Source organism: Pseudomonas sp. BF-B-15, from assembly GCF_019946675.1.
In the GTDB taxonomy this organism is placed as follows: domain Bacteria; phylum Pseudomonadota; class Gammaproteobacteria; order Pseudomonadales; family Pseudomonadaceae; genus Aquipseudomonas; species Aquipseudomonas migulae.
Window position 1 is genome coordinate 1 of record NZ_JAGYFZ010000042.1, and the last position, 47,637, is coordinate 47,637.

48 protein-coding genes, 1 tRNA gene and 1 riboswitch are annotated in these 47,637 nt (G+C 59.2%); of the genes, 25 read left to right on the forward strand and 24 right to left on the reverse strand.

Translation table 11 applies throughout. The features are described 5' to 3' along the window. Positions 1-28 precede the first annotated feature (28 nt). Positions 29-646: a TPM domain-containing protein gene (locus tag KGA97_RS15260; protein ID WP_008025698.1), complete on the forward strand. Its 618-nt coding sequence runs from the start codon at positions 29-31 to the stop codon at positions 644-646. A gap of 230 nt (positions 647-876) precedes the next feature. Then, complete coding sequence (locus tag KGA97_RS15265) at positions 877-2,091, forward strand: class I SAM-dependent methyltransferase (RefSeq protein WP_223481019.1); 1,215 nt, start codon at positions 877-879, stop codon at positions 2,089-2,091. A gap of 139 nt (positions 2,092-2,230) precedes the next feature. On the opposite strand, the gene KGA97_RS15270 is transcribed toward KGA97_RS15265, so the two are convergent. Continuing rightward, positions 2,231-3,121: a DMT family transporter gene (locus KGA97_RS15270; RefSeq protein WP_008025702.1), complete on the reverse strand. Its 891-nt coding sequence runs from the start codon at positions 3,119-3,121 to the stop codon at positions 2,231-2,233. Between the two features lie 269 nt (positions 3,122-3,390). On the opposite strand from KGA97_RS15270, the gene KGA97_RS15275 reads away from it, so the two are divergent. The 3 genes from KGA97_RS15275 to KGA97_RS15285 all read left to right on the forward strand — a co-directional run bounded on the left by KGA97_RS15275 (position 3,391) and on the right by KGA97_RS15285 (position 4,802). Further along, entirely contained in the window at positions 3,391-3,972 is a 582-nt protein-coding gene (locus KGA97_RS15275; protein WP_192420596.1) for a DJ-1/PfpI family protein, read from the forward strand. A gap of 14 nt (positions 3,973-3,986) precedes the next feature. Further along, positions 3,987-4,292, forward strand: a complete 306-nt coding sequence (locus tag KGA97_RS15280) for a ribbon-helix-helix domain-containing protein (protein WP_008025707.1) — start codon at positions 3,987-3,989, stop codon at positions 4,290-4,292. 165 nt (positions 4,293-4,457) lie between these two features. Further along, on the forward strand, positions 4,458-4,802 hold the full coding sequence (locus KGA97_RS15285; RefSeq protein WP_008025708.1) for a YegP family protein: 345 nt from the start codon (positions 4,458-4,460) through the stop codon (positions 4,800-4,802). Between the two features lie 143 nt (positions 4,803-4,945). Here the strand turns inward: KGA97_RS15285 and KGA97_RS15290 are convergent, their stop codons facing one another. Together KGA97_RS15290 and KGA97_RS15295 are read right to left on the reverse strand one after the other, a co-directional pair. Further along, on the reverse strand, positions 4,946-5,833 hold the full coding sequence (locus KGA97_RS15290; RefSeq protein ID WP_207286756.1) for a dihydrodipicolinate synthase family protein: 888 nt from the start codon (positions 5,831-5,833) through the stop codon (positions 4,946-4,948). A 29-nt stretch (positions 5,834-5,862) separates the two neighbouring features. Beyond that, positions 5,863-6,645 (reverse strand): aldolase, encoded by a 783-nt coding sequence (locus tag KGA97_RS15295; protein ID WP_223481020.1) that lies wholly within the window; start codon positions 6,643-6,645, stop codon positions 5,863-5,865. A gap of 158 nt (positions 6,646-6,803) precedes the next feature. Here KGA97_RS15295 and KGA97_RS15300 point away from each other — a divergent pair, with 158 nt between their 5' ends. Continuing rightward, a complete protein-coding gene (locus KGA97_RS15300) occupies positions 6,804-7,346 on the forward strand; it encodes a helix-turn-helix domain-containing protein (RefSeq protein ID WP_008039507.1) in 543 nt (180 codons plus the stop codon). 121 nt (positions 7,347-7,467) lie between these two features. Here KGA97_RS15300 and KGA97_RS15305 read toward each other — a convergent pair whose 3' ends face one another. Further along, positions 7,468-8,487 carry a DUF4917 family protein gene (locus tag KGA97_RS15305; RefSeq protein ID WP_223481021.1) on the reverse strand — a complete coding sequence of 340 codons (1,020 nt, stop codon included), beginning with the start codon at positions 8,485-8,487 and terminating at the stop codon, positions 7,468-7,470. A 156-nt stretch (positions 8,488-8,643) separates the two neighbouring features. On the opposite strand from KGA97_RS15305, the gene yiaY reads away from it, so the two are divergent. The 11 genes from yiaY (at position 8,644) to KGA97_RS15360 (ending at position 19,997) form a co-directional block, all read left to right on the forward strand. After that, on the forward strand, positions 8,644-9,792 hold the full coding sequence (gene yiaY / locus KGA97_RS15310; protein WP_223481022.1) for an L-threonine dehydrogenase: 1,149 nt from the start codon (positions 8,644-8,646) through the stop codon (positions 9,790-9,792). Between the two features lie 70 nt (positions 9,793-9,862). Then, entirely contained in the window at positions 9,863-10,771 is a 909-nt protein-coding gene (locus KGA97_RS15315) for a LysR family transcriptional regulator (protein WP_008025723.1), read from the forward strand. Positions 10,772-10,995: 224 nt separating this feature from the next. Next, positions 10,996-12,189 carry a CaiB/BaiF CoA transferase family protein gene (locus KGA97_RS15320; RefSeq protein WP_207286759.1) on the forward strand — a complete coding sequence of 398 codons (1,194 nt, stop codon included), beginning with the start codon at positions 10,996-10,998 and terminating at the stop codon, positions 12,187-12,189. Then, positions 12,186-13,112: a hydroxymethylglutaryl-CoA lyase gene (locus KGA97_RS15325; protein WP_223481023.1), complete on the forward strand. Its 927-nt coding sequence runs from the start codon at positions 12,186-12,188 to the stop codon at positions 13,110-13,112. Before KGA97_RS15320 ends, KGA97_RS15325 begins: the two co-directional genes overlap by 4 nt. 174 nt (positions 13,113-13,286) lie before the next feature. Next, on the forward strand, positions 13,287-14,618 hold the full coding sequence (locus KGA97_RS15330) for an MFS transporter (protein WP_008025730.1): 1,332 nt from the start codon (positions 13,287-13,289) through the stop codon (positions 14,616-14,618). Between the two features lie 467 nt (positions 14,619-15,085). After that, the gene (gene fos, locus KGA97_RS15335; RefSeq protein WP_223481024.1) at positions 15,086-15,550 is read left to right on the forward strand and encodes a fosfomycin resistance glutathione transferase; all 465 of its coding nucleotides are present in this window, start codon (positions 15,086-15,088) and stop codon (positions 15,548-15,550) included. A 17-nt stretch (positions 15,551-15,567) separates the two neighbouring features. Continuing rightward, positions 15,568-16,206, forward strand: coding sequence for a LysE family translocator (locus KGA97_RS15340; protein ID WP_192420580.1), 639 nt, complete (start codon positions 15,568-15,570; stop codon positions 16,204-16,206). 87 nt (positions 16,207-16,293) lie between these two features. Continuing rightward, a complete protein-coding gene (locus tag KGA97_RS15345; RefSeq protein ID WP_008036168.1) occupies positions 16,294-17,643 on the forward strand; it encodes a bifunctional diguanylate cyclase/phosphodiesterase in 1,350 nt (449 codons plus the stop codon). A 118-nt stretch (positions 17,644-17,761) separates the two neighbouring features. Then, positions 17,762-17,920, forward strand: a complete 159-nt coding sequence (locus tag KGA97_RS15350) for a KGG domain-containing protein (protein WP_008025734.1) — start codon at positions 17,762-17,764, stop codon at positions 17,918-17,920. Between the two features lie 73 nt (positions 17,921-17,993). After that, positions 17,994-18,497, forward strand: coding sequence for a DUF4142 domain-containing protein (locus KGA97_RS15355; protein ID WP_223481025.1), 504 nt, complete (start codon positions 17,994-17,996; stop codon positions 18,495-18,497). A 414-nt stretch (positions 18,498-18,911) separates the two neighbouring features. Next, the gene (locus tag KGA97_RS15360) at positions 18,912-19,997 is read left to right on the forward strand and encodes a type I restriction endonuclease (protein WP_223481026.1); all 1,086 of its coding nucleotides are present in this window, start codon (positions 18,912-18,914) and stop codon (positions 19,995-19,997) included. 55 nt (positions 19,998-20,052) lie between these two features. Here the strand turns inward: KGA97_RS15360 and KGA97_RS15365 are convergent, their stop codons facing one another. Both KGA97_RS15365 and KGA97_RS15370 read right to left on the reverse strand, forming a co-directional pair. After that, on the reverse strand, positions 20,053-20,592 hold the full coding sequence (locus KGA97_RS15365) for an AidA/PixA family protein (protein ID WP_223481035.1): 540 nt from the start codon (positions 20,590-20,592) through the stop codon (positions 20,053-20,055). Between the two features lie 126 nt (positions 20,593-20,718). Beyond that, on the reverse strand, positions 20,719-21,222 hold the full coding sequence (locus tag KGA97_RS15370; RefSeq protein ID WP_008036175.1) for an inclusion body family protein: 504 nt from the start codon (positions 21,220-21,222) through the stop codon (positions 20,719-20,721). A 393-nt stretch (positions 21,223-21,615) separates the two neighbouring features. On the opposite strand from KGA97_RS15370, the gene tam reads away from it, so the two are divergent. Then, complete coding sequence (tam, locus tag KGA97_RS15375) at positions 21,616-22,386, forward strand: trans-aconitate 2-methyltransferase (protein WP_223481027.1); 771 nt, start codon at positions 21,616-21,618, stop codon at positions 22,384-22,386. A 298-nt stretch (positions 22,387-22,684) separates the two neighbouring features. Here tam and KGA97_RS15380 read toward each other — a convergent pair whose 3' ends face one another. Next, a complete protein-coding gene (locus tag KGA97_RS15380; protein WP_223481028.1) occupies positions 22,685-22,951 on the reverse strand; it encodes a short-chain dehydrogenase in 267 nt (88 codons plus the stop codon). Positions 22,952-23,562: 611 nt separating this feature from the next. Beyond that, positions 23,563-23,901, reverse strand: coding sequence for a hypothetical protein (locus tag KGA97_RS15385; protein WP_223481029.1), 339 nt, complete (start codon positions 23,899-23,901; stop codon positions 23,563-23,565). A gap of 454 nt (positions 23,902-24,355) precedes the next feature. Between KGA97_RS15385 and KGA97_RS15390 the strand changes: the two genes are divergently transcribed. The 5 genes from KGA97_RS15390 to KGA97_RS15410 are packed head-to-tail and all read left to right on the forward strand — an operon-like array spanning position 24,356 to position 29,431. Further along, entirely contained in the window at positions 24,356-25,834 is a 1,479-nt protein-coding gene (locus KGA97_RS15390) for a cytochrome c oxidase subunit II (protein ID WP_223481030.1), read from the forward strand. A gap of 43 nt (positions 25,835-25,877) precedes the next feature. Continuing rightward, complete coding sequence (gene ctaD, locus KGA97_RS15395; protein ID WP_223416129.1) at positions 25,878-27,653, forward strand: cytochrome c oxidase subunit I; 1,776 nt, start codon at positions 25,878-25,880, stop codon at positions 27,651-27,653. Next, on the forward strand, positions 27,650-28,342 hold the full coding sequence (locus tag KGA97_RS15400; RefSeq protein ID WP_008036190.1) for a cytochrome c oxidase subunit 3: 693 nt from the start codon (positions 27,650-27,652) through the stop codon (positions 28,340-28,342). Before ctaD ends, KGA97_RS15400 begins: the two co-directional genes overlap by 4 nt. Positions 28,343-28,348: 6 nt before the next feature. Continuing rightward, a complete protein-coding gene (locus KGA97_RS15405) occupies positions 28,349-29,059 on the forward strand; it encodes a heme-copper oxidase subunit III family protein (protein WP_008036192.1) in 711 nt (236 codons plus the stop codon). A gap of 54 nt (positions 29,060-29,113) precedes the next feature. Then, the gene (locus tag KGA97_RS15410; RefSeq protein ID WP_007988247.1) at positions 29,114-29,431 is read left to right on the forward strand and encodes a cytochrome C oxidase subunit IV family protein; all 318 of its coding nucleotides are present in this window, start codon (positions 29,114-29,116) and stop codon (positions 29,429-29,431) included. Positions 29,432-29,483: 52 nt separating this feature from the next. Here KGA97_RS15410 and KGA97_RS15415 read toward each other — a convergent pair whose 3' ends face one another. The 16 genes from KGA97_RS15415 to KGA97_RS15490 form a co-directional block, all read right to left on the reverse strand. Next, the gene (locus KGA97_RS15415; protein ID WP_192228681.1) at positions 29,484-30,038 is read right to left on the reverse strand and encodes a magnesium transporter; all 555 of its coding nucleotides are present in this window, start codon (positions 30,036-30,038) and stop codon (positions 29,484-29,486) included. 349 nt (positions 30,039-30,387) lie between these two features. After that, positions 30,388-30,753 carry a hypothetical protein gene (locus KGA97_RS15420; RefSeq protein ID WP_008036195.1) on the reverse strand — a complete coding sequence of 122 codons (366 nt, stop codon included), beginning with the start codon at positions 30,751-30,753 and terminating at the stop codon, positions 30,388-30,390. Next, a complete protein-coding gene (locus tag KGA97_RS15425; RefSeq protein ID WP_008036197.1) occupies positions 30,738-31,520 on the reverse strand; it encodes a hypothetical protein in 783 nt (260 codons plus the stop codon). The genes KGA97_RS15420 and KGA97_RS15425 overlap by 16 nt, the downstream gene beginning before the upstream one ends. A 10-nt stretch (positions 31,521-31,530) precedes the next feature. Next, entirely contained in the window at positions 31,531-32,076 is a 546-nt protein-coding gene (locus tag KGA97_RS15430; protein WP_207286108.1) for a PAAR domain-containing protein, read from the reverse strand. Between the two features lie 314 nt (positions 32,077-32,390). Then, positions 32,391-32,464, reverse strand: a tRNA-Gly gene (locus tag KGA97_RS15435). Positions 32,465-32,644: 180 nt separating this feature from the next. After that, positions 32,645-33,529, reverse strand: a complete 885-nt coding sequence (locus KGA97_RS15440) for an alpha/beta fold hydrolase (RefSeq protein ID WP_223481031.1) — start codon at positions 33,527-33,529, stop codon at positions 32,645-32,647. A gap of 313 nt (positions 33,530-33,842) precedes the next feature. Further along, positions 33,843-34,535 carry a pseudouridine synthase gene (locus KGA97_RS15445; protein ID WP_008025762.1) on the reverse strand — a complete coding sequence of 231 codons (693 nt, stop codon included), beginning with the start codon at positions 34,533-34,535 and terminating at the stop codon, positions 33,843-33,845. 57 nt (positions 34,536-34,592) lie between these two features. Next, positions 34,593-34,787: a cysteine-rich CWC family protein gene (locus tag KGA97_RS15450; protein WP_008025763.1), complete on the reverse strand. Its 195-nt coding sequence runs from the start codon at positions 34,785-34,787 to the stop codon at positions 34,593-34,595. 6 nt (positions 34,788-34,793) lie between these two features. Beyond that, a complete protein-coding gene (locus KGA97_RS15455) occupies positions 34,794-36,281 on the reverse strand; it encodes a sensor domain-containing diguanylate cyclase (RefSeq protein ID WP_008036200.1) in 1,488 nt (495 codons plus the stop codon). Between the two features lie 193 nt (positions 36,282-36,474). Beyond that, on the reverse strand, positions 36,475-38,241 hold the full coding sequence (atzF, locus tag KGA97_RS15460) for an allophanate hydrolase (RefSeq protein ID WP_223481032.1): 1,767 nt from the start codon (positions 38,239-38,241) through the stop codon (positions 36,475-36,477). A gap of 25 nt (positions 38,242-38,266) precedes the next feature. After that, the gene (gene uca / locus KGA97_RS15465) at positions 38,267-41,896 is read right to left on the reverse strand and encodes an urea carboxylase (protein ID WP_223481033.1); all 3,630 of its coding nucleotides are present in this window, start codon (positions 41,894-41,896) and stop codon (positions 38,267-38,269) included. Positions 41,897-42,183: 287 nt separating this feature from the next. After that, the gene (locus KGA97_RS15470; protein ID WP_017336948.1) at positions 42,184-42,825 is read right to left on the reverse strand and encodes an urea amidolyase associated protein UAAP2; all 642 of its coding nucleotides are present in this window, start codon (positions 42,823-42,825) and stop codon (positions 42,184-42,186) included. Positions 42,826-42,836: 11 nt separating this feature from the next. Continuing rightward, a complete protein-coding gene (locus KGA97_RS15475; RefSeq protein WP_008036212.1) occupies positions 42,837-43,562 on the reverse strand; it encodes an urea amidolyase associated protein UAAP1 in 726 nt (241 codons plus the stop codon). Between the two features lie 13 nt (positions 43,563-43,575). Further along, a complete protein-coding gene (locus KGA97_RS15480) occupies positions 43,576-44,364 on the reverse strand; it encodes an ABC transporter ATP-binding protein (RefSeq protein WP_223416110.1) in 789 nt (262 codons plus the stop codon). Next, complete coding sequence (locus tag KGA97_RS15485; protein ID WP_008025776.1) at positions 44,361-45,176, reverse strand: ABC transporter permease; 816 nt, start codon at positions 45,174-45,176, stop codon at positions 44,361-44,363. The genes KGA97_RS15480 and KGA97_RS15485 overlap by 4 nt, the downstream gene beginning before the upstream one ends. Positions 45,177-45,191: 15 nt before the next feature. Further along, complete coding sequence (locus KGA97_RS15490) at positions 45,192-46,259, reverse strand: putative urea ABC transporter substrate-binding protein (protein ID WP_008025779.1); 1,068 nt, start codon at positions 46,257-46,259, stop codon at positions 45,192-45,194. A 61-nt stretch (positions 46,260-46,320) separates the two neighbouring features. Further along, positions 46,321-46,421, reverse strand: a riboswitch (guanidine-I (ykkC/yxkD leader). Positions 46,422-46,698: 277 nt separating this feature from the next. On the opposite strand from KGA97_RS15490, the gene KGA97_RS15495 reads away from it, so the two are divergent. Next, positions 46,699-46,941 carry a hypothetical protein gene (locus tag KGA97_RS15495; protein WP_008025780.1) on the forward strand — a complete coding sequence of 81 codons (243 nt, stop codon included), beginning with the start codon at positions 46,699-46,701 and terminating at the stop codon, positions 46,939-46,941. A gap of 167 nt (positions 46,942-47,108) precedes the next feature. Continuing rightward, on the forward strand, positions 47,109-47,576 hold the full coding sequence (locus KGA97_RS15500; protein ID WP_223481034.1) for a hypothetical protein: 468 nt from the start codon (positions 47,109-47,111) through the stop codon (positions 47,574-47,576). Positions 47,577-47,637 lie beyond the last annotated feature (61 nt).

Genomic DNA, 47,637 nt, shown 5'->3' on the forward strand with positions numbered 1-47,637 from the left:
TAACAATAATGAACGAGCACTTTAAGACATGGCATTACTGACTGAACACGAACAACGCAAAGTCGCCGAGGCAATCGCCCGGGTCGAGCGCGACACCGATGCCGAGCTGGTGACGGTGCTTGCAGCCCGCGCCGACGACTATGCGTACATCCCGCTGCTATGGGCCAGCCTGCTGGCGCTGGTGGTGCCGGGTGTCGTGCATTATTTGACCGGCTGGCTGACCATGCACAGCCTGCTGCTGGTGCAATGGCTCACCTTCATTGTGCTGTGCCTGGTGTTCCGTATTCCGAAAGTCACCACGCACCTGATCCCGCGCTCGGTACGTCACTGGCGCGCCTCGAACCTGGCGCGCCGGCAGTTCCTGGAGCAAAACCTGCACCACACCGTCGGCAGCACCGGCATGCTGATTTTCGTTTGCGAGGCCGAGCGCTATGTGGAAATCCTGGTGGACGAAGGGATTTCCAAACGGCTGGACAACAAAAACTGGGACGCCATTGTGGCGGCGTTCACCCAGCAGGTGAAACAGGGGCAGACGTTGCAGGGTTTTGTCACGTGCGTCGAAGCCTGCGGCGAATTGCTCAAGGTGCACGTGCCGGTGACGCATGTGCGCAATGAGTTGCCGAACCGGTTGGTGGTTCTAGGCTGACGCTGATCCCCCCTGTAGGAGCGAGCCTGCTCGCGAAAAACGTCCAGACCCCGCGTTGACCCAGACAGCACGCGTCATCGTTGACGACCATCGCCGGCAAGCCGGTCTCGCTCCCACAGGGGAATGCGTTCACATGCTGAACCGTTCGGGAAATTAGCCGTGCCCTGAACGGCCATCCCCCCTAAAATACCCGCCATTCCCGATTCGCTCCGCCCGAGGCCGTTTTTTCCATGTCCGTCACCGCCACTCCCGCCAGCCTCGCGCCGGATCACCACGCCCAGTTCATCGACCTGCTGCAAACCAGCCTCGACGCCAATGCCTTCATCAAACTGGTGCTGGCCAAGTACGTCGGCACCGAAGCGGATCTGCAACGGCTGATCATCAAGCAACTGACGGTCAAGGATCAGCCTTGCCTGTCCTTCGTCTACCGCTACAAAACCCGCGACATCACCAAGAACCTGCCGCTGGCCGAGGGCGTGGCGACCATCGCCGCGTTGCTGCCGGCCTCGTTCAAAAATGCGCATTTGTTGTCGCTGACCGACGAAGCCCAGCTCGAATACAGCAAAAAGGGCAAGTCTTCGCTGTTCAAGAGCAAACCTCAGCAATTGCGCGAAGTGCCGTCCGCCGAGCACAACCGCGAGAAAAACCGCTTCCTCGACCTCAGCCGGCCGTTCCTCGCCGACCTCGGTGTGACCAACAACAAGCACGAGCTCATCCCGGCGATGTCGCGCAAGTGGAAGCAGATCAACAAGTTCATCGAAGTCTTCAGCCATGCCCTGACCACCTCGCCGCTGGCGCTGGACAAACCGGTGCGGGTCGCGGACTTCGGTTCGGGCAAGGGCTACCTGACGTTTGCGATCCACGACTATTTGCGCAACACCTTGAACGCCGAAGGCGAAGTGACCGGCGTCGAGCTGCGTGAAGAGATGGTCAACCTGTGCAACGCCGCCGCTGCGAAACTGGAACACCCGGGGCTGGTGTTCAAGTGCGGTGACGTGCGCAGTGTGGCGCCGAGCGAGCTGGACGTGATGATCGCGCTGCATGCCTGCGACATCGCCACTGATTATGCGATCCACACCGGCATTCGTTCCGGCGCGTCGATCATCATGTGCTCGCCGTGCTGCCACAAGCAGATCCGCCTGCAAATCCAGAGCCCGGCGCTGCTCAAGCCGATGCTGCAATACGGTTTGCACCTGGGTCAGCAAGCGGAAATGGTCACCGACAGTTTGCGTGCGTTGTTCCTTGAAGCTTGCGGTTATGAAACCAAGGTGTTCGAGTTCATCTCACTGGACCACACCAACAAGAACAAGATGATCCTGGCGGTCAAGCGCGCCGAGCCGGTGGACCCGACCCAGTTGTTGGTGAAGATTCAGGAGCTGAAGGATTTCTACCACATCACCGAACATTGCCTGGAAACCCTGCTGCGCGCTGACAAATACCTCTAAACCTTGCTGCGCGCCGACGACTACCACTGAACTGTAGGAGCCGGCTTGCTGGCGATGGTATCTCCTCGGTCTGTCAGATACACCGCGGTGATGCCATCGCCAGCAAGCCGGCTCCTACAAAGGTGTGTGTCCGTTCGGGTTATGCAGTGGCAATACGTGCGGGTTTGACCGCCGTTTTACGCCCCAACATCACCGTCACGATCACCCCGGCAGCAAACAGCCAGGTGATCGGCTCGATGTGTTCACCGAAGAACAACGCCGAAAACGCGATGGTGAAGAAGATCTGCAACAGCTGGATCTGACTGACGCGGGCAATGCCACCCATGGCCAACCCGGCGTACCAGGCGAAGAAGCCGATGAACTGCGAGAACAGCGAAACATAACCAAAGGCCCACCAGGTCTTGGCCGAAATTTCGCCCTGGTGTTGCAGCGCCAGGTACACCACCGGTCCGATCAACAGTGGCGTCGACAGCACCAGCGCCCAGCAGATCACCTGCCAGCCACCCATCTCCTTGGCCAAGCGCCCCCCTTCGGCATACCCCAGACCGCCCACGGCAATCGCGCCGAGCATCAGCAAATCACCGGCCTGAATGCTCCCGGCTCCGCTGATCAACGCGTAACCCAGCACCAGCGCACTGCCCAGCGCGGCGCAGGCCCAGAAGGCTTTCGACGGGCGTTCGTGGGACAACCACGCGGCGTACAGCGCCACGCACAAGGGTTGCAGGCCGTTGACCAGTGCGCCGTGGGACGCGGGCAAGGTTTGCATCGCCCAGGCGGATAAAACCGGGAAGCCGAGGATCACGCCGGCGATCACCAGCGTCAGGCCTTTGACCTGTTTCCAGGTCGGCCATTTTTCCCGGCGCCACAGCAACAACAGCGCCGCCGGAATCGCTGCGAACAACGCACGGCCGAGGCCGTTGAGCAACGGATGGAGTTCCTGCACGACGATCCGTGTGAAGGGCAGGGTCAGGCTGAAAATCACAACGCCGAGCAGGCCGAGGGCCATGCCGGTGTTTTCGCGCGTGGACATGATGGGAACCAGAATTCAGGGTGGCGGGAAGTGTCTTCATCTAGCCATAAATCCGGTGGGGGCCGCTGTTACAGCTAGGCGCAGAGTTATCCGTACAGTTGAGGACGCCTTCGCGGGCAAGCCTCGCTCCTACAGGGATCACGCATAACCTGTAGGAGCGAGGCTTGCCCGCGAAGAACGATAACGCCGTAGTAGCTGGTTATTACCCGCCCCTCTGGATAACGACTACCTTGAATACTCCTATGCATTTCCCCAGAGGAGTCCTCCCCATGGCTGCCAAGAAAATCCTGATGCTGGTCGGCGATTACGTCGAAGACTACGAAGTGATGGTGCCGTTCCAGGCATTGCTGATGGTCGGCCACACGGTGCACGCCGTCTGCCCGGACAAATCCGCCGGCCAGACCGTGCGCACGGCGATCCACGACTTCGAAGGCGACCAGACCTACAGCGAAAAGCCCGGCCATCTGTTTGCCTTGAACTTCGATTTTGCCAAGGTTGCTGAAGCCGACTACGACGCGCTGCTGATCCCCGGCGGTCGTGCCCCGGAATACCTGCGCCTGAACGAAAAAGTCCTGGAGCTGGTGCGTGCCTTCGACAAGGCCGGCAAGCCGATCGCCGCCGTGTGCCACGGTGCGCAATTGCTGGCGGCGGCAGGCATTCTGGAAGGTCGCGAGTGCAGCGCCTACCCGGCTTGCGCACCTGAAGTGCGCTTGGCCGGCGGTACGTTTATCGATATCCCGGTGACGGAAGGTCACGTTCAAGGCAATCTGGCCACTGCTCCGGCCTGGCCGGCCCACCCGAGCTGGCTCGCCGGTTTCCTCGGGTTGCTGGGCACCAAAATCACGCTGTAACGAGGGACTTTTCCATGTGCGAGCTCTACGTCAAGGCCGACCCGATTCTCTACGAATCGCGCTCCCGCTCGCTGCGCATCTGCGGGGTGGTCACCACCCTGCGGCTGGAGAATCAGTTCTGGGACATCCTCAGCGAAATCGCCGAGGTCGACGGCATGACCACCAACCAGTTGATCGCCAAGCTGTATGAAGAGGTGATGGATTATCGCGGGGAAGTGGTGAATTTTGCTTCGTTCTTGCGGGTGAGTTGTACGCGGTATTTGTCGCAACGGCGGGTGCAGGCGCCGGAGTTGTCGGTGGTTCGTGCGGTGGTGAAATAGCGTAGACCGTGTCGATCCATTCGCGGGCAAGCCTCGCTCCTACAGGGGAACGCGTTCCCCTGTAGGAGCGAGCCTGCTCGCGATGGGGCCGGTTCAGGCGACAAAAATCCATGACTGGTCTTTACTCTGAAGCGCGAAACCCCTCAATCGCCAAGGAGAAAAATTATGTCTGGATGGTATGAGTTGAGCAAAACCAGCAACGGCCAGTTTCGCTTCGTGCTGAAAGCGGCGAATGCCGAAACCATTCTGAACAGCGAGCACTACACCACTCGCAGCGCCGCCGAAAACGGCATCGCCTCAGTGCAGAAGAACAGCCCGCTGGATGAGCGCTACGAGAAAAAGACTACCAAGGATGGCCATCCGTATTTCAACCTCAAGGCCGCCAACCACGAGATCATCGGCAGCAGCGAGGCCTATTCTTCCGAGGCCGCGCGGGAAAAAGGCATCGCCAGCGTGAAGACCAACGGCCCGACCACCGTGATCAAGGACAAGACCTTGCCGGTGCTTTGAGCACATCTTCCAGACCCAATACAAATCCACTGTGGGAGCTAGCCTGCTAGCGATGGCTGCTGAACATTCGACGAAGATGTTGAATGTCAGGCCGCTATCGCTAGCAGGCTAGCTCCCACATTGGTTTTTTGTGAACTTCGAGATCAGCGCAATGCTTTCAACAAGGTTTGTAACTGGCCAAGGCCATCCTCACCCAACGGAAACACCGGCAATCGCGGATCCCCCACTTCCAGCCCGGTCGCACGTAAACCGGCCTTGATCGTCGCCGGCAACCCACCCTTCAAAATGAAGTCCAGCAACGGCAACTGGCGATAGAACAGTTCACGCGCCTTGCTCAGATCATTGGCCAAAACCGCTTCATACAAATCGAGATTGAGTTGCGCAATCAGATTCGGCGCCGCCGTACACCAGCCTTTCGCACCCGCTGCAAAAGCCTCCAGCGCCAGCGGATTGCAGCCGTTGTAGAACGGCACCTGACCCTCGCCGAGCCGTTGCAGTTGGTGCATGCGCTGGATGTCGCCGGTGCTCTCCTTGACCATGGTTACGTTGTCCACGGTGTTGACGATGCGCAGGATCAGGTCGACCGACATGTCCGTGCCGCTGGTGGCCGGGTTGTTGTAGAGCATGATCGGTACGCCGATGCTGTCGCCGATGGCCCGGTAATGGGCGAGGATTTCCGCCTCGCTGAGTTTCCAGTAAGACGTCGGCAAGACCATCACCACGTCGGCGCCATGGGCTTCGGCGAAACGTGCGCGGCGCACCGCTTTGGCGGTGGTCAGGTCGGATACGCTGACGATGGTCGGCACCCGTTTGGCCACGTGCTTGATACTGAACTCGCTGACCTGGTCCCACTCCGCGTCGCTCAGGTAAGCGCCTTCGCCGGTACTGCCCAGCGGCGCGATCGAGTGGACGCCGTCGTCGATCAGGCGGTCGATGGAACGTCCGAGCGCGTCGAGATCAACGCCTTCGCCATTGGCGGTGAACGGGGTGATGGTGTAGCCGATGATGCCGTGAATCGTTGGGGTCGACATGGCGACGCTCCTCTTGAAAATGCGTGGGTTCAGTTCAGGCAATCGGCGTGTTGGCGCAGGTTCTGCCGAGCGTAGTAGTTGAACGCAGCGCCATGGCGCTTGGGTTTCGAGATCCAGTCGTGGGCTTCACGACCCAGTTCCGGAATGATCGGCTTGATGGTCCCGGCGCTCATCGCCAACAGTTGCAGCTTCGCGGCGCGTTCGATCAGTTGCGCGATCACACAGGCTTCCTCGATGCTCGTGCCGGTGGACAACTGACCGTGGTGCGACAGCAGGACCGCGCGCTTGTCGCCGAGGGCGCCGGCAATCAGCTCGCCTTCTTCGTTACCGACCGGCACACCCGGCCAGCCTTCGAGAAACGCGCAATCGTCGTAGAGCGGGCAGAGGTCCATGTGGGAAATCTGCAGCGGCACTTCGAGCATCGACAGCGCCGCGACGTGCGTCGGGTGCGTGTGGATGATGCAATTCACGTCCGGCCGGGCGCGGTACACCCAACTGTGGAAACGGTTGGCCGGGTTGGGCATGCCGTGGCCTTCAAGCACTTCCAGGTCTTCGTTGACCAGCAGCAGGTTGCTGGCGGTGATTTCGTCGAAACCCAGGCCCAGTTGTTGAGTGTAGTAAGTGCCGGGCTGCGGGCCACGGGCGGTGATCTGCCCGGCCAGGCCGGAGTCGTGGCCGTGCTCGAACAGAATGCGGCAGGTCAGGGCCAGCTTTTGCCGGTCGGTCCACGTATTATCTGCCAGGGTATTTTGCATCTGGGTCAGCGCTTGCTTGACCAGTTGCTCTTTGGGTAATGCTAAGGTCTTGGCCATATCGGTGTCCTTTGGGTGGTTCAATGGACGTCGGATTTGCCGTTCACTCGTTGCTCGCAAGGCCTTGGTGAATGCAAATGACACAAATGATGCTATATGACACTTTGTGTCATTGGCAAGGATGAATCGTTGCCTCCTCGATGGATTAATCGTTCTGCATGTCTATCCGTTTGAAATTACTGAGAAAAAAACTGGGCGTGACGCTCGAGGCCCTGGCTGAAAAATCCGGGATGACCAAGAGCTATCTGTCGAAAGTCGAGCGCGGGTTGAATACGCCGTCCATCGCGGCTGCGCTGAAGCTGGCCAAGGCGCTGAACGTCAAGGTCGAGGAATTGTTCTCCGAAGACAGCGTCAGCCTCGACAGCTACAGCCTGGTGCGCAGCCATGAACGTCAGTCGTTGGCGGCCAATGATGAGAGCCCCGGCTATGCGGTGCTGGCGCATCAGGTGAGTGAGCGCAGTCTGCTGCCGTTCATCATTTATCCGCCGTTCGAATTCGCGGACAAAACCTTCAAGGAACACGTGGGGGAGGAGTTTCTGTTTGTCCACGAAGGGCAGGTGGAAGTGGACTTCATGAACGAGCGCGTGCTGCTAGAGCGCGGTGATGCGCTGCACTTCAATGCGCAGAAACCGCACCGGATCCGCTCAGTGGGCGAGGTTCAGGCGCAGTTGCTGGTGGTGGTGCATAGCGCTGAAGAGTGAGCTGCATAACACCGCGCACCCCTGTAGGAGCCGGCTTGCTGGCGATTGCGTCCGATCAGGCGATAAATGCGTCGACTGACCCACCGCCATCGCCAGCAAGCCGGCTCCTACAAAATCGGTGTTACACCTCGACGGGAACGGTGAGCTTGGGACTTCCAAGCGCATGCGTCTTCGAATCAAAAAACCGCAGCTCCGATCCGGTCCCCTCAAACACCTTCGCGTAATGCCGCTTCTGATGCTGGATAAACGCCTTGCTGCGCGGATAAATCGAAATCGCGACCACCTTGGGTTTCGCCTGGCGCAGCGCATGAATGATGTGGCTGTCCTGCTCGCCCAACGCATGCCCGAAGACGCACAAGCCCTCGGCATGCCCCAATAACTGGTCATAGCAAAACGACAGATAATCCGAGCTGCGGATGGTCTTGAGCTTGTCTGCGCTCGGCCCTTCGTTCACAAACAGCGGCACGTCATCCAGCGTCTTGATCGTGTTGTTGATCGCAAAACTGCCCAGCAGCGTGCCTTCGGTCGACATCAGTTTGCGTGCCGTGCCGTCCTGATTGCGTACCAGATGCAACCCGCCGTGCAGGTACAGCAGACGGGTTTTATCGGTCGCCGTGGCGCTCAAATCAAACCCCGGCTCGGCACCCTGGAACAGGTCGGTGATCGCATCCGGCTGGTGCTGGATCGCCCAGTAGTTGAGCAAGTCGTAATTGGTGGTGAACACCGTCCGGTAACGGCCCAGTTCCTGATTGATCGTCGCCAGTGTCGAAGGCTCCACCAGTCGCCACGGGATGTGCACCGCGTGCACGGTGTTGATCAGCGCTTCCTTGATCGCGTAGTAGCGATTGCGCGGCGCGGCGGAGCTGACGGCCAGGGCCTTGTTCACCCGGCTGGTGGTTTTCAGCGCACCCAGCACCTGCTCGAAACTGCGCGTTTGCATCGCGACGAACACGCTGAGTTCGGACTGGCTCAGGGGTTTTTCTTCGACGGTGCGGGCGTTCTCGAACAGCGAGTCGTAGCCGAAATCGTCCCAGACCGCGCGGCTGGCGCCGTTGCCCACCAGCAGGCCGCTGATCGAGGCGGTGGCGCGCAGGGCGTTCCAGTCTTCTAGTTGGGCATCGACATCCTGGAAATCGGTCATTGCGGTCGTCGTCTCAAAAAGCAAAAGGTCGGATGGGCGGCGACTTTATCACGACTTGGACTTGAGCCAGATCAAGTTAACGCCGCGCCGATGGGTCGATCCTGTGGGTATCCGCCGGATCGAACCACCGATACGGCCCAGACCTGGAGATTCGCCATGAGCAGCACGTTTTTCATCCCCGCCGTGAACATCATGGGTATTGGTTGCCTCGACGAGGCCATGGACGCCATCGGCAAGTACGGTTTTAAAAAGGCGCTGATCGTCACCGACGCCGGGCTGGCCAAGGCGGGCGTGGCTGCGATGATCGCCGAGAGGCTGGCAATGAAAGACATCGACTCGGTCATCTTCGACGGCGCCAAGCCCAACCCGAGCATCGCCAACGTCGAGAGCGGGCTGGGCCTGCTCAAGGAAAGTCGCTGTGATTTCGTGGTGTCGCTGGGCGGTGGTTCGCCCCACGACTGCGCCAAAGGCATCGCGTTGTGCGCGACCAATGGCGGGCAGATTCGCGATTACGAAGGCGTCGATCAATCCGAGAAGCCGCAACTGCCGTTGATCGCCATCAACACCACCGCCGGCACCGCCAGCGAGATGACGCGCTTCTGCATCATCACTGACGAAACCCGTCACGTGAAAATGGCCATCGTCGACCGCAACGTCACGCCGCTGCTGTCGGTCAACGACCCGTCGCTGATGGTCGCCATGCCCAAAAGCCTGACCGCCGCCACCGGCATGGACGCGCTGACCCACGCCATCGAAGCCTACGTGTCCACTGCTGCCAACCCGATCACCGATGCCTGCGCGCTGAAGGCGATGACGCTGATCAGCAGCAACCTGCGCCTGGCCGTACGCGATGGCAGCGACCTGGCCGCGCGGGAAAACATGGCTTACGCACAGTTCCTCGCGGGCATGGCGTTCAATAATGCGTCCCTTGGCTACGTGCATGCCATGGCGCACCAGTTGGGTGGTTTCTACGACTTGCCCCATGGCGTCTGTAACGCCGTGCTGTTGCCGCATGTGCAAAGCTTCAACGCGCTGGTGTGCGCCGAGCGCCTGACCGACGTGGCCCACGCAATGGGCGCCGATATTCGCGGCTTCAGCCCGGAAGAGGGCGCGCAGGCAGCCATCACGGCGATCCGCAGCCTGGCCAGGGATGTGGAAATTCCCGCCGGGTTGCGTGAACTCGGTGCCCGCCTCAACGACATCCCGACGCTCGCCAGCAACGCCTTGAAAGACGCGTGCGGCGTGACCAACCCACGTGCAGCGGATCAGCGGCAGATCGAGGAGATTTTCCGCAGCGCGTTTTGACGGTCGCACGGTTCGGGCGCAAAGGACGCTATGCTGCGTCTTCGCCCGAACCGACATCGCCGAGCCCTCCATGCTGCAAAAAAGCCTGATCCGCCGCCTCGATCTGATGACCCTTCAACTGTTTGTCGCCGTCCACGAAGAAGGCACGCTGACCCGTGCCGCTGCGCGCGAAGCGATTGCGGTGTCGGCGGCGAGCAAGCGGTTGATGGAGTTGGAGGAGGCGCTGGGCATCAGTCTGTTTGTGCGTCAGGCCAAAGGCATGACCCTGACACCGGCCGGCGAAACCCTGTTGCACCATGCTCGGCAGATGTTGTTCAACGTCGAGAAAATGGGTCTGGAGTTGGGTGAGCACAGCCACGGCATTCGCGGCTATGTGCGGATGCTCGCCAACCTGTCGGCGATCATTCAATTCCTGCCGGAAGACCTGCGGGACTTTTCCGAACGTCATCCGCAGGTCAAGACTGACCTCGAAGAACGCCCCAGCAGCGGGGTGATTCAAGGGGTGCTGGATGGCGTGGCGGACCTCGGGATCTGTTCCAGCGACAGCGATGTGAAAGGTCTGCACAGCGTGCTGTATCGCCAGGACAAACTGGTGGTGCTGATGCTGCCGGATCATCCCTTGGCCAGCCGTTCCAGCCTGGCGTTCGCCGATACGCTGGACAGCGATTACGTCGGCCTGCACGCCGCCAGTTCCATCAACATGCGCACCCACGCAGCCGCGCGTCAGGCGGGCAAAGTGCTGCGGCTGCGGATTCATGTGCCGGGGTTCGATGCGATGTGCCGGATGGTCCAGGCCAACATGGGCATCGGGATTTTGCCGCAGAAGGCTTACGAGTTGTTTGGTCGGGCGCTGGGGTTGCATGCGGTGCCGTTGACGGATGACTGGTCGGATCGGGCGTTGATTATCGTCGTGCGCGATGAAGCGGCGTTGTCGCCGGTGAGCCGGATGTTGTTTGAGCAGTTGCGCGGGCAGGGTTGAGATTATTGTTGGCAGGTCCGACCCCTTCGCGGGCAAGCCTCGCTCCTACAGGGATCTCGCAAACCTGTAGGAGCGAGGCTTGCCCGCGAAGACTGATCTGAGGTCGCGACAATCTTCCAGAGCGTTCGCGTTTGGCGAACGCTCGTTGCCAACTGAAGGTTGGATTCCATTCCCCTCGCTCCTCTAGCCTTGGCGCATATTCCAAGAACAAGAGGTACCCCGCGATGACTGCCCCCCTGAGCGCAATCAAAGTGATCGAAATCGGCACGCTGATCGCTGCGCCGTTCGCCGCCCGCATGCTCGCCGAGTTCGGCGCCGAAGTGATCAAGATCGAAGCCATGGGCCAGGGCGACCCCCTGCGCAAATGGCGCAAGCTGCACGAAGGCACCTCGCTGTGGTGGTACCTGCAATCGCGCAACAAGAAGTCCTTGGCGCTGAACCTGAAATCCCCTGAAGGCATTGAACTGGTCAAGCAACTGGCGACCAGCGCCGACGTGCTGATCGAAAACCTGCGTCCCGGCGCCCTGGAAAAACTCGGCCTGGGCTGGGACGTGCTGCACGCGCTCAATCCCAACCTGACGCTGGTACGCATTTCCGGTTACGGCCAGACCGGCCCCTACCGCGACCGCCCGGGTTTCGGCGCCATCGGCGAGGCCATGGGCGGCATTCGCTACACCACCGGCACCCCCGGTTCGCCGCCGGCGAGGGTGGGTGTCAGCCTCGGTGATTCCCTGGCGTCTTTGCACGCGGTGATTGGTGCGTTGATGTCGCTGCTGCGGGTCAAGACTGGGCAGGGCGGGGGGCAAGTGGTCGATGTGTCGCTGGCCGAAAGCGTGTTCAATGTCATGGAAAGCCTGGTGCCGGAATACGACATGCTCGGTCATGTTCGCGAACGCAGCGGCGGTGCCTTGCCGGGCATCGCGCCGTCCAACACCTACCTGACGGCCGATGGCGCCTACGTGGTGATCGCCGGTAACAGCGACCCGATCTACAAGCGTTTGATGGAGGTGATCGGTCGTCGCGATCTGGCCGAAGCGCCTGAGTTTGCTCACAACGATGGCCGCGCCTTGAAAAGTAATGTGCTCGACGCCGCCATCACCCACTGGACCAGCAGCCTGCCCATCGATGACGTGCTGGCGGCCCTGGAAGCCGCTGAAGTACCGGCCGGGCGCATCTATTCCGTGGCCGACATCGTCGCCGACCCGCACTATCAGGCGCGGGACATGTTGCTCAGCGCCGACCTGCCCGGTGGCGCGAAAGTGAAGATGCCGGGCATCGTGCCCAAACTTTCCGAAACCCCCGGCGGCGTGAACTGGTCGGGGCCGGGCCTGGGCCAGCACACCGACGGGATTCTTGCGGGGCTGGGCCTGACGGATGCGGACATCGAACGCCTGAAAACTGAAGGGGTGGTGCAATGATCACTGATTTTTCCGAGACCCTGATCGTTCAGGAAGTCTCCCCGCGCGACGGCTTGCAGATAGAGCCGACCTGGGTGGAAACGGTCGACAAAATCGCGTTGATCGATCAGCTGTCACTGGCTGGATTCAGCCGCATCGAAGCCGGCTCGTTCGTGTCGCCCAAGGCCATTCCCGCACTGCGCGATGGCGAGCTGGTGTTCAAGGGCATCACCCGCCAACCGGGGGTGATCTATGTTGCGTTGATCCCCAACCTCAAGGGCGCGCAACGGGCGTTGGCGTGCCGCGCCGATGAGCTGAACCTGGTGATGTCCGCCAGCCAGACCCACAACCTGGCCAACATGCGCATGCGTTGCGAGGCTTCATTGGCCGCATTCGGCGAGATCGTGCAATACGTGGGTGACACCAAGGTGCGATTGAACGGCAGCATCGCCACCACTTTCGGTTGCCCGTTCGAGGGCAAGATCGATGAGGACCGCGTGCTGCAAATCGTCGATGAATATCAGGAGCTCGGGATTCAGGGCATCACCTTGGCCGACACCACTGGCATGGCCAATCCACGGCAGGTGGATCGGCTGGTGCGGCGGGTGTTGCAGCGGGTTTCGCCAGCGGATTTGACTCTGCATTTCCACAACACCCGCGGCCTCGGCTTGTGCAACGTGTTGGCGGCTTACGAGGCGGGTGCCCGACGCTTCGACGCGGCCCTCGGCGGGCTCGGTGGTTGCCCGTTTGCCCCCGGCGCCTCGGGCAATATCTGCACCGAAGACCTGGTCAACCTGTGCGATGAAATCGGCATTCACACCGGCATCGATCTGCCATTGTTGTTGAACTTGTCGCGAGGATTACCCGCGCTGCTCGGCCACGAAGTCCCCGGCCAACTGGCCAAGGCCGGCCGCAATTGCGACCTGCACCCGGTGCCTTCCTGACCACACCGAATCCCCTTGTAGGAGCCGGCTTGCTGGCGATAGGGCCCGTCCATCCAGCATGGATGCTGCCTGAACCACCGCTATCGCCAGCAAGCCGGCTCCTACAAAAAGCGATATCCACCAGACAACAAAAACAATCGGACACCCACGGGAAGTCCGCCTGGAGAAAGCACCATGAGCCTCAATGTACTGGAGGCGGGCGCGAGCCCGTCCGTTAGCCACGACGAAGAAAAAGCCCTGGTCAGCAAAGTCGCCTGGCGCCTGATGCCGCTGATCATGGTCTGCTACTTGTTCGCCTTTTTCGACCGCATCAACATCAGCTTCGCCAAGTTCCAGTTGCAGGCCGACCTGAGCCTGAGCGACACCGCGTACGGCCTCGGCGCCGGGCTGTTCGTGGTCGGTTACGTGATCTTCGAAGTGCCGAGCAACATGATGCTGTACAAGGTCGGCGCCCGGCGCTGGATCGCCCGAATCATGATGTCCTGGGGCCTTGCGACGGCGGCGATGGTCTTCGTCAACAGCGAATGGCAGTTCTACGCGTTGCGCTTCGTGATCGGCGCGATGGAAGCGGGTTTTGCGCCGGGCGTGCTGTATTACCTGACGCTGTGGTTCCCGCAGCATTATCGTGGGCGCATCACCTCGATGCTGTTCCTGTCATCAGCATTTGCCGGGCTGGTCGGCGCACCGTTCTCCGGGTTGGTGCTGCAACACCTCGATGGTTTCCTGGACATGCGCGGCTGGCATTGGCTGTTTCTGCTCGGCGGCGTGCCGTGCATCGGCCTTGGTTTGCTGGTGCTGACCTTGCTCAAGGACCGCATCGAAGATGCCCATTGGCTGACACCGTCGGAGAAGACGTTGCTGGCCAGCCGCATCGCTCACCACGAACCGCACAAGAGTGGTGGCTCGCTGCTCGCCGCGCTGCGGATTCCCGGTTTTCTCACGCTGGGGCTGATCTACTTCCTGATTCAGGTGGCGTCCTACGGCTTGAACTTCTGGGCACCGCAACTGATCCGCAGTGCAGGCACTGAGAGCCCGGTGATGATCGGTTTGCTGACCGCGATTCCGTACATCTGCGGCGCGATCAGCATGGTGGTGATCGGGCGGTTGTCCGACTCGACCGGCGAGCGGCGCAAGTTTGTCGCCGGGCTGGTGGCGGTGGGCGCGCTGGGGTTCTTCTGTGCCGGGATCTTCGCCAACCACACGACCTTCCTGATCGTCGCGCTGGGCTTGCTCGGCGCCGGGATCATCGCCTCGATTCCGAGCTTCTGGACCCTGCCACCGAAACTGCTGGCCGGTGCCGGCGCAGGGGCTGCGGGCGGGATCGCGGTGATCAACACCCTCGGCCAGTTCGGCGGCATCGTCAGCCCGGTCATGGTCGGGCGCATCAAAGACCTGACCGGCAGCACCACACCGGCGCTGTACGTCATCGGCGTCTGCGCGCTGATCGCGGTTGCGCTGTTGTTGTGGGGGTTGCCGCAAAAACTGCGCACACTCGACAAGTTCTAGGGAAGTCCACAACCCTGTAGGAGCCGGCTTGCCGGCGATGGGTCCCTCGAAAACCGCATTGCAACTTCAGACCGCAATCGCTGGCAAGCCAGCTCCCACAGAACCGCAGCGTGCAGGCAGCAACGATCGCTCCCAAAACACGCACAACCCTGTAGGAGCCGGCTTGCCGGCGATGAGTCCCTCGAAAACCGCATTGCAACTTCAGACCGCCATCGCTGGCAAGCCAGCTCCTACAAGACCGCGGCGTGCAGGTAATAACGATCGCTCCCAAAGCACGCACAACCCTGTAGGAGCCGGCTTGCCGGCGATGGGGCCCTCGAAAACGGCATTGCAATCTCAGGCCGCAATCGCTGGCAAGCCAGCTCATTCAAGGGATCTGGTCCTGGATCAGACGTTGAACGGGTTGTATGAGCGGATTGAGGAGGAGATATTGCACAGCCTATCTTCCGACGTTCGAGGTAATCAGATTGCTAACCGGCCTCAACCACCTGACCCTCGCCGTCACCGACCTCAACCGCAGCGTGGCGTTCTATCACGACCTCCTGCAACTTAAGCTCGAAGCCACATGGGACTCCGGCGCCTATCTTTCGCTACCCGGCCTGTGGTTGTGCCTTTCCCTCGATCCCCTGCGCAACGCCGAACCCGCCACCGACTACACCCATTACGCCTTCAGCATCAGCGCATCTGGCTTCCTGCCATTCGTCGAGCACCTTCGTGCCGCCAACGTCCGCGAATGGCGCGAAAACCGCAGCGAAGGCGCGTCGTTCTACTTCCTCGACCCCGACGGCCACCAGCTCGAAGCCCATGTCGGCGACCTGGCGTCGCGATTGGCCGCCTGTCGTCAGGGGCCGTACGCAGGAATGAAGTTCTTCGACGATCAGTCAGTCGATTCCCCGGGACCTGATATAGACTTGCGCCCATTCACCGGATAGTACAAAAGGATTTCCCGATGACCCCATCGCTGCTCATGGCCGTTCTCGCCTCGGGCTTTATCTACGGCATCACGCCCGGGCCCGGCGTTTTGGCGGTGTTCGGTATTGGTGCAGCGCGTGGGCGAAGGGCAGGGGCAGGCTTTTTGTGCGGGCATTTGCTCGGGGACGTGGTCTGGTGCAGCACCGCGCTGATCGCGATTGTCGGTGCGCGGGAAATCGGCAGCACCGCGTTTGACGTGTTGGGCGTGCTCAGCGGGCTCTATCTGTTCTGGCTCGGTTTGCGCGCAGTGCGGGCCAAACGCAGCAGCGCCGAAGTGCCGCAAGGCCCGGCACGGCAGCCGTTCTGGCACGGCATTCTGTTCGGTCTGACTAATCCGAAAGCCTATCCGGTGGCGGTGGCGACTTTTACGGCGTTGCTGTCCAGCCGTGCGGAACTGCTGCATTGGTCGATGCTGCCCTGGCTGATCGTTCTGAGCTTCGTTGGCGGTTTGATCGCCTACGCTATCCTCATTGGCATCGTCGGTGCACGGCAGGTGCGCAGCCTGTATCAACGGCATGAACTGGCGATCACCCGGTTGTGCGGGGTGATGTTTATCGGTTTCGCCATCAACGCCCTGGTGCATGCCTTGCCGGGGCTGATGCCGAACAAGGCTTGAAACTGATCGCAGGGACGCGTCAGCGGCATCATCACTGGTCAGGGATGGTTCTTTATTGCTGCATTGTTCGGACATGCTCTCTGCACCATGGCAACCAGAAATTCCGCGCCGTCGGCGAGTTACATCGATCTACTGCTGGACGCCGTTTGCGCGGTCGATAAACAGGGTCGCTTCGTTTTTGTCAGCGCGGCCTGCGAGCGCATTTTCGGCTACACGCCTGACGAGTTGGTCGGCCAGCCGATGATCGAACTGGTGCATCCCGCCGACCGCCAGCGCACCCTCGACGCCGCGCGGGAGATCATGGGCGGCGACCCCAAACTCAACTTCGAAAACCGCTACGTGCGCAAGGATGGCCGGGTGGTGCATATCCTGTGGTCCGCACGCTGGTCGGAAGTCGATCAACTGCGCATCGCCGTGGCCCGTGACATCACCGAACGCAAGCAGGCCGAGTCCCGACAAGCGGCGCTGTACGCGATTTCCGAAGCGGCCCACGCGGCGGAAGATTTGTTGGCGTTGTTCAAACGCATCCACCTGATCATCGGTGAATGGCTGCCGGCACTGAACTTCTCCGTGGCGCTGTATGACGAGCATTGCGCGCAGCTCAATTTCCCTTACCACGTCGACGACAACGAGCAGCAACCCGAACAGCCTGGAACGGTGACCGGACGCTTGTGTGCCGAAGTGATACGCAGCGGTCAACCGATCCTGCTGACCCCGAATCAGGAAAACACCCCCGCTGGATTCGAGGCGCTGGTCACGGGCCAGCATTCGCCATGCTGGCTGGGCGTGCCGTTGAACTCCCAGAAAGGCACCATCGGCGCGCTGATCGTCAAAAGTGTGGCGGGCGGCGAGCGTTACACCGAGCAAGACAAGGAACTGTTGCAGTTCGTGTGTGCCCAGGTCGCCACCGCCATCGAGCGCAAGCAGTTGCATGCCCGGCTGCAGCGCATGGCCCAATACGATCAACTGACCCAACTGCCCAATCGCGAGTTGCTCCGGGACCGGCTGAAAGCCTCGCTGGCACTGGCCAAGTCGGAAAGCGGGCGCATGGCGCTGTTGTACGTCGACCTCGACCGCTTCAAGGAAGTCAACGACACCCACGGCCATGCAGTCGGCGACATGCTGCTGCAAGCGGTCGCCAATCGCCTGAAAGGCTGCGTGCGGGAAACCGACACCGTGGCGCGCATCGGCGGCGATGAGTTCGTGGTGCTGCTGCACACCATTCAGGCCTCGGAAGATGCCGACAGCGTGGCGGGCAAAATCCGTCATATCCTCGCGCAACCGCTGCGGCTGGATGGGCACAGCCTGAACATTCAATTGAGCATCGGCGTCGCACATTTTCCCGAGCATGGCACGGAAGAAAAGCAACTGTTCCGCCATGCCGACGAGGCGATGTACACAGCCAAACGCCAGCATCACCTGCGACTCGGGGCCTGAAAACCACGGCACCGTTCGTCGCGTCGATCCCGTTTTTTTTTAAACCTTTGCGGTGATGGAAATTCAGATCCTATGCGGGCTCCTGCTCGCTGCGATCATCACCAAGAGGTAGAGAATCATGCCTAACTCAAGAAACTCGAACTCGGGAAGTTTCGCCAACGATCGAACGAAGGCGTCTGAAGCCGGTCGCAAAGGTGGGAAAACGACCACCACGACTGTCGATAAAGAACCTTTGAAACCCGACATGGGCCGCAAAGGTGGCCAGAAATCCAAGTAGTGGTGAAAGTGGTTTTGATTGAGAGGCGGGAGCGAAAGCTCCCGTTTGAATTTATAGAGAGGAGGGCGCGACCATGAGCCAGATGGCCACCCGATTATGCAGCACCGGATTTGCCACGTTACTGGGCCTGTGTGCCAGCAGTGCCTTTGCCCAGTCCCCCGCCGAATTCATCGACGATGCCTCGGCCAAAGGCATGGCCGACATCGAAGCCAGTCGCCTGGCGCACCAGAAATCCGAATCCAAAGAGATCAAGGACTTCACCATCATCGTCATCAACGACCGCACCACTGCGAACCAGCACCTGGCGAAAATCGCCAGGCAACTGGATCTGCCGGTAGCGCCACGGGAAGAGGTGGTCGACAAGGCCAAAGCCTTGATGCCGCAAGTGCAGGAGGGTGCGTCCTTTGATCAGGCTTATGCCGCGAGCCAGGTGAAAACCACGCAGGAAGCCATCGAACAACTGGAGCAGGAGGCGCAGACCACCGACATACCGGAAATCAAAGCCTTCGCTGAAGAAACCCTACCCAAACTGCAGAACCACCTGCAAATGGCCAGGGCGCTGCAAGCAGATTGCTGACGCGCTTTCTGTAGGAGCCGGCTTGCTGGCGATCCAACCGCCGCGGTGTGCCAGGCACACCGCTTTCGCGACTGAATTGCCCCGCGCACTCAACAGTCGTTCAAATCCTGTTTGTGCTTGCCCTTGCTCACCAATCCCTGCACCTCGTTTGCGCTCATGGAGCGATAGCCTCGACGCAGCTTCTGCGAGTTTTTGCGAACTTCATTGCCGTGTCCCTTATAGGAATGCGTCTGAATTGGTGACAGCGCGGGCGGGATGAAAATTCTGATTACCTGTTCGGATTCCATGAGGGCGGGGGAGGTTGTTCGCTATTCCTGGGCGGAATCTTTCTTTGTGCCGGTTTGTGTCTAGTATCAATGGCAGTCAATTTGCCAGCATGCAAACACACGGATCGAAACCAGGAAGGGGTTACGCATGGAATTTTTCGAAAAGTTAGCAAGTTTAGCCGCCAAAGTCCGCTTACAGAGCGCTGCAATTCAGACGGAGGAGGCGACGAAGAACGCTTTTGTCATGCCCTTTATCAGCACGGTGCTCGGCTACGATGTCTTCGATCCGACCGAGGTGACTCCCGAATTCGTCTGCGATATCGGAACGAAGAAGGGAGAAAAAATTGACTACGCAATCATGAAGGCTGGCGAGGTGCAGATCCTGATCGAGTGCAAGAAAATAGGTGAGCCGCTACACATCAATCATGCCTCCCAACTGTTTCGTTACTTCCATGTCACCAGCGCTCGTATATCTATCCTCACCAACGGACAGGTCTACAAGTTTTTCACTGACCTGGACGCGCCCAACAAAATGGATGAGAAGCCGTTTCTAGAGCTCGATCTCCTGGATATCGACGAGTATTCCGTCCCCGAATTGATAAAACTCACCAAATCAGCGTTCGATGTGGATTCGATCATCAGCGCTGCCGGTGAGTTGAAGTACGTCAGCCAAATCAAAAAAGTCATCGCTTCTCAGGTCAGCAAGCCAGACGACGATTTTGTGAAAGTGTTCGCTTCGCGGGTCTACGACGGGGTGATTACTCAAAAAGTCCGTGAGCAGTTCCATGAGCTGACGAGAAAGGCTGTGGTGCAATTTCTCAATGACCAGATCAATGACCGGCTCAAGTCGGCCATGAGCGGAGCCATTCAGCCCACGCTTGCTTCTTTACCGGTTTCTTCCGGTGATGCTGAGCAACCGGATCTACGAGACGAGTCAGAAGACAAGGTTCTGACAACTTTGGAGGAGCTGGAGGGTTATCACATCGTCCGCGCCGTGGTCCGCTCAGTCGTGGATGCCAAGCGGATTGTTCAGCGCGATACCCAGAGTTACTTCGGCATCCTGCTGGACGACAACAACCGCAAACCGATCTGCCGTCTGCACTTCAATCGCTCACAGAAGTACATCGGCATATTTGACGAAGAGAAGAATGAAACCCGGCATGCAATTAACTCTGTTGATGACATCTACGAATATTCGGATCATTTGAAGAAGACGGTTGGGTATTACGATTAGCCTGCTGATTGCGAAAAAAAACCGGCCCTTAAGGTCGGTTTTTTTTGATATTTTTTCAGTCCGAAAGCCTCACCTCAACCGCCCAACTGAAATACCCCAATGCCTCGCAGTTTTTATCAACCAGCATGAAATGCAGCTCACACGCCTCAACTCCGGCGGCGAGTCGGGTGCATGCCCAATAATGATCATCGGCTTGGTGAGTACCCGGTTCAGTCGGGTTTTCAGTGTCGGGTGCCGGCACTGTCAGGTCGCCCCGCACCACCAGTTCCGGCGCCGACAATACGCCGGCATCACCAACAGATATCTCGTAAAACACTACGCTGTGCTCAGCGAGCAAGCTGACGGTTCTTCCACGGATATGGAAAGTCGCATCGCTGCCAGCGGTCAACGTGATTATGCTGTCATTTGTTGTACTTTGTGGTTCTGACGATCCGTTGATGCTGAAGACGAATCCATCGGAAATGGGTGTCGGATTGTCCGCCTCAAGACTCGGGGCCGGGTAGCGTAGAAGCAGTGATTCGGCATCGACGATCAGCAACACATTGTTGGCAGTCGCGACGCTTGAGGAAGGAGATTTGATCGGTTCGGAAGTCATCATGGATTCCTTTCATGATGGTGACACTTGACGGTAGCCGCTTCGGTTTATGCAAGGCATTCCGTTCCTGTCGAGGCGGCAACGCAGTCAGCAAAAGCCCCTCGTTGCCAAGGGGCCTGACGCTCGTCAGTTGCGGATGGTGATGAACGGGTCCCACGAACAGCAGCCGACGATCTTGCACTCGCGATCCACGATCAGGAAGTGGAAGTGATACGTCACGCTGCCGCTGGACAGGGTTTCCGAAGACCAGTAATGGTTATCGACTTTCTGGCAGCTGGGCACTGATGGATTGCTGGTGTTGGGCACGGCTACGCAGGCAGTAGCCTTGCGTGGCGTGGGTGTGGAGATCAAGTCAAGGCCGACATTGCCGATGAATTTATAGAAAATCACCGCGGTCTCGAAGCTCTGCGACAGGCTGGTTTCACGCCAGCGAATCAGGTCGCCCACCTGGGCTTTCAAGTTGAGTTCGCCACCGGCCTGGCCGCTCACCACGTTGTTCTGGTTGGTCACCATGTACACGTGATTGACGTCGATCAGTGTCGGCGCAGCAGGGTTTTTGCTGATGTTCGGGTAGTTTTTCAGAATGGTTTCGGTGTCGATGGAAACCAGTACATCCGTGACTCGAGACATAGTGAAACTCCTTGTTCATAGTGAATGCCTGGCATCTTTCCAGGCTCAACAACGCTTGCTTGCCTTGCGGTCGTTGCGCAAACACTACGGACGGAACCCACCTGTCACGGGCATGAGCTGGCCTTGCTCCTTGAGTACAAACCAACGGGTTCGGGTTCCTTCCGACGGGCCGCGATTGGACTATAGAAGTGAAATTCAGGCTGTCAAAACTGCTTTGCTGATAGCTCGACGAACGGTCGATCTGGTTATGAATTCTGATCATTTGGCGATAAGAAACGACCTGCATATCCTTCGAACATCCAAAAGTCGGGTAGGGAGGGATGCGTGGGGCGAGGTATCGTAGCGAACCGGTTGTCGGCCCACGCCCGGACAACGATTCGACAGGAGAACGCAATGAGTTGGTCCGCCAAGCAATACGTCGCTTTTGAAGATGAACGCACGCGCCCGGCCCGGGATCTGCTCGCGGCGATCCCGCCCGTTGAAGCACGCTCGGCCATCGACATCGGTTGCGGCCCCGGCAACTCGACCGAGCTGTTGTTGGAACGCTTCACCAGCGCCACGGTGCGCGGCGTCGACAGTTCGACCGACATGATCGAAGCCGCCCGCAAGCGCTTGCCGCAGGTGCAGTTCGACACCGTGGATATTGGCACCTGGAACGAGAGCGGTCCGTTCGACGTGATCTTCGCCAACGCGGTGTTGCAGTGGCTGCCCGATCACGCGAATTTGCTGCCGGCTCTGGTGAGCAAGCTTTCTCCCGGTGGCAGCCTGGCGATTCAGATGCCCGACAACCTCAACGAACCGTCCCATCGCCTGATGCGTGACGTCGCTGCCAATGGCCCGTGGGCCAGCAAATTGGCGGACGCCGCCGGGCAACGCACGGAAATGGCCAGTGCCAGCGACTATTACTCGATGCTGCGACCGCACTGCGCGCGCGTCGATGTGTGGCGCACCACCTACCATCATCCGCTGGCGGGCGGCGCGTCGGGCGTGGTCGAGTGGTTCAAGGGCAGCGGCTTGCGGCCGTTTCTCGAACCGCTGGATGACGCGGAAAAGGCGCAATACCTCAAGCAATATCACGCCGCTATCGAGCAGGCGTACCCGACGCTGAGCGATGGTTCGGTGCTGCTGCCGTTCCCGCGATTGTTCATCGTCGCGACCCGCTAAGTGCGGAAAAGGGACGGATAACGCGGAACGTCATCTGTCCCTTCGCTTGGTGCTCAAGTAATCGAAAAGAAACGACGCAAAGCCGAATAACCCGATCATTGAAATGATCATGAGCCCCAACTCTGAATTGTCCATGCTGATCTCTGCGTGAAAGGTGAGAGGGCAGGGTAGGTGGTTTTTTGTCGGGTTTGAGGGGGCGCTACGGCTTCTTTACTGGGGGGCGGGGATCTATACGGAAACTATACGTGGGGCGGTTAAATGCGGAGAGCGCCTCGAAAGACGCCCTCAAATCACGGCACTACTTTTCCGTATCCATACGTCGCGCAATGACATCCATCACATCGCAGCCATCGCGCAGCGGTATGGAGCAGAGCAGTGCGAAGTCGCTGAGAATCACCGAGTCGGTAATGATTTCACCGCGCATCGCGAGGTTTTCCAGGACCTGCGTTACCGCGCCGATTCTGTAGCGGGCGGAGCTGAGTAGGGAATGCAGTGGTTGGGTGGTGTTTACGTAGAACGTGGGGAGGTCGTCGGCGTTGCTGGTTAAAGCCATGTATTCATTCATGAGTGATCACCATATCTAAGGGAAGACCTACCACTCAATCGTCGCCAAACAATAGGGTGGTAACTGTACGCGGGTTGGCGAACCGGGACACGGCAAAACCGGCAGACCCTGGGGTCTCCCACGCACAGCTACCAAAAACAAGGCAGCCAAGTGCATTCAAAAGCGCTCCGAGAAATCCTCGGAGGCTTTTGTGCCAGTCATCGAGTCGCCAAACCCAATACGCCATTTGGGCGCGTTCGGACTATAGGTCTCATGACAAAGGCACAGCAATGGACAAGTCTACGGACAATTCCCAGAGTCGTGTAGGACCTTGCCTATTCAGCTATTGGCCACTTTTTGGCCACCAGTATTCGTGTACTTGACCCCTGGTTTTTCAGGTGTTGATTGGCCGTTCAGGATGAAGTGTCAGTGTCCCAACAAGTCCCGCCCATAAAAAACCTTTACTGGCCCGAGAAAAACGCTAACAAAGCATCGACTTTATGTGAAAACGTTAATTTATTCCTATGCCCCACCCGACACCTTATCGTCGCGACGCGTTGATGAAACAGGGCAGACGCCACTCTTTCCGTCCGCCCCTTCCGCGCATTTGAGGACCGAAAATCCCTTAGCCGCTAATCAATCAACTGATCAATCAAAACCGCGTTGCTGTAGATCAGGCAGCCATCGCTCGCTCGATGTCCCACCAGATGAAACTGGCCGCGCTCGTTGTGGATATAGACGCGCATCTGGCAGTCGGACAAAGGCCCGTACCCCCCTGGCAAGATCAACTCCAGGGTGTCCATGTCGACGTCAACCATGGCTTCCTTTTCATGGGTCTTCTGCAAGCGTTCTTCAGCGTCCTCCAAGCCCCGGTGGAGGGGGCCATCGACGTAAAAATGGATTTCACCTATTGGGGTCGATTTTTGCGCGCCGTTGAATTTGCACCAGCCTTCGATCGTCAAGGCACTCATGACGAAATCTCCGTTGTGGACGGCTGGACGTTGTAGCTCTTAGCCGTCATGGGTCTGACCGCTATACCCGGCAAGGACCGTCTTCAGTGGCATTTTCAGCCGATCCCTGACTGCGTAACACAGATACTAATTATAGCTGGCCACCGCGTTTCGCTTACTCGATGTCTCTGCTCGCCTTTTTAGTCTGAGGGGTGTTACTGAATAGAGACAGTTAGATATAGCGAATGGATTTTAAGTAATCAGCTTGATGCCCAGGTTGGAATATCCAGATGCGCAGGCCTTGTAGCAACAGCGTCTGTAGCGCCCATGAACTATACTTCCAGCGAACTTTGCCACGACGAAAGGTGGTATTGGATCAGCCTGTTTTGGCGTCGGATGAGTCGTGATTAGACGCTGCTGTTCTGTGGGGATGCTTATGCATGCCAATGAGTGACAGGAATAGGAAGAAGGCAAAATGGCAATGGCAATTATTCTTGTCCTGATCGTTATTGCATCCGTGCTCTTCCATTTATTAGCGCCCTGGCATGCGGCACCACCCGCTTCCAACTGGGGTTCAATAGACACCACGCTGTTCATCACGCTGGTCATCAGCGGGATATTTTTCATCGCCATCACCGTGTTCATGGCGGTGGCCGTCATGCGTTTCCGTCACAAGGAGGGCGTCAGGGCCGCCTACCAGCCAGAAAATAAAAGGTTGGAATTCTGGCTGATTGTCGTGACGTCGATCGGGATTGCCGGGATGTTGGCGCCAGGTCTTGTTGTTTATAACGATTTCATCCGGGTGCCAAAAAATGCGTATGAACTAGAGGTGGTCGCCCAGCAATGGCAATGGGCTTTTCGTTTTCCGGGTCAGGACGGGAAGTTGGGGAAGTCGGATATCAAGCTTGTTGATTCGGTCAATCCACTTGGTCTTGATCCCAAGGACCCTGTTGGACAGGACGATGTAATAGTCAGAAGTAATGAAGTTCGTCTGCCGGTCGATCAACCAGTGAAAGTCTTGTTGCGCTCCAAAGATGTTCTGCACAATTTTTATATACCGCAGATTCGCAGCAAGATGGACATGGTGCCGGGAATGGTGTCGTACTTCTGGTTTACGCCAACTGTCATGGGTAAGTATGAAGTGCTGTGTGCCGAGTATTGCGGCGTCGGTCATTACAACATGCGCGGCAATATGATCGTGGTAGACCAGGCCGCCTTCGCTCAATGGCTGGGCAGCCAACCGACCTTTGCGCAGACATTGACCACTGCCGCCAGGCCCGGTCGGGACAGCGTGCTGGAAAAAGGCCGCCAGCTGGTCGAGCAATACGGCTGCCATGCCTGCCATAGCCAGGATGGCAGTGCCAGTCTCGGCCCGGGATGGAAGGGCTTGTACGGCCGCACCGAACAACTCGCCGATGGCAGCAGCGTGCAGGTCGATGAGGCTTACCTCAAAGAGTCGATCCTCGATCCGAAGGCCCGCCTGGTGCAAGGCTACCCGCCGGTGATGGTGGCCTATACTCTCAAGGATGATGAATTGGCTGCTCTCATCGCCCTGATCAAATCGCTGGGTGCCGGGCAGCCAGCCGAAGAACCGTCTACCGGCGACGTGTCGGGTTCAGGTGACGACCTGGTGGCACAGGGACAGCGGCTGGCGCAGTCGCTCGGTTGTCTGGCCTGCCACAGTGTTGATGGCAGCAAGGGTATCGGCCCCGGTTGGCAGGGCCTGTATGGCAAGGCAGAAACCCTTGCCGACGGTAAGAGCATCAAGGTAGATGAGGACTATTTGAAAGAGTCGGTTCTCAATCCCGCTGCCAAAATCGTCAAGGGCTACGCAGCCGTTATGCCGCCCTTCACGCCGAGCGACAAGGAGCTGAACGCCCTGATCGCTTTTATCAAATCCAAAGCGAATGCTGACGCTGAATCGAGCAAGGCTGAGCCAGGGAAGTCGCCGTAAAGCCGCCAGAAACACACTGAAACTTCGGCCGGAGGATGACGTGATGGCCTATGCGGAGCAAGCCGAAACAGAGGCACTGCACGAGCCGAAAAGTTTCCTGACCAAATATATCTGGAGTCAGGACCACAAGGTCATTGCCGTTCAATATTCCTTGACGGCGCTGTTCGTGGGTCTTATCGCCGTGGTGCTGTCCGGCTTGATGCGCATGCAGATTGGCTTCCCCGGCAGTTTGGCGTTCATGGACGCCAGTGCTTATTACCAGGCGATGACCATGCACGGCATGATCATGGTTATTTATTTGCTGACGGCCTTGTTTCTGGGGGGCTTCGGCAACTACCTGATCCCGCTGATGGTGGGCGCCCGCGACATGGTCTTCCCCTACGTCAACATGCTCAGCTACTGGTTTTACCTGCTGGCAGTCGTGGTGTTGCTCTCCAGTTTCTTTGTCCCGGGCGGCCCCACCGGTTCGGGCTGGACGCTCTATCCGCCACAGTCCATTACTCAGGGGACACCGGGGGTCGAGTGGGGCATCGTCCTGATGCTCGTCTCTCTGGCGATTTTTATTGTTGCCGCCACCATGGGCGGGCTGAACTACGTCACCACGGTGTTGCAGGCGCGCACCCACGGCATGACGTTGTTTCGCATGCCGCTCTCGGTGTGGGGAATCTTCATGGCCTCGATCATGGCCTTGCTGGCGTTCCCGGCGTTGTTTGTCAGCGCCGTCATGATGCTGTTCGACAAACTGTTGGGCACCAGTTTCTTTATGCCGGCGATCATCTCGCTGGGGCAGCAACTCGATCATCAAGGGGGCAGCCCCATCTTGTTCCAGCACCTGTTCTGGTTCTTTGGCCACCCGGAGGTCTACATCGTTGCGCTCCCGGCGTTTGGCCTGGTCTCGGACCTGATCAGCACCCATGCGCGGAAAAACATCTTCGGTTACCGAATGATGGTGTGGGCCATTATCGCGATTGGCGTGCTCAGCTTTGTGGTCTGGGCGCACCATATGTATGTCAGCGGAATGAACCCGTACTTTGGTTTTTTCTTCGCCGTCACCACCTTGATCATCGCGGTGCCGACCGCACTGAAAGTCTACAACTGGGTGCTGACCCTTTGGCACGGCGACATTCATCTGACCGTGCCGATGCTGTTTGCCCTGGCCTTTATCGTTACCTTCCTGGTCGGTGGCCTGACCGGGTTGTTTCTCGGCAATGTGATCGTGGACATTCCGCTCTCGGACACCTATTTCGTCGTCGCCCATTTCCATATGGTCATGGGCGTCGCGCCGGTACTGGTGGTGTTTGGCGGCATTTATCACTGGTTCCCGAAAGTTACCGGGCGCCTGTTGAATGACACGCTGGGCAAGTTGCATTTCTGGATTACTTTCCTGGGCACCTACGCCATCTTCTTCCCCATGCACTACCTGGGTTTCCAGGGCATGCCGCGGCGTTATTACGCTTATGACAACTACGCGTTCATCCCGCAGTCGGCGCAAGAGTTGAATGCTTTCATTACGGTGGTGGCCTTGACCGTCGGCGTTTCCCAGCTGCTGTTTGTGTTCAACCTGGCCTGGAGCACATTCAAGGGCAAGCCCGCCGGCGGCAACCCGTGGGGCGCGGCCAGCCTGGAATGGCAAACGCCGAACACTCCGCCGATACACGGTAACTGGGGCGCGAAGCTGCCGGTCGTGCATCGTTGGGCCTATGACTACAGCGTTCCGGGGATTGAACAGGATTTCGTGCCGCAAACAATCTCCGCCGAGGAGCTGGAACAGATGCGGCAGCTCAGTGCCGGAACCCGGGCTGCGGACGTTAAAACATGAACAGACTGCTGTTGAAAAACGCCGATGGCGCGGACCCCAACGGCAGCTGGAGCCGTGATCCCGAAGGGATTCAGTCCGCTGAAGGTGCCAATCGAAACCAGACCGCAAAAATAGGCCTGCGCCTGTTTCTGGTCGTGGTGAGTTCGTTGTTTTTTCTCTTTCTGTTGGCCTTTATCGCCCGTTCACAAATGTCCGACTGGCTACCGCTGACAGAGCCCTTGGCGCCGTTAGCCAATCCATGGCAACTCTGGGTGAATTCGGCATTTCTGGTGTTGAGTTGCATCGCGTTGCAGTGGGCGCGCATGGCCGCTCGCCAGGCCCGGCTGAACGCAACGGTCATTGGCTTTGTAGTGGGAGGCGTATTTGCAATTGCGTTTCTGGCGGGGCAGTTCTGGGTCTGGCAGCAGTTTGTCGCCTGGGGCTACTTTGTCGCCAGCAACCCGGCCAATAGCTTCTTCTACCTGTTGACCGGTGTGCACGGGCTCCACCTGCTGGGCGGTTTGTTTGCCTGGGGCAGGACCGTCGCCAGATTCCTGAGTCGCGTGCCGTTGCCGCAACTCAGCGCCAGCGTCGAACTCTGTGCCATCTACTGGCATTACTTATTGGGTCTGTGGATTGTGTTATTCGCTTTGCTGACCAGCACGCCACAGACTTATGAAGCCATCGCCAGACTCTGCGGCTTGAGGTGATCAGCCATGGCATCGCATCCACAAGCTCCAGGCGAAAGTTCATCCAATCCCCTCGGCTCGCCGTCTGCACCAGGATGGCAAGGCATCGCCAATGACTGGGCCTCGGACAAGGAGGCTTTCAAGCAGGTCCCTTGGGGCAAGGCGATGATGTGGATATTCCTGCTCAGCGACACGTTTATATTCACCTGTTTCTTGACCGGCTACATGTCGGTTCGCATGACCATCACCACGGCCTGGCCAAACCCCAGTGAAGTGTTCGCCTTGACCATCGGCGGTCGAGAAATCCCGCTGATTCTGATCGCCATCATGACGTTTGTGCTGATCAGCAGCAGCGGCACCATGGCCATGGCCGTGAACTATGCCTATCGCCGTGATCGCGCGAAAACCACCGCCCTGATGTTGGCGACCGCTGCCTTGGGCGTGACCTTCGTCGGCATGCAGGCATTTGAATGGAGCAAGCTCATCGCAGAAGGGGTACGTCCCTGGGGGAACCCCATGGGAGCGGCGCAATTTGGCGCCAGCTTTTTCATGATTACCGGTTTTCACGGCCTGCACGTGTCCATCGGCGCCCTCTACCTCAGCATCGTGGCGAGGAAAGTATTGCGGGGAGATTATGAGCGCTCCGGAAACTATCAAAACGTCGAGATAGCCGGGCTGTACTGGCACTTCGTGGATTTGGTGTGGGTGTTTATTTTTGCGTTTTTCTATTTATGGTAAGTCCGGGACGCTGTTCATGAAGGGGAGAGCAGGATCCGCAGAGGAGCACTGATGATGGCGCATGCTCAAGGTCAGCAACATCCGATCAGCCTGTACCTGAAAATCTGGGGGCTGTTATTCGTCCTCAGTACCCTGTCGTACCTGGTCGATTACTTTCACTTCCACGGCTACCTTCGCTGGGCCCTGATCATCACCTTCATGTTGCTGAAGGCCGGTCTGATCGTCTCCATCTTCATGCACATGGCCTGGGAACGATTGGCCATGGTCTACGCCATCCTGGTGCCACCGTTGTGTTTGCTGGTGCTTGTCGGACTGATGGCCACCGAGGCGGACTATGTGTTTCTCAGCCGGGTGATTTTCTTCGGTCAATAGGAAACGCCCGGACGACCTTGAGCCTCCGGGGACTGATTGGCAACCAATGCCGTTATATCGTTCGTTTGAACTGATGCCACCTGTGCAGCCAGGCGACTGTCCAGTGAGGGGCTGCCGTGCCCGTACCGGCAATCTTCAGCAGTGGATGGTGTTCGATAACTCCGTCCAATACCGGTTCTTGATTCGGCTCGACGTCCACAAAGAAAATGTGTTTTCCCTCTTCTACCACCTGTTTAAAACTGCGGAAGTGAGCGTTTGGCACCTGAATACCAAAAAAACCGCCTTCCCAGATGCAGAAGCCGAATATAACAACGGCGAGAAAGATAAAAGGCATCCAGCCTGCGACGGATTCGGTCCAGCCCAGCCAGTAGGCGCCGCCAAGGACCAACGCGGCGAGTGGCAAACCGATCACCGCACCGATTTCGCCAGAGTGAACGACATCCTGCTCCATCAACGAGTTGATCTCGTGCAGGTGATGTTGTTCAACATCAGCCACATGTTCGCTGAGCACATGGATTTGTTCGGAATTGATGCCGTTGGCTTCCAGTTCATTTTCAACGGCTTCAAGGTCGTCGAGATTGTCACTGATGTAATAGTGTCGATTCATGCCACACCTCCCATCCCGTGCTTGCCGTAGACCTCCTCTGTCTTGCAGCTGTTTGCCGGAATTTGCAGTCGGTATCGGTACCCGTGGGCAACGCTTCTCACTTCGTTCAAGCCAAGAAAAGTATAGCACTGCATGGCGTGCGGGCAGGGTAGGGGCATGGGGTCGCCTGGCCTTGCGGCAGTCTCGCGGGACTCCAGATTCCGGGCACAAAAAAACCGGTCACTTGGACCGGTTTTTTTTGTTTCTGCATCCCCCGTCAAAACCATCCTGACGTGAGACATAAATTCGATTTGAGCGGGTGAAGGGAATCGAACCCTCGTTATCAGCTAGGGAAGCTGGTGCAGGTGGGCTACTGGAATTGATTAAATTTCATGAGCTCCTTCCAAATGTAACCGTAGCTGTAGCGTAGCCATGTAACTTTTAACAGGTCGAAGCTACGTCGCAGCCAACTGTTTTCTCGCGCTTTGAGTTCTTTGGCTATTTCATCTAGTAACCATTCATCCTGAAAACCAGTCCAAACAGGAGGGACGGGCGTTTCAAGGTTGCTGAAACACACAGGCGCGACCTCTGAGTACAAGATGTCTTCAACGACCTTTGGGTCATAGCCCCGGATTCGTTCTGCAATAGAGGCGTAGTCGACAGTGCTGTCTACAAAAGCCTCTGCCAGCGCGATCTGGATGCTGGCTCGTTCCGCGGGGGTCAGAATATGTCCCAATGGGCCAGCTCCTCTAGCTCTGCGTCGAACGTATCAGCCGCGACCCCGCCTGCAATGCCACCAGCAATGCTACCGATGAGAACAACGGCTATGGCGCAAGCCGGAGCTCCAGGACCACAAAGTGCGGATATGCCCAAACCCGCCAGAAATCCACCCGCCGCACCACCACCCAGGATCGTGGCTTGACGAGCCGTTTCCTTGGCCTTGTCGTCTGCGTTCAGTATTTGGTAAGTGGCCAGCACCGCTGTCATGATGATGCCAACCTTGCCCATAACAGACATGATTTTGGTGCCAGAGGTGAACTTGGCATTGGCACTTCCGGACCGCTCCAGCGCTTTGTACAGGACTTCTTTTTGTTGGGCCTTTGAAAGTTGTTCGTAATTTTTGTTGAACTGGGTTTGAGATTTTTCGTTCAGGATTTCGCTGTGTGTTTTCCCGGTTTTCTTCTTTTTTTGCACGATGGCCAGGCCCTGCGCAGAGGTCAGCTTGCGGTGTTCGAGCATGATTTTGTTGCGCATCTCATTGCTGAACTTTGTCGCGTCCTCAACGCTTATGTTGCCGGCCCGCACCTCGGCGAATATCTGCTGTGACATTCGTCGAATATTGCCCTCGTAGCTTGCGCGGACGCGTTCGTCCTTTATGGCATCGATGGAAAAACGACTGGCCGCCCCCTCCATGCCTGCAACCGCCATCTCAAGGGGGGATCGGTCGAGCGTATGTTCACTTTTTACAACATAACTTCCGGTTACCAGGTTCGGTTCCGTCACGAGAATATCCTTATCCCAAAATATCGTTCAGCAGTCCGTCGATACCTGCGGTTGTGCAGGTGTTCTCGTGTTGGGCAAATACCAAGGTATGGCATGCCTTTCCGGTGGGGTTGGAAAATTTGACCGAGTTGTTTGCGTCAAAGACGCCGGGCATAGAAGACCCATCGTCAAAGTGAGCCGTGCAAGCAAATCCTTTGTAGCTTTCTTCTGCGGAAATCTTAAAACCGATCCAGTTCCCGTGAATGACCATGGGCGTAGGCGGAGTAAAGGGGGCAGGGGTGTGGGAGCTTCCGATGATGACCGTACCCGAACCGCCGATTACGACGTCGCCATGGGTTCCGACAGTGCCGACCAATGCGGCGTTTTTGCCGTTGATAAACACTGTGCCGGACACTTCCGAGGCTAACGCACTACCGCAAGTACACGTGTCCCCTTTGCGAGCGGCTGCAAGGCCGTCGAAGAACACATCAGGAGAGCCGGAGGCGATAGCTTTGGAGCCGTGCCCAGGTATGGGGCAACTGGTTGGGTCGGTGATTCGTGCAGCTGGCTTTGCCATGCTTGACTCCCTGTCAACGAATTTAACGAGGGCGACTGTATCAGACTTGTGCTGGAAAATAGCCCGCGCGGATGTTCGCGGGGTCATGCCTGGGCATGGGATGGGAGATGATGAACCAGAGTTATATGACTAAGCCTGATCAGCTGTGGGTGGCATGCGAATAGTGGTGTGTTGGCCAGTTGCCAGCGTGCAGGAGGGGCGCAATAGGTCTAAGTCGACTAAGCACTGGTATCTGTTTTTAGTTTGTTCGTGTTCTGAAAAAACAGAAACAGATACCTTGTTGACGCGGGGTAGGCTGGAGGCCTTGAAAATAGTGGAGCGGGTGAAGGGAATCGAACCCTCGTTATCAGCTTGGGAAGCTGGAGTAATGCCATTATACGACACCCGCTCAGAGCGGCTGACTTTGTACCAGATGTGCGCATGAAAATGAAGTTTTTCTTTGCGCGTGAGGGCTTTGGCACAGGTGAAACAAGACATCGGACCGGGTGGCGGTCGTTCGCGGGCAAGCCTCGCTCCTACAGATTGGCGTTAACGCTATAGGGCGAAGCTTGCTCGCGATGACGCTGTTTCAAATGGACAATGCATGTTGGTCCTGGACGTAGTGGTAACGCGGTCGGCTTGCCTGTTGCTCAGGTTTCAGGAAACCCAGCAACGCATTGCGACTGTCTCGGCAGGCGGCTTTGTGTTCCATGTCGAGAAAGTGGCCCGTCGCATCCAGCGTCGTGAACGTGGCGTGTTGCACGTGGTTGGCGAACAATCGCGCGCCATCGGCGGCGGTGTATTCGTCCCATTCGCCGTTCATGAACAGCACCGGCACGTTGATTTTCTCGGCCGCCTTGAAGAAGCACTGGCGGTCGCTGTGCAGCAGGTCGCTGATGTGGAAGTGCATCTGCCCGTATTCATGATCGGCCAGGCTGCTGACGTGACGGTAGTTGAAGCGCTTGAACAGGGTCGGCAGGTGTTTGCCGATGGTGCTGTTCACCAGGTTGCCGACCCGGTCGCCGTCACGGCTGCCAAGGTAGTCGACGCCGCGCTCGAGGTAGTCGAGCATGTGCGCGTTGATCTCCGGGGAGAACGAGCTGATCACGGCTTTTTCGATCCGTCGCGGTTGTTGGGCGAGGGCGACCAGGGTCGCGGCGCCACCCCAGGAAAACGACAGCACGTGTTCGGCGGCGAAGTGGTCGATCAGCTCCAGGAGGATCTGCCCTTCGACTTCCTTGGTCAGCAATTTTTCATGCAGGTTGTGGGCTTTTGACTTGCCCGCGTAGGGCTGGTCGTAGCAGACCACATTGAACTGCGGGTGGAGGTTTTTCACGGTTTGTGCAAACGACGCAGTCGTGGCCATCGAGCCGTTGACCAAGATAATGGTCTTCTCTGCGGCGTCTGCGCGATAGAACTCCGTGTAAACCCGATACTGACCTTGTATATCCAGCACAGCGATTTCTGGCCTCATGTCATAAGACTCCTGGCAAGCGGGTATGCGCGCAAATGAGATTGCACGAGCTTTGTGACAGGTAGGCATATGCCTGGAATTTGAAGGCCCATGTCGATCCATTGCAGTCCGGTCGACGGGTGTTGTTATTGGCGGGCAGTCTGTCGGTCTGAGGCGGAACCTTGAGGTTCTCTAACCGACAAAAAGTTTCTTAGACGTATGTTGTGACTCGTCAGTCACATTTCGGCTGACGACCTGATTCAAGCAGGGGAGTTGGCATCGCGCAAGTGCCATTCGTAAATTGTTCGACAACTTCTGCTGAGCGGTAGGCTGCTTAGATCAATCCGATCTCTTCATCGCTCAAAGGGCGGTATTCGCCCGGTTTCAACGTGCTGTCGAGCACCAGCGGACCCATGCGTTCGCGGTGCAGGCGCAGCACTTTGTTGTCGAAGTGGCCGAACATCCGCTTCACCTGGTGATAACGACCTTCGACGATGCTCAGCCGCGCTGACTTCGGCCCGAGCAGCGCCAGTTCGGCCGGCAGCGTGGTGAGGTCTTCGAAGGCGAAGTACAGGCCTTCGCTGAATTTCAAAGCATATTCCGGGCCGATGTCTTGCTCGGTCTCGACGTAGTAGACCTTGGGCAATTTGGTCTGCGGCTGGGTCAGGCGTCTCGACCAGCTGCCGTCGTTGGTGATCAGCATCAGGCCGGTGGTGTTGAAGTCCAGGCGGCCGGCGATGTGCAGGTCTTCCTTGTCCGGCTCGTCGAACAGATCAAGGACCGTCGGGTGCTCCGGATCGCGGGTGGCGCTGACGCAACCGGGGGGCTTGTGCAGCATGAAGTAGCGGGCGGGTTTGCCGAGTTGCAGCACTTCTTGATCGACTTCGACGCGGCTGAACTCCAGCACCTCGGTGTGAGGGTCGCTGACGATTTTTCCGTCGACCCGCACGCGCTTTTCCACCAGCAACAGGCGAACCTGCTTACGGTTGAAGCGGGGCAGGTTGCTGAGGAAACGGTCAACGCGCATGAAGTGAGATCGGCAGGAAACGGGCCGCGCATCTTACGTGATCGGCCACAAGGATGCTTACAACTGCGCCTCGACCTGCGCGCAGCGCGGGCACAGGCAGGATTTGTCGCGCAGTTCGGGCGGCAGTGCTTCGAGCACCGCCGGGTCGATGCTGACGCCGTAGCACCAGCAGGCCCGATCGGCGGTTCGCGGGTCGGCCAGGGTGCAGTCGTTGGAGGCGCCGCAGGCCGGGCAGAATTCAGGCTTGTTCATGTAGGACTATGCATAACTGGTGTGAGGCATTTCCGCGCAGGTACGGTTACGGCCGGATTGCTTGGCCCGATACATCGCATGATCGGCGCGGGAGAGCAGGGTGTGCAAGGTGTCATCCGGTTGCAGCGTGGTCAAGCCAATGCTGACCGTCAGATGCAAGGTGTGACCGTTGTAGGCATAAAGCTGTTCTTCGACATGCTGACGAATTTTCTCGGCAATCATCAGACCGGTCTCACCGTCCGTGTCCTTGAGCAGCACGATGAATTCTTCGCCGCCCCAACGGCAGACGATGTCGGAATGGCGCAGGCAACTCTCCAGATCCCTTGCGAAGCCGATCAGCACCTGATCGCCGGCGAGGTGACCGTAGGTGTCGTTCAAGGCCTTGAAGTGGTCCAGATCCAGCAGCAGCGCGGTCAGCGGTTTCGGTTCGCGTTGGGCTTCGTGCATGGCTTGTGCGGCCAGTAGATCGAAGCCGCGACGGTTCGGCAGTTCGGTCAGGCTGTCGAGGGTCGCCTGCGCCTGGATCTTGCCCTGATAACGCTTGATCACCCGATTGAGCAGGGCCAGCACAGTCAGGGTCACGAGCAGGCAGATCAGCAAGTTGAGGTACAGCGACTGGCGGATTTCGCTGAGGGCGCCGTCTTCGCGTTTGTCGACGAACAGGTACCAGTTCAGTTCCGGAATGAAGCGCACGTTGAGGAAATGGCCCTGGCCCTGGACGGAATATTCGTAGCTGCCGCTGTGGGGCTTGGGCAGCTGGTTGACCAGGCCTTTCATGCTTTCCAGGTCGTTGAGTTTCTGGCCGATATGCGCGCCCTGCGGGCCACCCTCGGCACCGGTAAGCACCAATCGGCCGAAGCTGTCGACGAAATACACGCTACGTTGATAGCGCTGTTGATACTTGTCGATCAGCTTGATCACCGCATCGACGGTCAGACCAACGCCTGCCGCGCCGATGAAACGGTTGTTGTAGTCGTAGACCTTGTAGTTGATGAAGAACGTCAGGTTGTCCTTGTTGGCCAGGTCCGGGTCGACGTTGATCTCGTAAGGGGCAGCCATGTCACGCACACGGAAATACCAGGCATCGCGCGGCTCAGTGACCTTGACCTGTTTGAGCACGCCTTTGGCGTGGTAGTAGGTGAGCGTGCCGTTGGAGACGAAAAATGCGGTGTAGGCGCCGTAGTGGGTCATGACCTCGTTGAGGTAGCGGGTCATCTGGTCGGGGTCGTGTTCGCCGTTGACCACCCAATCACGCATGAAGGTGTCGCGGGACATCATCGAGGAAATCAGGATCGGTCTGACGAGGTCTTTCTGGATTTCCGAGTAGACCGTGTCCGAAGTCAGCGGCAGCTCGGTGTTGACGATGTTGTCGCGGATCGAGGCGCGCGAGGCGTAGTAGCTGAGAAATGACGTGGCGAGAAAACCTGCGCCCAGCAGCGCGATCAGCGTGAGGACCAGCGAACGTTGCGAATACAGCGGCGAGTGAAGCAGCATGGCGATTCCGTTGGCAGTGGCCCGTTGGGGAGCATTCTAGTGGCACTGCGGGGAAATAACTGCGGGATTTGCAGGGTGAATCGGCGAGGATCAGGTCTTGTGGTGCCTGTGCTGACGTCTTCGCGGGCAAGCCTCGCTCCTACAGGGGATTGCGTAAACCTGTAGGAGCGAGGCTTGCGCGCGAATCGAAAGATCACCTCAAATCTGTCAGGTACGCACGCCATCCGCCCAAATGACTGATATCCACCGCCCCCTCCAGCCCATACGCCTCACAGATAAACCCGCTCTCCCAACGCCCGTCCGCCAGTTGCACCTTGCCCAACCCCAGCGGCGCCGGAATCCCGGTCAAAAACGACCCCAGCTCACTGCTCGGCAACTCCCAGACCTCCACCGCAATCGCTACGCCGCCATCCTTCACCCGCACCATCCCCGGACGAAACGGCGGGCCACCGGCCAATGCATACAGTTGATAGTCCGGCGAACTGAACGTCGTCTCGACCAACGTCGCGCCGCGCCGCTTCAACTGCCAGTTCAGCGCCAGCCCATCGAGATGCGCGCCGCACACCACCAACCGCGCACGATCATTACGCGCGACCGTTGTGGGTGCAGGAGAACGATGCTGAAACGCATCCGCCACACTCAACAAATACTGATCGGTAAACGCCCGGCCAAACACCGTCACGCCCCACGGCAAACCATTGCCCATGAACCCGCTCGGCACCGCGACGGCGGCGTAGTCCAGCAGGTTCATGAAGTTGGTGTAGTAACCCAGTTCCGAATTGCGCAGCACCGGCTCAGCCTCAAGCTCCGCCAGTGTGACGGGACGGCCGATGGTCGGTGTGACCACGCAATCGAGTCCTTCCAGCGCTTTGTCGCACAGCGCTTTCAAGGCTTGCAGCCGATATTGGGCGCGGAAGGTTTGCACACCGTTCACCGCCGGTGCCTTGGCCAGCACCGCACGAATCACCGGCAATACCGCTTGAGGATTTTGCTCCATCAACTCGCCGGCGACGCTGTAGCGCTCTGCCACCCACGGGCCTTCATACAGCAGGCGCGCCGCTTCAAGGAAAGGCGACAAATCCAGTTCCACGGCTTCACCGCCCAATGCCTTGAGCCGGTCGATGGCATCGCCGAACAACAGCGGACCTTCAGGGCAACCGAAGAACTCCAGGTCCTGCGCACGCGGTACGCCGAAGCGGAAAGGGCGCGGTGTGCCGAACGCCGAGCCGTCATTCCACAGCGGATTACGGCGACTGTATTCGTCCCGTGGATCGAGATGCGCGGTGAGCGCCAGCAACTGACTGGCTTCCCGAGCCGTCGCGGTAAAGGTCGTGACGCAATCGAGCGTACGACACGCCGGCACCACGCCCGCCGTGGAGATCAACCCTTTGGTGGCTTTCATCCCCACCAGATTGTTTAACCCCGCCGGCACTCGCCCCGAGCCCGCCGTGTCCGTGCCCAACGAAAAACTCGCCACGCCCAGCGCCACCGCCAGCGAAGAACCGGCGCTGGAACCGCCTGACGGATACTCCGGCAACACGCTGTTCGGGCACGCGCCATACGGCGAGCGGCTGCCGTTGAGGCCGGTGGCGAACTGGTCGAGGTTGGTCTTGCCCAGCGGAATCGCGCCCAGCGCCAGCAATTGCTCGACGATGGTCGCCGACTGCTGCGGCACATAGGCAAATGCCGGGCACGCTGCCGTGGTCGGAATGCCCGCCAGATCGATGTTGTCCTTGATCGCGAACGGCACGCCGTAAAGCGGCAGGCTGTCGATATCGCGGCCGTCGAGCGCGGCGAGGTACGGCTCCAGTTCTTCAATGCTGAGCAAATGAATGAACAGGTGATAGTCCGGGTTCAGGGCGGCGGCTTTATCGCGCAGGGCCAGCAGCAGCTGTCGCGGTGTGATGCTGGCGTCGCGATAAGCGCTGCGCAGGGCGTCGAGTTGCAGATTGATGGTCATGAAGTGAGTCCTTTGCAAAATGGGTTCAGTCGAGTTCCAGCACCACGACGCGCTGTCCGGCGCGCACGGCCGAACCCGGTTGCACGCGGATTTCGCGCACCACGCCGGCCATCGGTGCCAGCAGCGGGATTTCCATCTTCATCGACTCCAGAATCACCAGCACATCGCCGGCAGCGACGCGGCTGCCGGTCTCCACCTGGACCTGCCAGAGGTTGCCGGCGATGTGGCTGTCGACGCTCATTTCGCCACTGGCCAACGGTGCGTCTTCGGTCGTTTCCGGGGCCGCTTCCTCACTGTCGAAGTGGGCCTGGCCGCTGGCGATCCAGCGCTCGCGCTCGGCGTTGAACGCGCCTTTCTGTTGATCCCGAAAAGCTGCAATGCTCGAGGACTCTTTGGTCAGGAACTCCTGGTAATCCGCGAGGTTCAACTGGCTGTGTTCGATGTTCAAATCGAAGCGCCCGAGGGGGAAATCCCGACGGATGCGCAGCAGTTCATCGGCGCTCACCGGGTAGAAGCGGATCTGGTCGAAGAAGCGCAGCAGCCACGGTTTGCCATCGAACGCGGCGACTTCGCGGTAGCGGTTCCACATCTGCAACGTGCGACCGACGAACTGATAACCGCCGGGGCCTTCCATGCCGTACACGCACATGTACGCGCCGCCGATGCCCACCGAGTTTTCCGCAGTCCAGGTGCGGGCCGGGTTGTACTTGGTGGTCACCAGGCGATGGCGCGGGTCGAGCGGGGTGGCGACCGGCGCGCCGAGGTAGACGTCGCCCAGCCCCATCACCAGATAGCTGGCGTCGAACACCGTGCGCTGTACTTCATCGAGGTTCGGCAGGTCGTTGATGCGGCGGATGAACTCCAGATTGCTCGGGCACCACGGTGCGTCCTTGCGCACGGTGGTCATGTATTTCTCGATCGCCAATTGGCAGGCCGGGTCGTCCCAGGACAGCGGCAGATGGACGATGCGCGAGGGCACTTGCAGATCCTTGGCGGCGCACACCGCGTCCCATTCACCGGCGACGATACCGAGCAGATCGGCCAACGGCAGTTGCTCGGGTTGGTAGTGCACTTGCAGCGAACGGATGCCGGGTGTGAGGTCGATCACGCCGTGCAGGTGTTTGCTTTCCAGGGCTTGCATGAGGGCGTGGGCGCGGAAGCGCAGGACGAGGTCCAGTTCTGGTGCGCCGATCTCAAGCAACAGGTGCGTATCCCCCGACAGTCGCGCAACCAACCGCGTATCGTCCTGACCCAAATCCAAAACCACAGGCGATACAACCCCCTGTAGGAGCCGGCTTGCTGGCGATGAAGTTGACGCGGTGTCTGTTAGGGCCCCATCGCCAGCAAGCCGGCTCCTACAAGGGGTATTCCATTTCAGGGCGAGGGTGCGGGCGGTTTTGATATCGACTGGCTGGAACTGCACTTTGTCCCCGGCCTTCAATTGCCCCAACTGCCAAAGGTCCGCCTCGATCACCGTCACCGGGCACACAAACCCGCCGAGGCTCGGGCCGTCCGGCCCCAGAATCACCGGCATGTCCCCGGTGAAATCCACGGCGCCAATCGCATACGGATTGTCGTGGATATTCGACGGGTGCAGCCCCGCCTCACCGCCGTCAGCCCGCACCCATTCCGGCTTCGGCCCGATCAGGCGCACGCCGGTGCGGCTGGAGTTGAAATGCACTTCCCACTGAGTCTCGAAAAACGTGCCGATGTAGTTTTCGGTGAAATATTCCGGTGCGCCATGCGGGCCGTAGATCACCCGGATCTGCCGCACGGCAGGCAGCTCAGCGATTGCAGGCAGTTGCTCGCCGACGCTGTGATCGGTCAACGCCGGCACATGCAACACATCGCCGGCCCGTAATGCGCGACCACCATGGCCGCCAAACTGTCCGAGGGTGAAGGTGCTTTTGCTGCCCAGATAGTCGGGCACCTGCAGCCCGCCGCGCACACACAGATAGCTGCGGGCGCCTGCGCCGCCAATCGTGCCGAGACTCAACGTAGTGCCTGCCGGAACCAGCAGCGCCGTGTTCATCGCCACGGTTTCGCCGTTCAACGTCAGCGGAATCACTGCTCCGGTGACCGCCACCACCGCGTCGCAATTGAAGCGCAGCAATGGCCCGCTCATGGTGATTTCCAGCGCGGCGGCGCCTTCGTCGTTACCCAGCAAAAGGTTGCCCAATCGCAATGCGCGACTGTCCATCGGCCCTGACGGCGGCACGCCCACGGCCCAATAACCGAGTCGCCCCGGATAGTCTTGAACGCTGGTCTGCGTACCGGCGCTGAGCACTTCAAAAGTGTTGGCCTGATACACCAGGCCTTCGAGGCAACGGGTCCACGGTTGGCCGCTGGTGAACGGCGCATCGAGCAAAATCTGTCGCAGGTAATCGCGGTTGGTTTCCACGCCGTAGAGCTGGCTGTCGCCCAGTGCTTGATGCAAATTCGCACGCGCTTGTTCGCGGGTCGGCGCCCAGCAGATGACCTTGGCGATCATCGGGTCGAAGTACGGCGGTATCTCGCAACCGGCCTCGACCCAGGTGTCGATGCGCAACTGTTTGCCGTCGGCGACGGGGAAATTTACAGCGGTCAGTAAACCTGGGCTCGGCTGAAAATCACGACCCGGATCTTCGGCATACAGCCGCGCCTGAATCGCATGGCCCTCGGCTTTCAAGCCTTGGCTCAATACGCTCAGCGGCGGCAAATCACCCGCCGCCAGTTCCACCATCCAGCGCACCAGGTCCACGCCCCACACCTGTTCGGTGACGCCGTGCTCCACCTGCAAACGGGTGTTCACTTCCAGAAAGTAGAAGCGCTGGTCTGCGCTGTCGAACACAAATTCCACGGTGCCGGCGCTGCGGTAGTTCACCGCTTTTGCCAGTTTGATCGCCGCCGCGCACAGCTCATCGGCCATGCCGTCGGGCAGGTTCGGCGCCGGGGTTTCTTCGAGGACTTTCTGGTTGCGCCGTTGTACCGAACAGTCGCGCACGCCGAGGGCGATCACTTCACCGCGACCGTCGCCGAACACTTGAACTTCCAGGTGTCGGGCGCGTTGGATGTACTTCTCGATGAACACGCCGGCATCGCTGAAATTGTTTTGGCCGAGGCGTTTTACGGCTTCGAAGGATTCACTCAACTCGCCAGCGCTGCGGCACACGCGCATGCCGATGCCACCACCACCGGCAGTGCTTTTGAGCATCACCGGGTAGCCGACCTGATCGCCGGCGATCAATGCCGCGTCGAGGCTGTCGAGCAGCTCGGTGCCTTCGAGCATCGGCACGCCGTGTTGCTTGGCCAGGGCGCGCGCGGTGTGTTTGAGGCCGAACACGCGCAACTGTTCTGGCGTCGGGCCAATGAACGCGATATCGGCCGCTTCGCAGGCTTCGGCGAACGCGGCGTTTTCCGAGAGGAAACCGTAGCCAGGATGGATCGCCGTGGCGCCAGTGGCTTTGGCGATGGCGAGGATTTTATCCACCGCCAGATAGGTACCGGCGGCCGCGCCTTCACCGAGGCTGTGGGCTTCATCGGCATGCAGGATGTGCAGGCTCGCGGCATCGGCTTCGGAATAAACGGCGACGCCTTTGACGTGCAGTTCACGCAAGGTGCGCAGGACGCGGCAGGCAATGGCGCCACGGTTGGCAATCAGGACTTTTTCGAACATGGCATAACCCCTGGAGGGGATGCGGGCCGTCCCGCAGTTTTTCGTTGGGCGCCGGGGTCGTCCCCGGCGGAAAAAACCAATTCACTTCAAACCACCACCGGACCCTTGTGGGAGCGAGACCGGCTTGCCGGCGATTGCGGTGTATCAGACACATCAATGCCCACTGGCACACCGCAATCGCGAGCAGGCTCGCTCCCACAGGGTTTAGTGGTGGTCTGGAGATTTCAGGCACTGCCCGGAACGGGCCTGGCACAGGGCAAACAACCAGCGACGCAGACGGTTCAGTTTCAGTTCCATACCAGCAGCTCCGCAGGCGTAGGGTTGTAGGCATTGCACGGATTATTCAGTTGCGGACAATTGGAAATCAGCACGATCACGTCCATCTCCGCCCGCAAATCCACGTACTTGCCCGGCGCCGAAATACCGTCCTCAAACGTCAGCCCGCCATCCGCCGTGACCGGCACGTTCATGAAGAAGTTGATGTTCGGCCCGATGTCGCCCTTGCCCAGTCGCCCGTCGTGGACGCAGGCGCGCAGGTAGTTGTCGCGGCAGCTGTGCATGTAGCGTTTTTCCAGGGCGTAGCGCACGGTGTTGCTCTCTTGCGCGCAGGCACCGCCGAGGGTGTCGTGGCGCCCGCAGGTGTCGGCGACGATGGTCAGCATCGGTTTGCCGAGGTTGGAATAGAGCACGCTGCCGGTGCTCAGGTAGACGCTGTTCTGCCGGCGCAAGGTGCGTTGCACGTCGTAGCGTTCTTTCGGGTTGGCGACGCTGTAGAACAACGTATCAACCGCCTGATTGCCTTCCAGGTCGAGGATGCGCAGGGTCTGGCCGGCCTTGACCTCCATCAGCCACGGTTCGCCGGCGGGAATGGTGGCGCGGTAGACCGCTGTTTCTGGATGCTTTTGAGCGGTAGCGATTGCGAGTGACATGGCAGCGATCCTCAGGCGAACAGGCGGTCGGTGTTGATGAAGCCGCGCTCGTTTTCCGGGCGCGAGGTGCGGCAGTGTTCGGCGACACTGGCGTCGGCGTTCATCCAGCTCAGCTTCAACGGTTTTGGTGCGTATTCCGGCGACGGGTCCATCGGATGTTGCAGGGCGGTGAGCACCACCAGCGTGTCCATCGGCGCGTACAACTCGATGTAGTCGCCGGCCTTGGAGTTGCCTTCGACGAAGTGGAAACGCCCGGCCTCATCTACGTTCACGCGGCTGAACAGGTTGAGGGTCATCAGCAGGTCCGACAGGCCCAAACCCCATTTGCCGAGTTCCACCAACAGGTTGTCGGTGCCGTTGCGGAAGAAGCCGTTGCGCAGTTCCTGATAGCGGCCTGCGCCGTACTTTTCCGCGACTTCTTCAGCGCACAGCACACCGCCGAGGCTGTCGCTCCAGCCGCAGGTGTCGGCGGTGATTGCCGCCAGCACGCGGCCCATGTCCGAGTACAAACAATGGCCCGTGGTGAGCTTGGCGGTGTGTTGGCATTTGAGGCTGTCGGGCAGGTTCAGGCGTTCGGTTTTTTCATTGGCATTGAGCAGCGTCAGGCTGACGTTGGCGCCACCGCGCAGGTCGGTCAGGCGCAGCAATTGGCCGCGTTTCAATACGAAGGAGCGATGGCCGCCACCGGGGAGCATTTCCTCGGCGAAGGGCGGGAACAGTTGGGTCGAATCAGTCATGTGAAAAATCCTCTTATGCGGTACGAAGCGTGCCCGCCAATTCAGTCGGCAGAGCATCGACGGCGGCACGCGTGGCGCGGCGGTCGCTGTTCAAAGGGATGTCGTAAGTGATGCGCGCGCCATAGGCGCCGGGGGCGTGCGGGTCGACGCGGACCTTGTCGAACACCAGCAGTCGCGTGCCGAGGCTGAAACCTTCGGACAGGTCGTGGGTGACCATGAACACCGTCAGTTGCGTCTCGCGCCACAGCTCCAGCAGCAAGGCGTGCATGTCTTTGCGGATGCCCGGATCGAGCGCGCCGAACGGTTCGTCGAGCAGCAACACCCGCGGTTTCATGATCAGCGCCTGGGCGATGGCCAACCGCTGTTGCATGCCACCGGACAGCTGCGCCGGGTACTTGTCCAGCGAGTGGCCGAGGCCGACCTTTTGCAGCAGCACCGAGGCCTGTTCGCGGGCGTCTTTTTTGGCGTTGCCGAACAACCGCCCAAGCAGCGGCGAACGCGGCAGTTCGAGGCCGAGGGCGACGTTGTCCAGCACCGTCAGGTGCGGGAACACCGAGTAGCGCTGGAACACCACGCCACGGCTCGAATCCGGTTCGCCGGCCAGCAGTTGACCGTCCAGCAGAATCTCGCCGCGACTGGCGCGTTCCTGGCCGAGCAACAGGCGCAGGAAGGTCGATTTGCCGCAGCCCGACGCGCCGACCAAGGTGCAGAACTCACCCTCGTTGACGTTCAGGTTCAAGCCTTCGAGAACCACCTGATCGGCGTATTGCTGCCAGACGTTTTTTACCGTGATGAAGCTCATGCGCGGGCTCCTTCATACCAAGGGAACGCACGTTGAGTCAGGCGCTTGAGGCCCCAATCCATCAGCCAGGCGAGCAGGGTGATCCACACCACGTACGGCAGGATTACGTCCATCGCCAGGTAACGGCGCACCAGGAAAATCCGGTAGCCGAGGCCGTCGGTGGAGGCGATGGCCTCGGCGGCGATCAGGAACAACCACGCCGACCCCAGCATCAGCCGCAACGAGATCAGCAGGCGCGGCAACAATTGCGGGAGCACCACGCGCAGCATCAGCGTCCAGGTCGAAGCGCCGAGGGTCTGGGCCTTGATCAGCAACTCGACCGGTATTTCCCGGGCGCGTTGTTCCAGATCCCGCGCCAGGCACGGGGTGATGCCGATGACGATCAGCATCACTTTCGATAACTCCCCCAGTCCAAAGACGATGAACAGAATCGGCAGGATCGCCAGCGGCGGCACCATCGACAGCACCGTCAGCAACGGCGACAACGGCGCGCCGAACAGCGGCAACGTTCCGGCGGCGATGCCGAGGCACAGCCCGGCCAACGCGCTGATGCCGAGGCCGATGGCCAGGCGCCGCAGGCTGGACGCGGTGTCTTGCCACAGCACGTATTCGCCGGTGCGGCTGTCGGCGGTGAACGCCAGGCGCTTTACCGCGTCGGTCATTTGCACGGCGCTCGGCAACAGCTTGTCGTTAGGGTTGTCCAGCAGCCGTTCGGCCGAGCCCATGAAGTAGGCGAACAGCACCAGGGCGAACGGCAGGATCACCAACAACAGGCGACTCGGGCGATCCGGGTGGCGATTGATCAGGCGCATGGCCAGGTCCTCTTGTTACAGCTTGGCGTCGGCAGCCATCTGCACGTAACTCGGATCGAAGCGAAGCTTGAGGTTGCTCTTGTCGCCGCTGGTCACGCCGTTGGCGAAGGCCATGCCGACTGCGCTGGTGTCCTTGGCGCCTTCACCGAGCAAGCCGTGCTGGAAGGAAAACTCCGCGACCTTGCGCATGGTTTCCGGCAGTTGCTTGCTGGTAGAGAACGCCAGGGCTTCTTGCGGTGTGGCGAACAATTTGGTGGTGTCGAGTTGCGCCTGGAAACCCGCGAGGTCAGTGCCCGAGGCCTTGGCCATGTGTTCGAGCGCAGCCTTGCTGGCGGCGTTTTTCGCGTTCATCAACTCGACCACTTCGAACCAGGCGCCGGTCAGTGCCTTGCCCAGAGCGGGGTTGTCTTTGAGGGTGGCGCTGTTGACCACCATCATGTCCATGATCTCGCCGGGGATCTGGCTGGAATTGAACACTTCGGTCACGCCCGGCTTGGCCTTGATGTCCGAGAGCATCGGGTTCCAGGTGGTGACGGCGTTGACCTGCTCCGTGTTGAAAGCGGCGGAGATGTCGGCGTCGGAGGTGTTGACCACTTTCAGGTCTTTCTCGGTGAGGTCCACCGAATCCAGGGCTCGGGCCAGCAGGTAATGGGACACCGACAGCTCGACCAGATTGACGTCCATGCCCTTGAGGTCGGCGACTTTCTTGCCGTCGCCCTTGAGCACGATGCCATCGTTGCCGTTGGAAAAGTCGCTGACGATCAGCGCGGTGCTGTCGACGCCGCCGGCGGCCGGAATGGTCAGCGCGTCCATGTTGGTCATGGTGCAGCCGTCGAACTGGCCGGCGGTGTATTGGTTGATGGATTCGACGTAGTCGTTGAGCTGCACCACATCAATCTTGATGCCGTACTTCTTCGCCCATTTGTCGACGATGCCTTGGCTGCCGGCGTATTCCCAGGGCATCCAGCCGGCGTAAATGGTCCAGCAGACGCTGAAGTGGTCTTTTGGCGCGGCCTGGGACGAGACGCTCACGATGGCTGCGAAGGCAGCGGCGAGGAGGGCGGGTAAACGAAGTCGGGACATGGTGGTTCTCCAGTTGATCAAGGGCGGGCAGGAGTCAACGCGGCACCGCGAACGGTGGCTTGTCTCCCGGGCTTTTGTCCCGCCGTGTAACCTCAACTGGAGGTCGCCAACTCTCGGACCAGTCACTCGCCTTAGCGAGCCGGAACCCTAGTCAGCCATTGCAAATTGTGGTGCCGCGAACCTGTGATGACTCCTGCACGGGTTTGCTAAAGCGAGAGCCGTGCCAAGTCGCCCGAAGCGCTCTGGGCCGGGGGATTGCCATTTTTCGGGAGGGCGCAAGGGCCGTTCGCTGCTTTGTGATGGTGCGCCCGTGCACTGAGATGCAGCGTGGCTGGCCGCTGATCCGAAGGTCAGGCGTCGTTCGGCACTCGCCGTCGCATTGCCAGTCAAAACAGGTGTCAGCCGGCTGTATCGGCTGCGGGTCTTTCAGGAGGCCGCCATGTTTCGTCGACTGTTACTGGGCGTTGTGCTCGGTGTCGGGTTGTCCGGCTGCTACTACTACGCCGGCACCTACGACGTGTATTCCACGCCTTATTACTACCCCGGCTATGCGCCGTATTCCTACTATTACGGCCCGCGTTATTACTATGGTCCGCGCTTTTACGGTGGTTATCGCTACTACTATTGGGGCGGGCATCACCCTCGTTATTACGGCGGTGGATACCATGGGCGGCACCATTAATCAGCGGGTGAATAGATGAAAAACCTTTCATCGGCTAGATGTTTCAACTTGTTTCAAGAGCGCACCGGATGTCGAAAACGATGTCTGATCTTTCGACAGTCAGCGAATAATTGACTGTCGCTCGCCAGCGTCGCTGGTGTGGCTCACTCGCGGTCCAGGAGGCCGCCATGCTCTGTCGAAAACAGCTCCGCCCAATTCTTCTGATGGCTGTATTAGGATTGTCACTTGGCGCGTGCGTGCCCTATGCCGATGGAGGAGGCAGCTACTACAGTTCCGAGGTTTACACGTCCCCCGCGCCGTACTACTCAGATGGCGGCGGTTACTACTCCAGTGGCGGTTACTACACCTCGCCGCGCCGGTATTACTCACCACCGGCCCGCTATTACCAGCCAACGCCGCGGTACTACCACCAGCCGCGGGTGTATCAACCGGCACCGCGTTATTACCAGCCTTCGCCACGAAGCGATTACCGGGCGCACCAGGGGCGCGGTTGGGACGGCAATGGCCGGGGCGGTTGGGATGGCCGTAACCGTGGCAATTGGAACAATGATTACCGTGGTGGCGGACGCAATCACGGTGGACGAGGTGACCACAACGGTCGCGGCGATCACTCTGGCCGAGGCAGCCACCGATAACATGAGTTGAATGCAATACCTGTGGGAGCGAGCCTGCTCGCGATGGCGGATTGTCAGTCAC

What these genes read in the sequence shown, in the direction of transcription:
- KGA97_RS15405 (WP_008036192.1), top strand. Translation starts at nt 28,349, where the DNA reads ATGGCATCGCATCCACAAGCTCCAGGCGAAAGTTCATCCAATCCCCTC.
- KGA97_RS15345 (WP_008036168.1), top strand. Translation starts at nt 16,294, where the DNA reads ATGGCAACCAGAAATTCCGCGCCGTCGGCGAGTTACATCGATCTACTG.
- KGA97_RS15445 (WP_008025762.1), bottom strand. Translation starts at nt 34,535, where the DNA reads ATGCGCGTTGACCGTTTCCTCAGCAACCTGCCCCGCTTCAACCGTAAG.
- uca (WP_223481033.1), bottom strand. Translation starts at nt 41,896, where the DNA reads ATGTTCGAAAAAGTCCTGATTGCCAACCGTGGCGCCATTGCCTGCCGC.
- KGA97_RS15400 (WP_008036190.1), top strand. Translation starts at nt 27,650, where the DNA reads ATGAACAGACTGCTGTTGAAAAACGCCGATGGCGCGGACCCCAACGGC.
- KGA97_RS15360 (WP_223481026.1), top strand. Translation starts at nt 18,912, where the DNA reads ATGGAATTTTTCGAAAAGTTAGCAAGTTTAGCCGCCAAAGTCCGCTTA.
- tam (WP_223481027.1), top strand. Translation starts at nt 21,616, where the DNA reads ATGAGTTGGTCCGCCAAGCAATACGTCGCTTTTGAAGATGAACGCACG.
- KGA97_RS15440 (WP_223481031.1), bottom strand. Translation starts at nt 33,529, where the DNA reads ATGAGGCCAGAAATCGCTGTGCTGGATATACAAGGTCAGTATCGGGTT.
- KGA97_RS15280 (WP_008025707.1), top strand. Translation starts at nt 3,987, where the DNA reads ATGTGCGAGCTCTACGTCAAGGCCGACCCGATTCTCTACGAATCGCGC.
- KGA97_RS15450 (WP_008025763.1), bottom strand. Translation starts at nt 34,787, where the DNA reads ATGAACAAGCCTGAATTCTGCCCGGCCTGCGGCGCCTCCAACGACTGC.
- KGA97_RS15495 (WP_008025780.1), top strand. Translation starts at nt 46,699, where the DNA reads ATGTTTCGTCGACTGTTACTGGGCGTTGTGCTCGGTGTCGGGTTGTCC.
- ctaD (WP_223416129.1), top strand. Translation starts at nt 25,878, where the DNA reads ATGGCCTATGCGGAGCAAGCCGAAACAGAGGCACTGCACGAGCCGAAA.
- KGA97_RS15300 (WP_008039507.1), top strand. Translation starts at nt 6,804, where the DNA reads ATGTCTATCCGTTTGAAATTACTGAGAAAAAAACTGGGCGTGACGCTC.
- KGA97_RS15355 (WP_223481025.1), top strand. Translation starts at nt 17,994, where the DNA reads ATGAGCCAGATGGCCACCCGATTATGCAGCACCGGATTTGCCACGTTA.
- KGA97_RS15480 (WP_223416110.1), bottom strand. Translation starts at nt 44,364, where the DNA reads ATGAGCTTCATCACGGTAAAAAACGTCTGGCAGCAATACGCCGATCAG.
- KGA97_RS15490 (WP_008025779.1), bottom strand. Translation starts at nt 46,259, where the DNA reads ATGTCCCGACTTCGTTTACCCGCCCTCCTCGCCGCTGCCTTCGCAGCC.
- KGA97_RS15365 (WP_223481035.1), bottom strand. Translation starts at nt 20,592, where the DNA reads ATGACTTCCGAACCGATCAAATCTCCTTCCTCAAGCGTCGCGACTGCC.
- KGA97_RS15305 (WP_223481021.1), bottom strand. Translation starts at nt 8,487, where the DNA reads ATGACCGATTTCCAGGATGTCGATGCCCAACTAGAAGACTGGAACGCC.
- KGA97_RS15485 (WP_008025776.1), bottom strand. Translation starts at nt 45,176, where the DNA reads ATGCGCCTGATCAATCGCCACCCGGATCGCCCGAGTCGCCTGTTGTTG.
- atzF (WP_223481032.1), bottom strand. Translation starts at nt 38,241, where the DNA reads ATGACCATCAATCTGCAACTCGACGCCCTGCGCAGCGCTTATCGCGAC.
- KGA97_RS15415 (WP_192228681.1), bottom strand. Translation starts at nt 30,038, where the DNA reads ATGAATCGACACTATTACATCAGTGACAATCTCGACGACCTTGAAGCC.
- KGA97_RS15265 (WP_223481019.1), top strand. Translation starts at nt 877, where the DNA reads ATGTCCGTCACCGCCACTCCCGCCAGCCTCGCGCCGGATCACCACGCC.
- yiaY (WP_223481022.1), top strand. Translation starts at nt 8,644, where the DNA reads ATGAGCAGCACGTTTTTCATCCCCGCCGTGAACATCATGGGTATTGGT.
- KGA97_RS15285 (WP_008025708.1), top strand. Translation starts at nt 4,458, where the DNA reads ATGTCTGGATGGTATGAGTTGAGCAAAACCAGCAACGGCCAGTTTCGC.
- KGA97_RS15470 (WP_017336948.1), bottom strand. Translation starts at nt 42,825, where the DNA reads ATGTCACTCGCAATCGCTACCGCTCAAAAGCATCCAGAAACAGCGGTC.
- KGA97_RS15275 (WP_192420596.1), top strand. Translation starts at nt 3,391, where the DNA reads ATGGCTGCCAAGAAAATCCTGATGCTGGTCGGCGATTACGTCGAAGAC.
- KGA97_RS15340 (WP_192420580.1), top strand. Translation starts at nt 15,568, where the DNA reads ATGACCCCATCGCTGCTCATGGCCGTTCTCGCCTCGGGCTTTATCTAC.
- KGA97_RS15475 (WP_008036212.1), bottom strand. Translation starts at nt 43,562, where the DNA reads ATGACTGATTCGACCCAACTGTTCCCGCCCTTCGCCGAGGAAATGCTC.
- KGA97_RS15380 (WP_223481028.1), bottom strand. Translation starts at nt 22,951, where the DNA reads ATGAATGAATACATGGCTTTAACCAGCAACGCCGACGACCTCCCCACG.
- KGA97_RS15260 (WP_008025698.1), top strand. Translation starts at nt 29, where the DNA reads ATGGCATTACTGACTGAACACGAACAACGCAAAGTCGCCGAGGCAATC.
- KGA97_RS15315 (WP_008025723.1), top strand. Translation starts at nt 9,863, where the DNA reads ATGCTGCAAAAAAGCCTGATCCGCCGCCTCGATCTGATGACCCTTCAA.
- KGA97_RS15350 (WP_008025734.1), top strand. Translation starts at nt 17,762, where the DNA reads ATGCCTAACTCAAGAAACTCGAACTCGGGAAGTTTCGCCAACGATCGA.
- KGA97_RS15500 (WP_223481034.1), top strand. Translation starts at nt 47,109, where the DNA reads ATGCTCTGTCGAAAACAGCTCCGCCCAATTCTTCTGATGGCTGTATTA.
- KGA97_RS15390 (WP_223481030.1), top strand. Translation starts at nt 24,356, where the DNA reads ATGGCAATGGCAATTATTCTTGTCCTGATCGTTATTGCATCCGTGCTC.
- KGA97_RS15385 (WP_223481029.1), bottom strand. Translation starts at nt 23,901, where the DNA reads ATGAGTGCCTTGACGATCGAAGGCTGGTGCAAATTCAACGGCGCGCAA.
- KGA97_RS15270 (WP_008025702.1), bottom strand. Translation starts at nt 3,121, where the DNA reads ATGTCCACGCGCGAAAACACCGGCATGGCCCTCGGCCTGCTCGGCGTT.
- KGA97_RS15370 (WP_008036175.1), bottom strand. Translation starts at nt 21,222, where the DNA reads ATGTCTCGAGTCACGGATGTACTGGTTTCCATCGACACCGAAACCATT.
- KGA97_RS15290 (WP_207286756.1), bottom strand. Translation starts at nt 5,833, where the DNA reads ATGTCGACCCCAACGATTCACGGCATCATCGGCTACACCATCACCCCG.
- KGA97_RS15330 (WP_008025730.1), top strand. Translation starts at nt 13,287, where the DNA reads ATGAGCCTCAATGTACTGGAGGCGGGCGCGAGCCCGTCCGTTAGCCAC.
- KGA97_RS15430 (WP_207286108.1), bottom strand. Translation starts at nt 32,076, where the DNA reads ATGGCAAAGCCAGCTGCACGAATCACCGACCCAACCAGTTGCCCCATA.
- KGA97_RS15410 (WP_007988247.1), top strand. Translation starts at nt 29,114, where the DNA reads ATGGCGCATGCTCAAGGTCAGCAACATCCGATCAGCCTGTACCTGAAA.
- KGA97_RS15320 (WP_207286759.1), top strand. Translation starts at nt 10,996, where the DNA reads ATGACTGCCCCCCTGAGCGCAATCAAAGTGATCGAAATCGGCACGCTG.
- KGA97_RS15325 (WP_223481023.1), top strand. Translation starts at nt 12,186, where the DNA reads ATGATCACTGATTTTTCCGAGACCCTGATCGTTCAGGAAGTCTCCCCG.
- KGA97_RS15295 (WP_223481020.1), bottom strand. Translation starts at nt 6,645, where the DNA reads ATGGCCAAGACCTTAGCATTACCCAAAGAGCAACTGGTCAAGCAAGCG.
- KGA97_RS15455 (WP_008036200.1), bottom strand. Translation starts at nt 36,281, where the DNA reads ATGCTGCTTCACTCGCCGCTGTATTCGCAACGTTCGCTGGTCCTCACG.